The sequence below is a fragment of the Streptococcus sp. STC1396 genome, from assembly GCF_058933875.1.
Map to the genome: position 1 here is coordinate 1 of NZ_JBZYCU010000002.1, position 57,671 is coordinate 57,671.

General features: G+C 42.9%; 57 protein-coding genes and 2 pseudogenes (1 of these 59 running past the window's edge). 9 read left to right on the forward strand and 50 right to left on the reverse strand.

The window, feature by feature from the left end:
* Positions 1-88: 88 nt before the first annotated feature.
* The 5 genes from AC5FEC_RS00780 to AC5FEC_RS00800 form a co-directional block, all read right to left on the reverse strand.
* Positions 89-1,144, reverse strand: a complete 1,056-nt coding sequence (locus AC5FEC_RS00780; RefSeq protein WP_037617141.1) for a BMP family lipoprotein — start codon at positions 1,142-1,144, stop codon at positions 89-91.
* Between the two features lie 71 nt (positions 1,145-1,215).
* Positions 1,216-1,605 (reverse strand): cytidine deaminase, encoded by a 390-nt coding sequence (locus AC5FEC_RS00785; protein ID WP_234550576.1) that lies wholly within the window; start codon positions 1,603-1,605, stop codon positions 1,216-1,218.
* On the reverse strand, positions 1,592-2,254 hold the full coding sequence (gene deoC / locus AC5FEC_RS00790) for a deoxyribose-phosphate aldolase (RefSeq protein ID WP_304948082.1): 663 nt from the start codon (positions 2,252-2,254) through the stop codon (positions 1,592-1,594). The genes AC5FEC_RS00785 and deoC overlap by 14 nt, the downstream gene beginning before the upstream one ends.
* Before the next feature lie 17 nt (positions 2,255-2,271).
* Positions 2,272-3,549: a pyrimidine-nucleoside phosphorylase gene (locus tag AC5FEC_RS00795; RefSeq protein WP_304948083.1), complete on the reverse strand. Its 1,278-nt coding sequence runs from the start codon at positions 3,547-3,549 to the stop codon at positions 2,272-2,274.
* A 2-nt stretch (positions 3,550-3,551) separates the two neighbouring features.
* Complete coding sequence (locus tag AC5FEC_RS00800) at positions 3,552-4,139, reverse strand: class I SAM-dependent methyltransferase (protein ID WP_493660979.1); 588 nt, start codon at positions 4,137-4,139, stop codon at positions 3,552-3,554.
* A 93-nt stretch (positions 4,140-4,232) separates the two neighbouring features.
* On the opposite strand from AC5FEC_RS00800, the gene coaA reads away from it, so the two are divergent.
* The 3 genes from coaA (at position 4,233) to AC5FEC_RS00815 (ending at position 6,041) form a co-directional block, all read left to right on the forward strand.
* Positions 4,233-5,153: a type I pantothenate kinase gene (gene coaA / locus AC5FEC_RS00805; RefSeq protein WP_493660980.1), complete on the forward strand. Its 921-nt coding sequence runs from the start codon at positions 4,233-4,235 to the stop codon at positions 5,151-5,153.
* A gap of 70 nt (positions 5,154-5,223) precedes the next feature.
* Positions 5,224-5,460 (forward strand): 30S ribosomal protein S20, encoded by a 237-nt coding sequence (rpsT, locus tag AC5FEC_RS00810; protein WP_001274000.1) that lies wholly within the window; start codon positions 5,224-5,226, stop codon positions 5,458-5,460.
* Between the two features lie 68 nt (positions 5,461-5,528).
* Positions 5,529-6,041, forward strand: a complete 513-nt coding sequence (locus tag AC5FEC_RS00815) for a DNA topology modulation protein (RefSeq protein ID WP_493660981.1) — start codon at positions 5,529-5,531, stop codon at positions 6,039-6,041.
* A 20-nt stretch (positions 6,042-6,061) separates the two neighbouring features.
* Here AC5FEC_RS00815 and yaaA read toward each other — a convergent pair whose 3' ends face one another.
* Positions 6,062-6,790 (reverse strand): peroxide stress protein YaaA, encoded by a 729-nt coding sequence (gene yaaA, locus AC5FEC_RS00820; RefSeq protein WP_493660982.1) that lies wholly within the window; start codon positions 6,788-6,790, stop codon positions 6,062-6,064.
* A 156-nt stretch (positions 6,791-6,946) separates the two neighbouring features.
* On the opposite strand from yaaA, the gene AC5FEC_RS00825 reads away from it, so the two are divergent.
* Both AC5FEC_RS00825 and trhA read left to right on the forward strand, forming a co-directional pair.
* Positions 6,947-7,408: a DUF1836 domain-containing protein gene (locus AC5FEC_RS00825; RefSeq protein ID WP_493660983.1), complete on the forward strand. Its 462-nt coding sequence runs from the start codon at positions 6,947-6,949 to the stop codon at positions 7,406-7,408.
* Positions 7,392-8,039, forward strand: a complete 648-nt coding sequence (gene trhA, locus AC5FEC_RS00830) for a PAQR family membrane homeostasis protein TrhA (RefSeq protein WP_037617161.1) — start codon at positions 7,392-7,394, stop codon at positions 8,037-8,039. Before AC5FEC_RS00825 ends, trhA begins: the two co-directional genes overlap by 17 nt.
* A 183-nt stretch (positions 8,040-8,222) precedes the next feature.
* Here the strand turns inward: trhA and AC5FEC_RS00835 are convergent, their stop codons facing one another.
* The 9 genes and pseudogenes from AC5FEC_RS00835 to AC5FEC_RS00875 all read right to left on the reverse strand — a co-directional run bounded on the left by AC5FEC_RS00835 (position 8,223) and on the right by AC5FEC_RS00875 (position 17,846).
* Positions 8,223-8,381: an LPXTG cell wall anchor domain-containing protein gene (locus AC5FEC_RS00835; protein ID WP_493660984.1), complete on the reverse strand. Its 159-nt coding sequence runs from the start codon at positions 8,379-8,381 to the stop codon at positions 8,223-8,225.
* Positions 8,378-8,554: a hypothetical protein gene (locus tag AC5FEC_RS00840; protein WP_493660985.1), complete on the reverse strand. Its 177-nt coding sequence runs from the start codon at positions 8,552-8,554 to the stop codon at positions 8,378-8,380. Before AC5FEC_RS00840 ends, AC5FEC_RS00835 begins: the two co-directional genes overlap by 4 nt.
* A gap of 80 nt (positions 8,555-8,634) precedes the next feature.
* Positions 8,635-9,069, reverse strand: coding sequence for a hypothetical protein (locus AC5FEC_RS00845; protein ID WP_493660986.1), 435 nt, complete (start codon positions 9,067-9,069; stop codon positions 8,635-8,637).
* A 268-nt stretch (positions 9,070-9,337) separates the two neighbouring features.
* Positions 9,338-9,982, reverse strand: coding sequence for a recombinase family protein (locus AC5FEC_RS00850; protein WP_493660987.1), 645 nt, complete (start codon positions 9,980-9,982; stop codon positions 9,338-9,340).
* A gap of 130 nt (positions 9,983-10,112) precedes the next feature.
* Positions 10,113-10,508, reverse strand: a pseudogene (locus AC5FEC_RS00855) (recombinase family protein); the annotation flags it as partial.
* Positions 10,509-10,654: 146 nt separating this feature from the next.
* Positions 10,655-12,292, reverse strand: coding sequence for a hypothetical protein (locus tag AC5FEC_RS00860; protein ID WP_493660988.1), 1,638 nt, complete (start codon positions 12,290-12,292; stop codon positions 10,655-10,657).
* The gene (locus AC5FEC_RS00865; RefSeq protein ID WP_268735413.1) at positions 12,282-13,025 is read right to left on the reverse strand and encodes an ABC transporter ATP-binding protein; all 744 of its coding nucleotides are present in this window, start codon (positions 13,023-13,025) and stop codon (positions 12,282-12,284) included. Before AC5FEC_RS00865 ends, AC5FEC_RS00860 begins: the two co-directional genes overlap by 11 nt.
* Positions 13,026-13,135: 110 nt before the next feature.
* On the reverse strand, positions 13,136-14,749 hold the full coding sequence (locus AC5FEC_RS00870) for a M20/M25/M40 family metallo-hydrolase (protein ID WP_493660989.1): 1,614 nt from the start codon (positions 14,747-14,749) through the stop codon (positions 13,136-13,138).
* Between the two features lie 124 nt (positions 14,750-14,873).
* A complete protein-coding gene (locus AC5FEC_RS00875; protein ID WP_493660990.1) occupies positions 14,874-17,846 on the reverse strand; it encodes a CocE/NonD family hydrolase in 2,973 nt (990 codons plus the stop codon).
* A gap of 192 nt (positions 17,847-18,038) precedes the next feature.
* On the opposite strand from AC5FEC_RS00875, the gene AC5FEC_RS00880 reads away from it, so the two are divergent.
* Positions 18,039-19,487: an alpha-amylase gene (locus tag AC5FEC_RS00880; protein WP_493660991.1), complete on the forward strand. Its 1,449-nt coding sequence runs from the start codon at positions 18,039-18,041 to the stop codon at positions 19,485-19,487.
* A gap of 73 nt (positions 19,488-19,560) precedes the next feature.
* Here the strand turns inward: AC5FEC_RS00880 and AC5FEC_RS00885 are convergent, their stop codons facing one another.
* The 14 genes from AC5FEC_RS00885 to AC5FEC_RS00950 all read right to left on the reverse strand — a co-directional run bounded on the left by AC5FEC_RS00885 (position 19,561) and on the right by AC5FEC_RS00950 (position 36,216).
* Entirely contained in the window at positions 19,561-20,418 is an 858-nt protein-coding gene (locus tag AC5FEC_RS00885; protein ID WP_493660992.1) for an alpha/beta fold hydrolase, read from the reverse strand.
* Positions 20,419-20,640: 222 nt separating this feature from the next.
* Complete coding sequence (locus AC5FEC_RS00890; protein WP_493661075.1) at positions 20,641-21,678, reverse strand: M42 family metallopeptidase; 1,038 nt, start codon at positions 21,676-21,678, stop codon at positions 20,641-20,643.
* 86 nt (positions 21,679-21,764) lie between these two features.
* On the reverse strand, positions 21,765-22,910 hold the full coding sequence (locus AC5FEC_RS00895; protein ID WP_493660993.1) for an FtsX-like permease family protein: 1,146 nt from the start codon (positions 22,908-22,910) through the stop codon (positions 21,765-21,767).
* Between the two features lie 3 nt (positions 22,911-22,913).
* Complete coding sequence (locus AC5FEC_RS00900; RefSeq protein WP_493660994.1) at positions 22,914-23,594, reverse strand: ABC transporter ATP-binding protein; 681 nt, start codon at positions 23,592-23,594, stop codon at positions 22,914-22,916.
* Positions 23,587-24,168 carry a TetR/AcrR family transcriptional regulator gene (locus tag AC5FEC_RS00905; protein WP_493660995.1) on the reverse strand — a complete coding sequence of 194 codons (582 nt, stop codon included), beginning with the start codon at positions 24,166-24,168 and terminating at the stop codon, positions 23,587-23,589. Before AC5FEC_RS00905 ends, AC5FEC_RS00900 begins: the two co-directional genes overlap by 8 nt.
* A gap of 113 nt (positions 24,169-24,281) precedes the next feature.
* Positions 24,282-25,283 carry a UDP-glucose 4-epimerase GalE gene (gene galE / locus AC5FEC_RS00910; RefSeq protein ID WP_493660996.1) on the reverse strand — a complete coding sequence of 334 codons (1,002 nt, stop codon included), beginning with the start codon at positions 25,281-25,283 and terminating at the stop codon, positions 24,282-24,284.
* Positions 25,284-25,360: 77 nt separating this feature from the next.
* Positions 25,361-26,845 carry a UDP-glucose--hexose-1-phosphate uridylyltransferase gene (gene galT / locus AC5FEC_RS00915; RefSeq protein WP_493660997.1) on the reverse strand — a complete coding sequence of 495 codons (1,485 nt, stop codon included), beginning with the start codon at positions 26,843-26,845 and terminating at the stop codon, positions 25,361-25,363.
* 74 nt (positions 26,846-26,919) lie between these two features.
* Positions 26,920-28,098, reverse strand: a complete 1,179-nt coding sequence (locus AC5FEC_RS00920) for a galactokinase (RefSeq protein ID WP_493660998.1) — start codon at positions 28,096-28,098, stop codon at positions 26,920-26,922.
* 176 nt (positions 28,099-28,274) lie between these two features.
* Positions 28,275-29,411 (reverse strand): ABC transporter ATP-binding protein, encoded by a 1,137-nt coding sequence (locus AC5FEC_RS00925; RefSeq protein WP_493660999.1) that lies wholly within the window; start codon positions 29,409-29,411, stop codon positions 28,275-28,277.
* Positions 29,412-29,432: 21 nt separating this feature from the next.
* Positions 29,433-30,878, reverse strand: a complete 1,446-nt coding sequence (gtfA, locus tag AC5FEC_RS00930) for a sucrose phosphorylase (protein ID WP_493661000.1) — start codon at positions 30,876-30,878, stop codon at positions 29,433-29,435.
* 176 nt (positions 30,879-31,054) lie between these two features.
* On the reverse strand, positions 31,055-31,888 hold the full coding sequence (locus tag AC5FEC_RS00935; RefSeq protein WP_002912289.1) for a carbohydrate ABC transporter permease: 834 nt from the start codon (positions 31,886-31,888) through the stop codon (positions 31,055-31,057).
* Between the two features lie 13 nt (positions 31,889-31,901).
* Positions 31,902-32,768, reverse strand: coding sequence for a carbohydrate ABC transporter permease (locus AC5FEC_RS00940; RefSeq protein ID WP_223310273.1), 867 nt, complete (start codon positions 32,766-32,768; stop codon positions 31,902-31,904).
* Between the two features lie 13 nt (positions 32,769-32,781).
* The gene (locus AC5FEC_RS00945; protein ID WP_493661001.1) at positions 32,782-34,041 is read right to left on the reverse strand and encodes an extracellular solute-binding protein; all 1,260 of its coding nucleotides are present in this window, start codon (positions 34,039-34,041) and stop codon (positions 32,782-32,784) included.
* A 12-nt stretch (positions 34,042-34,053) separates the two neighbouring features.
* Complete coding sequence (locus tag AC5FEC_RS00950) at positions 34,054-36,216, reverse strand: alpha-galactosidase (RefSeq protein WP_493661002.1); 2,163 nt, start codon at positions 36,214-36,216, stop codon at positions 34,054-34,056.
* A gap of 140 nt (positions 36,217-36,356) precedes the next feature.
* On the opposite strand from AC5FEC_RS00950, the gene AC5FEC_RS00955 reads away from it, so the two are divergent.
* The 3 genes from AC5FEC_RS00955 (at position 36,357) to birA (ending at position 39,224) form a co-directional block, all read left to right on the forward strand.
* Positions 36,357-37,190, forward strand: coding sequence for an AraC family transcriptional regulator (locus AC5FEC_RS00955; protein ID WP_493661076.1), 834 nt, complete (start codon positions 36,357-36,359; stop codon positions 37,188-37,190).
* A gap of 82 nt (positions 37,191-37,272) precedes the next feature.
* Positions 37,273-38,274, forward strand: coding sequence for a LacI family DNA-binding transcriptional regulator (locus AC5FEC_RS00960; RefSeq protein WP_493661003.1), 1,002 nt, complete (start codon positions 37,273-37,275; stop codon positions 38,272-38,274).
* Between the two features lie 14 nt (positions 38,275-38,288).
* A complete protein-coding gene (gene birA / locus AC5FEC_RS00965; RefSeq protein ID WP_217472754.1) occupies positions 38,289-39,224 on the forward strand; it encodes a bifunctional biotin--[acetyl-CoA-carboxylase] ligase/biotin operon repressor BirA in 936 nt (311 codons plus the stop codon).
* A 107-nt stretch (positions 39,225-39,331) separates the two neighbouring features.
* On the opposite strand, the gene AC5FEC_RS00970 is transcribed toward birA, so the two are convergent.
* The 21 genes and pseudogenes from AC5FEC_RS00970 to AC5FEC_RS01070 form a co-directional block, all read right to left on the reverse strand.
* Positions 39,332-39,523, reverse strand: coding sequence for a DUF3272 family protein (locus tag AC5FEC_RS00970; protein WP_037617201.1), 192 nt, complete (start codon positions 39,521-39,523; stop codon positions 39,332-39,334).
* Between the two features lie 38 nt (positions 39,524-39,561).
* Positions 39,562-41,226 carry a DNA polymerase III subunit gamma/tau gene (gene dnaX, locus AC5FEC_RS00975; protein ID WP_493661004.1) on the reverse strand — a complete coding sequence of 555 codons (1,665 nt, stop codon included), beginning with the start codon at positions 41,224-41,226 and terminating at the stop codon, positions 39,562-39,564.
* Positions 41,226-41,723, reverse strand: a complete 498-nt coding sequence (locus AC5FEC_RS00980; RefSeq protein ID WP_037617253.1) for a GAF domain-containing protein — start codon at positions 41,721-41,723, stop codon at positions 41,226-41,228. Before AC5FEC_RS00980 ends, dnaX begins: the two co-directional genes overlap by 1 nt.
* 29 nt (positions 41,724-41,752) lie before the next feature.
* Positions 41,753-42,586 carry an alpha/beta fold hydrolase gene (locus tag AC5FEC_RS00985; protein ID WP_217472750.1) on the reverse strand — a complete coding sequence of 278 codons (834 nt, stop codon included), beginning with the start codon at positions 42,584-42,586 and terminating at the stop codon, positions 41,753-41,755.
* A gap of 18 nt (positions 42,587-42,604) precedes the next feature.
* Entirely contained in the window at positions 42,605-43,228 is a 624-nt protein-coding gene (locus AC5FEC_RS00990; RefSeq protein ID WP_493661005.1) for a Type 1 glutamine amidotransferase-like domain-containing protein, read from the reverse strand.
* Positions 43,229-43,390: 162 nt separating this feature from the next.
* On the reverse strand, positions 43,391-43,975 hold the full coding sequence (locus AC5FEC_RS00995; protein ID WP_217472748.1) for a uracil-DNA glycosylase family protein: 585 nt from the start codon (positions 43,973-43,975) through the stop codon (positions 43,391-43,393).
* 53 nt (positions 43,976-44,028) lie between these two features.
* Positions 44,029-45,435, reverse strand: coding sequence for a dipeptidase PepV (pepV, locus tag AC5FEC_RS01000; RefSeq protein WP_493661006.1), 1,407 nt, complete (start codon positions 45,433-45,435; stop codon positions 44,029-44,031).
* A 79-nt stretch (positions 45,436-45,514) separates the two neighbouring features.
* Positions 45,515-46,120 carry a nitroreductase family protein gene (locus AC5FEC_RS01005; RefSeq protein WP_037617212.1) on the reverse strand — a complete coding sequence of 202 codons (606 nt, stop codon included), beginning with the start codon at positions 46,118-46,120 and terminating at the stop codon, positions 45,515-45,517.
* A 264-nt stretch (positions 46,121-46,384) separates the two neighbouring features.
* Positions 46,385-46,930 (reverse strand): hypothetical protein, encoded by a 546-nt coding sequence (locus tag AC5FEC_RS01010; protein ID WP_037617215.1) that lies wholly within the window; start codon positions 46,928-46,930, stop codon positions 46,385-46,387.
* A gap of 55 nt (positions 46,931-46,985) precedes the next feature.
* A complete protein-coding gene (locus tag AC5FEC_RS01015; protein ID WP_156956303.1) occupies positions 46,986-47,162 on the reverse strand; it encodes a hypothetical protein in 177 nt (58 codons plus the stop codon).
* A gap of 99 nt (positions 47,163-47,261) precedes the next feature.
* Positions 47,262-48,101, reverse strand: coding sequence for a metallophosphoesterase family protein (locus tag AC5FEC_RS01020; RefSeq protein WP_493661007.1), 840 nt, complete (start codon positions 48,099-48,101; stop codon positions 47,262-47,264).
* 65 nt (positions 48,102-48,166) lie between these two features.
* Positions 48,167-49,996 (reverse strand): excinuclease ABC subunit UvrC, encoded by a 1,830-nt coding sequence (gene uvrC, locus AC5FEC_RS01025; protein ID WP_493661008.1) that lies wholly within the window; start codon positions 49,994-49,996, stop codon positions 48,167-48,169.
* A gap of 220 nt (positions 49,997-50,216) precedes the next feature.
* A complete protein-coding gene (gene rfbB / locus AC5FEC_RS01030) occupies positions 50,217-51,263 on the reverse strand; it encodes a dTDP-glucose 4,6-dehydratase (RefSeq protein ID WP_002909476.1) in 1,047 nt (348 codons plus the stop codon).
* A gap of 391 nt (positions 51,264-51,654) precedes the next feature.
* On the reverse strand, positions 51,655-52,248 hold the full coding sequence (locus AC5FEC_RS01035; protein ID WP_015605114.1) for a dTDP-4-dehydrorhamnose 3,5-epimerase family protein: 594 nt from the start codon (positions 52,246-52,248) through the stop codon (positions 51,655-51,657).
* Positions 52,249-52,252: 4 nt separating this feature from the next.
* Positions 52,253-53,122 carry a glucose-1-phosphate thymidylyltransferase RfbA gene (rfbA, locus tag AC5FEC_RS01040; RefSeq protein ID WP_037617225.1) on the reverse strand — a complete coding sequence of 290 codons (870 nt, stop codon included), beginning with the start codon at positions 53,120-53,122 and terminating at the stop codon, positions 52,253-52,255.
* A 134-nt stretch (positions 53,123-53,256) separates the two neighbouring features.
* Positions 53,257-54,081 carry a ZIP family manganese transporter TmpA gene (tmpA, locus tag AC5FEC_RS01045; RefSeq protein ID WP_493661009.1) on the reverse strand — a complete coding sequence of 275 codons (825 nt, stop codon included), beginning with the start codon at positions 54,079-54,081 and terminating at the stop codon, positions 53,257-53,259.
* 22 nt (positions 54,082-54,103) lie between these two features.
* Positions 54,104-54,634, reverse strand: a pseudogene (locus AC5FEC_RS01050) (8-oxo-dGTP diphosphatase).
* A 1-nt stretch (position 54,635) separates the two neighbouring features.
* Positions 54,636-55,730 carry an NAD(P)/FAD-dependent oxidoreductase gene (locus tag AC5FEC_RS01055; RefSeq protein ID WP_493661010.1) on the reverse strand — a complete coding sequence of 365 codons (1,095 nt, stop codon included), beginning with the start codon at positions 55,728-55,730 and terminating at the stop codon, positions 54,636-54,638.
* Positions 55,731-55,741: 11 nt separating this feature from the next.
* Positions 55,742-56,539 (reverse strand): Nif3-like dinuclear metal center hexameric protein, encoded by a 798-nt coding sequence (locus AC5FEC_RS01060; RefSeq protein WP_493661011.1) that lies wholly within the window; start codon positions 56,537-56,539, stop codon positions 55,742-55,744.
* Positions 56,526-57,215 carry a tRNA (adenine(22)-N(1))-methyltransferase gene (locus AC5FEC_RS01065; protein WP_493661012.1) on the reverse strand — a complete coding sequence of 230 codons (690 nt, stop codon included), beginning with the start codon at positions 57,213-57,215 and terminating at the stop codon, positions 56,526-56,528. The genes AC5FEC_RS01060 and AC5FEC_RS01065 overlap by 14 nt, the downstream gene beginning before the upstream one ends.
* A gap of 450 nt (positions 57,216-57,665) precedes the next feature.
* A protein-coding gene (locus AC5FEC_RS01070) for a hypothetical protein (RefSeq protein WP_493661013.1) crosses the window boundary here: on the reverse strand, positions 57,666-57,671 show its end. It continues 540 nt past the right edge of the window; only the last 6 of its 546 coding nucleotides appear in the window; its start codon lies beyond the right edge, outside the window; the stop codon is at positions 57,666-57,668.

Here is a 57,671-nt window from a genome sequence, read left to right on the forward strand (position 1 = left end):
GACTCATATCCTAGTAGGCCTAATCGATGCAAAGGCGTCAGAACTGAAAAATGAGCGACCCAAGTAGGTCGGATCGCTCAGCATTCAATTATTTATCAGGAACTGTGATACTTCCGTCAAGGATTTTAGCTTTCGCTTCTTCAACAGCTTTTTTAGCATCTTCAGAAAGATTAGTTGTTGTCAAATCAACACCGCCGTCTTTCAAACCAAAGGTTACTGTTTTACCACCTGGGAATTTACCTTTAGCAGTTTGATTAGCGATGTCTTGGACAGTCTTACCAACTTGTTTCAAGCTTGATGCCAAAACAAAGTTAGACTCTTTACCATCCTTAGACTTGTATTTACCTTCTTCAGTTTGGTCACGGTCAACACCAAGTACCCAAACTTTTTCATCTTCATTTTTCTTCTCGTTCAAGTCTTTTGCTTCAGAGAAAACACCTGCACCAGTTCCACCAGCAACTTGGTAAACCACATCTGCACCTGCAGCATATTGAGCAGCAGCAATTGTCTTACCTTTAGCAGCATCACCGAATGAGCCAGCATAGTCTACTTGAATCTTGATAGATGGGTCAACTGATTTCACACCAGCTTCGAAACCTTTTTCAAAACGTGTGATAACTGCGCCTTCTATACCACCTACGAAACCAACTTGTTTTGTTTTAGTCGTTTTAGCAGCAGCAACACCTGCAAGGTAAGCAGCTTCATTATCCGCAAAAACAGCTGAAGTAACATTCTTTTGGCCTTCAATCACATCATCGACGATAACGTAGTTAATCTCTGCATTGTCTTTTGCTGCAGATTCAACGGCATCACGAAGGGCAAAACCGATACCAAATACTAGTTTATAACCATCCGTAGCAGCTTGGTTTAGGTTGTTCGCGTATTGTGACTCATCGTTAGATTGGTAGTAAGTGTAGCCATTGTCTTTAGACAGACCGTTTTCTTTACCCCAAGCTTGGATACCTTCCCAAGCTGACTGGTTAAATGATTTGTCATCTACACCACCAGTATCAGTTACGATAGCAGCTTTTAAATCAGTTTTAGCATTAGAGCTGTCTGATTTAGACGCGCGATTACCACATGCAGCAAGTCCGATTGCCGCGATAGACACTAGACCAAGACCTAGCCATTGTTTCTTGTTCATTTCTGAACCTCCTATATAAGATGTGCAACTTAGTTGCGAGTTTAATTTTGGTCAAACGACCAGCAACAGACTTAAGTTAAGTCTGTAAAAGTGTATGGAAGCAATTCCCCGACCGTCATCACGACCGTCGATTTATCTTTAGCGACCAAAGTCACTGGTAGATCCTTATCAAAAAACTCTGCCATTACTTGGCGGCAGGCACCACAGGGAGAGATTGGTTTTTGAGTCTCTCCATAAATAATCAATTCCTCAAAGTCTAAAATTCCTTCAGAAACAGCTTTGAAAATAGCAGTACGTTCCCCACAGTTAGTCAGACCAAAACTAGCATTTTCAATATTGACACCTGTGAAGACTTGACCATTTTTAGCTAATAAAACAGCTCCGACAGGAAAGTGCGAATAAGGTACATAGGCATTTTTACTGGTTTCTACGGCTAAATCAATCAAATCAGTAGTCGCCATTTGCCACTTCTCCCTTCATAATAGCCACACCAGCCGAAGTTCCGATCCGAGTCGCACCAGCTTCAATAAAGGCTTGAGCATCTTCGTAAGAACGAGCACCACCAGAAGCCTTGACTCCCATATCTGGTCCGACTGTCTTACGCATCAAAGCAACATCCGCAACGGTTGCACCGCCGGTTGAGAAGCCTGTAGATGTCTTAACAAAATCAGCTCCAGCTTTCTGAGCCAGTTGGCAAGCCTTAACCTTTTCCTCATCTGTCAGCAGGCAAGTTTCCAGAATCACCTTGACTAAGGTACCTTTAGCAGTTTCTACAACCGCACGGATATCTTGCTCTACCAAATCATAATCTTTTGATTTCAGAGCACCGACATTGATGACCATATCCACTTCGCCAGCACCTTTTTGGATTGCGTCCTTCGTTTCAAAGGCCTTTACATCGGAAGTGTTGGCGCCCAAAGGAAAACCAATTGGCACACAAACCTTGACATCTGAACCTTTCAGCTGCTCTGCAGCAAACTCTATCCAGGTTGGATTGACACAGATACTGGCAAAATCATAAACTTTTGCTTCTTCAATTAACTTCAGAACCTGCTCTTTTGACGCCTCCGGTTTTAAAAGCGTATGGTCTATATATTTGTTTAACTTCATGTTGGATTCTCCTAGAATTAAGAAATTACCTCGATAATCTCGCTTACTGCAACGCTTTCATTCCCTATTTTAACATTTTTTTGGAATTCTGTAACTAGTTCTTGAGAAATTTTTTCATTTGAATAAATTTTTGCAAAAACTTCTCCAATTTCGACCTTGTCTCCGACCTTCTTTTCAAAAACAATTCCTGTTTCATAATCCAAGTCGTCAGATTTAACTGCCCGTCCTGCTCCCAGTCTCATAGCGAAGAGGCCAAACTCCATAGCCGGTAGTTCTGTGATATAACCTGCCTGAGTAGCTGTTACTTCTGCCACATAAGCTGCTTTCGATGGACGGTATAAATCCTCTACATCACCACCTTGAGCTTGAATCATCTCTTCAAATTTTTTCAGTGCTACCCCATTAGTCAAATGCTCTCTGATTTCTGGAATCGTTTTCTGAACATTGGCTAAATCAAGCATAATTTGAGCTAGCTCACAAACAAACTCTGTAATATCCGCGCGACCTTTTCCTTGAAGAATATCCAGAGCTTCCAAGATTTCCAAACGATTGCCAACGCTAGTGCCCAAAGGCTGACTCATGTCCGTAATAACTGCAACCGTCCTGCGTCCGACCGCCTTGCCCAAGTCAACCATCGTACGAGCCAAGATACGAGCATCCTCCAGATTTTTCATAAAAGCACCCTCACCAACGGTCACATCCAGCAAAATGCTGTCTGCACCAGCGGCGATTTTCTTACTCATCACTGAGCTGGCAATCAGGGGAATCGTATCGACCGTAGCTGTCACATCGCGTAGAGCATAGAGGAGCTTGTCTGCCTTGACTAGCTTGTCTGACTGGCCAATCACAGACAGGCCGATGTCTTGAACCTGTTTGATGAAATCTTCCTGACTGCGCTCCACTTGGTAGCCTTTGACAGACTCTAGCTTGTCTATGGTACCACCCGTATGCCCCAAGCCTCGACCGCTCATCTTGGCAACTGGCACTCCAAAACTAGCTACTAAAGGAGCCAAAATCAAAGTTACCTTATCCCCCACTCCGCCAGTCGAATGCTTATCTACCTTAATCCCTGAAATGGCTGACAGGTCAAACTGCTGGCCTGTCCCCACCATGGTCATGGTCAAATCAGAAATTTCCCTAGTGGTCATTCCTTTAAAGTAAACAGCCATAGCAAAGGCTGACATCTGGTAATCTGGCACTGTTCCAGCTACATATCCCTCAATCAGCCATTCAATCTCTTGACTGGACAATTCTAGTCCATCTCGTTTCTTTTGAATAATATCAACTGCCCGCATCTTTATTTCACACTCCTTAGGATATAATAGCCTTTGTCCTTCTTGAGAGTCTCGCAGTTGCCAAATACTTCTTCCATCTTAGCTTTAGCACTGGGTGCTCCTTGTTTCTTTTGGATAACAATCGTCAAATCTCCGTCATCCAGCAAATGATTGTAGCTGCCTGAAATAACCTCGTGTACCACCTTTTTACCAGCCCTAATCGGCGGATTACTGATAATATGCTGAAATTTTCCTGTCACATTTTCATAGACATTGGATTGGAAAATCTCGGCAGACACCTGATTCACTGCCGCATTTTTCCGCGTCAAGTCTAAAGCCCGCTGATTGATATCCACTAGAGTGACCTTTAGAGTCTGCGCTTTAGCCAGGGTCAAGCCCAGAGTTCCGTAGCCACAGCCGACATCCAGTAAGGTTTCTCCTTTTCCAAAATCCAGAGTAGATAAAAGAACTCGACTGCCATAGTCGATCATTTTTTTACTAAAGACTCCTGCATCGGTCAAAAAAGTCATTTTCTCGCCTAATAGCTCTACTCTCAGCTCATGAATATCATGGCTAGCATCAGGATTTTCTGCAAAATACATTTTACTCATACATCTATTCTAACATATTCCTGTAAAAATTGTAAATCGTTTACAAGAAACGAAAAAATATGATATACTAAAAGCCACTAATAGGAGTATTTTATGACTAACGAATTTATTCATTTTGAAAAAATCAGCCGCCACACATGGCAGAATCTGCATCGCAAAACAAATCCACCACTCACTGAAGCAGAGCTCGATTCTATTAAAAGTTTCAATGATAAAATCAGCCTTCAGGACGTGACTGATATTTATCTGCCACTGACAAATTTAATTCAGATTTACAAGCGTGCCAAGGAAGACCTTGCCTTTTCAAAAGGAATTTTTCTGCAAAAAGAAAGTAAAAAACAGCCCTTTATCATCGGAGTATCCGGTAGCGTCGCCGTCGGAAAGTCAACCACCAGCCGGCTGCTGCAAATCCTCCTATCGCGGACATTTTCAAATGCATCGGTCGAACTGGTCACAACAGACGGCTTTCTCTACCCCAATCAAACCCTGATTGAAGCAGGAATTTTAAATCGCAAGGGCTTTCCAGAAAGTTACAATATGGAGCTACTCCTTGATTTCCTAGACACCATCAAAAATGATCAGGATTATCAAATCCCTGTTTATTCGCATGAAATTTATGATATTGTCCCAAATAAAAAGCAAGAAATCAAGGCTGCTGACTTTGTTATTGTGGAAGGAATCAATGTTTTCCAAAATCCACAGAATGAACGGCTGTATATGACCGACTTTTTTGACTTTTCTATCTATGTAGATGCCGAAGTTGACAATATCGAATCTTGGTATTTGGATCGCTTTAAAAAAATGCTGTCTCTAGCTGAAAACGACCAAACCAACTACTATTATCGCTTCACAACCCAGTCCGATGAAGAAGTTATGGCTTTCGCGCAAAATATATGGAAAACAATTAATCTCGTCAATCTGCTGGACTACATCGAGCCCACTCGTAACCGAGCTGAGATTATTTTACACAAAGCAGAAAACCATGAAATTGATGAAATCTATCTAAAAAAATAATTTAGGCTTGTCAAATCAAAACTTTTCATATATAATTAGATAGTTAGTATTTTCAATGGAGGTGAATAACTTGGCAAACATTAAGTCAGCTATCAAACGCGCTGAATTGAACGTGAAACAAAACGAAAAAAACTCAGCTCAAAAATCAGCTATGCGTACTGCAATTAAAGCATTTGAAGCAAACCCGTCTGAAGAACTTTTCCGTGCTGCTAGCTCAGCTATCGATAAAGCAGAAACTAAAGGTTTGATCCACAAAAACAAAGCAAGCCGCGACAAAGCACGTCTTTCAGCTAAACTTGCTAAATAATGCGCCACGCATGCAAAGGGAGCTCTGAGGAGCTTTTTTTGTTGCACATTAAACAAAGGAGACTTCTAATGAAAATTGCTATCATTGGCTACTCGGGTTCAGGAAAATCAACCTTGGCCCAGCATTTAGGATCATACTACCAACTTCCCATCCTTCATCTGGACACGATTCAGTTTGAAGAAGACTGGCAGACTCGTAGTCAAGACCAAGTCAAGGCTGATTTAGCAGATTTCCTCCATCAAGAACACTCCTGGGTCATTGATGGCAACTACTCTTGGTGTTTTTATGAAAGGCGGATGAAAGAGGCTGACCAAATCATCTTTCTGAACTTTTCTCGCTGGAGCTGCCTCTATCGCGCCTTCAAACGCTACCTAAAATATCGCAATCAAACTAGAGAAAGCATGGCACCAGGCTGTTCTGAGAAGTTTGACTGGGAATTTATCCGCTGGATCCTCTGGGATGGTAGGATAAGAGAGACTAAAAGTCGCTATCAGAAAGTTCGCCAAACCTATCCTGAGAAATTCATCGAATTACAGAATCAAAAACAATTATCAGACTATGTAAAAGCTTCACTTAATTAAAAACTAAGTGAAGCCTTTTCTTATTCTTCCTTTACAAAGACGAATTCTTTGTCGTCCGATAGGTCAGCTCGAAAGGCAAAACCTGCAAAAGAGAGCTGTTTGATTTGCTCAAGTTTATCGACCTGAGCTTCCATCAAAGCAGTCAAAAACTGCCCACGCGCCTTTTTGGAAATGGTAGAATGGCTTTTGAGTTTGCCAGCCTTTTCCTCTAAGAATTTAAAACGAAGCATTTTATCTCTGACTGATTTATCAAAAACTTCCTCAAATTCACTAGATAGCAAAGAAAGCAGCATATCTTCATCCGCTACTGATTTTGTATAATCTTCCCGCCAAAATTTTTTCAGCGTTTGACCACTGGGCTTTAGCCCCACCAAAAAATCCAGCCGATGAGGGGCAATCGGACTAAGGGCAGGAATGACCCCATATAGACTAGACGTTACAAGCAAATGCTCTTGAATATAGGATTTCTCCTCTTGTGTCCAATCTTTTCGCTTGATATTACGATACATGAGCCCGTCAAATAAAAGCAAGGCTGGATAAGTCTCTGCTTCATTTTGGCTCAGATTTTGAATCCGCTGGTGTTCTATTTCAGCCATTTGCGGACTGATTTTGTATAATTTTTCCAGCTCCTTGGCTGAGAATTGCAATAACTCTTCTATTATAGCTTGGCTTTTTAGCATCAACTGGGAGTGACCCAGCGAGCTCTGCTTTTCATTCATTTCTTTAGCAGTTGGGATTAAAATCTTCATACTTACTCTTTCTAACGTTGGACTGCGAGTCTGCATTCCTACTTTACTTTATTAATGATTATAGCAGATTTTATCAAACATGGATTTATTCTTGACTTTGTTTTTTAAAAATGATATTATCTAGTTATCAAGACTAGATATAAGAGAGGTTGAAATTTGGAAACAAAAATTCTTTTTCCAAGATGGGATGAATTACCTGATCTTGATCTATATTTGGACCAAGTCCTGCTCTATGTCAATAACGTCTGCAAGCCTGCTTTCACCGCTTCAGACAAGGGACTGACCGCATCAATGATTAATAACTATGTTAAACATGCCTATCTTGAAAAACCTTTAAAGAAAAAATACAATCGCCAGCAAGTTGCCCGTTTGATTGCCATTACAAGCTTAAAAACTGTTTTTTCTATTCAGGATATTGCAGCTACTTTGGATATGCTGAATGCCCAAACCCAGTCTGAAAAGCTTTACAACGACTTTGTGGATTACATGAATGGACAGAAACTTGAAGTGACGCCAATCATTGCCAGTGCCTGTCAGACCGTCAAGCTCTACCAGCAAACCCTAGCCTTTATCCAAGTGCCCAAAAAGGAGGAAAATAACGATGAACTACGCGCTTAAACTCAGTAAAAAGCTCTCTTTTGGAGAGGAAATTGCCAATGCTGTTACCCATGCCGTCGGAGCTGTTTTGATGCTGATTCTCCTTCCGATTTCTGCCGTTTACAGCTATGAAGGGCATGGCCTAGTCTCTGCTATCGGTACTTCGATCTTTGTCATCAGCCTTTTCCTCATGTTTCTCTCCTCCACTATTTACCACTCCATGTCCTATGGCTCGACCCACAAATATATCCTGCGGATTATTGATCACTCCATGATCTACATTGCTATCGCAGGCAGCTATACTCCCGTCGTCCTTTCGCTCATGAATGACTGGCGGGGCTATCTGATTATCGCGATTCAGTGGGGCACGACTATCTTCGGCATTCTCTACAAAATCTTTGCCAAGAAGGTCAATGAGAAATTCAGCCTGGCCCTTTATCTCATTATGGGTTGGCTGGTGATCTTCATCATTCCACAGATTATTGGACAGACTGGACCAGTGTTTTGGGGACTGATGCTAGCAGGCGGTCTTTGTTACACAGTCGGCGCTGGTTTTTATGCTAAAAAGAAGCCCTACTTCCACATGATTTGGCATCTCTTCATCCTAGCTGCCTCTGCTCTCCAGTACTTGGCTATTGTTTATTTCATGTAGAAAGCTGCCAACTAGATAGTCTAACACTCAGCAGTCTAAAAATAATCTGAGTTCACACATCTTATAAGTAAATCAAAAGACGGTCATATTTGAACCGTCTTTTCAATATATTATTCACCAAGTGAATCTTTACCAAGCAACAATTAGGTTTTATTTATAATAACCTTTTCAAAACTGTAAACATTAGTGACGTTCGTGTCTTCCTTTATAACGTTTCTTAGTTAAACCTAAACTAGAAAGGAGCCCTATACCTAGGAACCCTAGGCTAGAAACAGCTTCACCAGTATTTGGGAGTTTGTTTTTAGTCTCTTCTTTTTTGTCTTCGGTCGCTTTAGGCTTCACAGTTTCAGACTTCTTGCTTTGGTCTGGAGCTTTGCTGTTGTCAGTAGGTTTTTCACCTTCTGGCTGCTTTGCGGTGCCTTTATCCGCAGGTTTTTGGTTATCTGCTGGATTTTCGGCCTTGCCGTCACCTTTGCCGTTGTCGTCAGGTTTAGCTTGTCCACCCTTATTATCATCGCCAGGTTGTGGCGCTGGTTTAGGGTCAGGCTGTGGTTCTGGCTCTGGCTTTGGTTGCGGAGTTGGGGCTGGCGTTGGATTAGGAAGTTGGGGCTGGCGTTGGTTTAGGGCTCGGCTGCGGAGTTGGTGTCACTTGTTGCTTATAGTAATAATAAAGATATTGATCTCCATAATCACTATACGCTATCTCATACGGAAGAGTTACATCTCTTCCTTGGAGGTCACCATCTCCTGCATGATACCTAGCAACAGGGTTCGATTGATACCCCTCAATTTGAGGGGCTTCGGCGACATATTTGTCGCCCTCTCCTAGCTCTACTGTGCTCTCAGGAATTAGAGACTTTAAGGTCCCTTCTTCCTCATAATACAGGTGAAGATTAGAAACTGCTGTAGTAGCAGCCTCTACTTCAACCTGTGGAGTCTCAACATCAGCAGTAACTGTTACTGCTGATGTAGTAGCCGCTAAAACAGCTACAGACAGTAGGGCGATTCCATATTTTGCAACTTTTTTCATTTGTTTTTCCTCCGTTTTTTGTTTTTGAAAGTCTAAACTTTTTCTCCCCAAATAACCTCTGCTACAAGGCATTTGGTAGATTCTAATAGACGAACGTCAAATAGAACGCTTAAAAAACAAAAAATGCTAGCTTCAAAAAGGCGCAAAACCTGATGAAACCAGCATTCGGAAAATGAATTTTTCAATCTTTGAGAATTCTAACAAACGTTCGTCTGCTAGAATGTTTTGACAGTCTTATTTTACCATTTTATCTCATAAATGCAAGCACTTAGAGGGTATTCTTTGATTTTGTTTTTATGTTATTGCGTTTTAAGATATTATAAAGGGTGGCCGTGGATATGTTGGAAATTTGAGAAATCTCTTTAGCCGTTAGATTTGACTGTTGATATAGCTGGATAACTTCTTTTTCCTTAGTTTTAGAAATTCCTTTATTGCCCAATTTAACACCTCGTTCCTTAGCTTTACGTAAACCGTCTTTGGTTCTGGAGCGTATAGCTTCTAGTTCCATCTCCGCGACGTATCCTAGAATGACAACCAGTAATTTGCCAGTTAGCGAGTCTGTCGCGATATTTTCTTTTAGGCTGATTAATTGAATATCATGAATAGTTAGGTCGTCCAATATATTTACTAGAGTAAACATTTTTCTAGTTAGTCTATCCAACTTGTAAACGACTAGCGAGACCTGTTTTTTGATTCGCTTAAGTTCTTTAGCTAGTTTCAAGGCTTTAAGTAACTGAACCCTGTTATCTTGAGATCCTGATTCTTTTTCGATAAAAAGTATATCACAAGACTTCAGAGCTTCTTTCTGAACCTCTAGGCCTAACTCTTGGCGGTTGTCCGTGGAGCTGACACGAGCATAGCCGATTTTGATTTCTTGTAGATTCTTGAATTTATTGATGTGGTATTTGGTCACGATTATCTCCTTGTTTAACTTAGCCTTGCCATTGTAGCAGAGGTAGGTTCAGTTTAACAAGAATTCTAGGGGAAAGAAAAAGTACAAATAAGAGTTTGATTTACTATTTTTTTAGAGATTTGTCAATAATTTATAGGACATTTTTTCGGTTGATTTGGATATTATTTCTCTTTAGAACGCTGTAAATAGTTGTGGTAGAGATATTGAGCTGACTAGCAATCTTTCGCACAGATAATTCTTTTTGCAGGTATTCCTTGATTATTTGTTTTTCTTTGGTTCGAGATAGTCCCTTGTTGCCGAGTTTCACACCTTTTTCTTTAGCTTTGCGAAGTCCGTCTTTTGTGCGGTCTGAAATAGCCTGAAGTTCCCATTCCGCCACATATCCCAGCATTAAGCAAAAGAATTTACCAGTTAAAGAATCTGTCTCAATATTTTCATGAAGAGATTGAAGGCGAATACCATGATTGTTTAAATCTTCAATAATAGCGGAGAGGTGAAATATCTTTCTGGTAAAGACGCTAATCTTTGTATCATCATAAAAGGCCTAGAAACACGTTTTTTAGAAACGTTCTTCTAAGCCTTTTTGAGATAGTTATTTGAAATATGCCTTTACTCAGAATGTGTTTTGCCTAATCTCATATTTATGATATCTTCTAAGCATCTCAGTACTTTTTAATAAAAACTGACGATTTCCTTATCGAGTCGCCTCATGTAGTCTCGATATGTCAGATAAGATATGAGTCCAGAAACAAAAATCAGTACCACCGAAAGGAAATAAAGGACGGTGAGAGGTAGGAAGTAGGAAATCATATAGAAAAGCCCTATCACAATGATAATTCCAAAAGTAAATAGCAGAGCCAACAGTGTTTTCCCCATACTGTTATCCCGATTCATCAACTCGTTGACATTGGACCAGTTGGTCACCAAGTGTTTATAGTCTCGATGATAGCCCCAAGCACTCCATGCTAGACTAGCCATAAACCAACTCAGTAGCATAGCGAGAAGAGTCACCAGATGGATATGAAATAGAAGACTGGTCACAAAAAGGAGAATCACTGGCAAAATGGATTGAATCGCAAAAAGATACCAGAATTTGAGACGAATATATTTTCTCAAATCAAAAGGCAAAACCTTCAGATAATCAAAATTTTCCCTCTCTAAGGATAAACCGATAGAGGTCAGATTGTTCCCCCCTGAATTGAGCGTAGCGATAAACATAGATAGAAAGATAAGCGGGAGCAAATACCGTGGAATCAGAAAGGGACTAATATCCAAGCCTGCATTGATCGTTCCCATGACCATACTAAAAATAATGATATAGGGAATCAGTGCCGACATAAAGAGGGCCTGTAAAACGACTGAACCTTCACTCAGCAGCCGAAGATGATAGCGCCAGACAAACTTCTTGAAATTCTTGGCCTCGTCCATGTTGATATCATGTACACGTTCGCGTTTACCTCCTGCTGCGCCCGTCATCAAGGCTGCCTCATAAAATTCTGGTATCACCTTGAACTTGACCAGTAAAAAGAGAAAGGCTGCTACGGCGAGCCAAGCTAAAATTCCTAAAACCGCAGTCAAATTGAAAGGATTGATAATAAAGTCGTAAAAGGCCACAACTGGCGGGAAATATGGCGTGGCCATTGTGTTACTTGCGATACTGCGGCTATTCATCTGATTGATAAAGATATAAAGTCCTACCGAACCTAGGGAAACAAGCCCTAGAATCACATTGGATAGGATGGTTTTATACTTTCTAAAGAAGGCTGTCTTGGTGATAAAATGCACCAAAATCAAAATGACAAAGGTCAAAACCGAACTTAAAATCACAATCGAAATCAAGGCCATAGGAAGACCGACTAAAGGATTTCCACCTTGAAGACCTAGAACAATGAAATAGCTATACATGGGCAGAATCGCAATCAAGAGGGTCAGAACAACAGAGATGCTCTTTCCGACAATGATTTCTGATTCACTAAAGGCATAGGGCCGATAGGACTGCAAATCCTTGCTTTCATAAAAGACATTATAGAAAACGAGGAAACCCTGCGACATGGAAAACATGGCAAATATGGAAACCATATTAGCAAAAAGGCCCGGATTTCCTACCATGCGATTGAAAGCACTCATGATACCAAAGATGAATAGGTAGACCAGACCCAAAATCAGGTACATCCGAATAGCCTGCAGGGAAACATTGACCTTGACCGAGGGATTCTTTGCCTGCTTCTTGCGGTATTGTTGCAGCTGAGAAGTTTGGATAGCATAGAGGATATTGATATCAACTAATTTTTTAATCACTTTAAGGCGCATCTGGACTCACCTCTTCTCTGCGGCCTGCCAGACCTAGGTAAATGGCTTCGAGGGACTGTTCCGGATGTTGACCTTTCAATCCTTCAATCGTGCCATAGAATATTAGCTCTCCCTTTTTGAGGATGGCAATCTTATCGCATAGCTGTTCGGCCACTTCTAAAACGTGTGTTGAAAAAAGAACAGTATTACCTTTATCGGCATGCTCACGCATCATCTGTTTGAGATCAAAGGCTGCCTGAGGATCCAGCCCCGTCAAAGGCTCATCCAAAACCCAGATATCTGGATCAGACAAAAGGGCACCAATGACAAAGACCTTCTGCCGCATACCGTGTGAAAATGACTCAATCACTTCATAGCGATGACTAGCAAAGTCAAAGATAGCCAGCAGTTCACCCAAACGAGCTTCTACTTCTGCCGTGGTCATATCGTAGGAAGTCGCCACTAACTCCCAGAATTCATTGGCTGTCAGGCGCAAGAAAAGATCAGGAGAATCGGCGACATAGCCGATTTTTTTCTTGATTTCTAGACGATTACTGGATAGCTCCTTGCCGTCCACAAAAATTTGTCCCTGTGTCGGATTGATGACACTGACCAAGGATTTAATGGTCGTTGACTTACCCGCTCCATTGTGACCGATGAGACCGACAATCTCACCGCTTTCCAGAGTCAGATTCAGGTGGTTGAGCGCTAGCTTGCCATCATAGTCTTTTGTAACATCTCTAAATTCAATCATGAGAAACTCCTTTACTATGTTTTGAGCTTATTATACTATCTTAAAAGTTATTTGTCTTAAAATGAGCGAAAAAGTTCGGATTTTGCTTTAAAACAAGCCAGAACCATCCTTTAAACCTTAAAAGATTGAGCATTTTCCAGCAGATAGAGCAGGAAATTAGGAATGGTTTCCAGCATATCCTGCTCATAGACACGCTCAGTTAGCTGATGCAGGTCCTTGCCCCATGGGCCTAGATTGATGCCGGGGATATGATTGGAAGCAATTTCTGAAAAAACAAGTTGGTAAAGATTCTCCGGTACAGGCATACTGGCAATCAAGTTTTGGTACTCAGTGACAGGCTTCTCTAAGGCACAGTAACTAAGGTCACAAATTCCCATAAAAAATTCGTCCACTTGGAGTTGACAGCCAGCTTCCTTGTCCAGATAATCCCGATAAAGTTGAATGATCTTGTCAATCATAATCGGACTATCTGACAAGCGGCGACAATTCATGGGTGGATAGTAAGGCGGCGCGATCGCTAAGACAACCAAAGCTTCCTTACGGTCGTAGAAATCTAAAACTTTCTGGATATTTTGAATGCTGATTTCCTGATAGGATGCGCCTTCTTGCAAGGCTTTCTGTGCTTCCTCATAAATCTGCTGCAAAGTTTCTTCAAAACCGATTTTTTCTTGGCATTCTTGCAGTAATTCCTGATAGGTCAGCACGTGCGGTTTCGGTACAAGCTTGCTTTCTTCATAAACTTTCTGCAATTGACAGTAGTTTTGATAAAATCCATCCACTGCTTCTTGACTGAGACTCTTAATGGTCGCCAGCAGCTCACTTGGACTCTTTTCTAGATAAAGGACGCTGAAATAGCCGGCTGCACGCAACACGGTTGACACATCGTAATTTTCCTTCAAATCGCGCAGATAGGACCAAGATGGCAGGGGCGAACGTTCGCCATAGGCCATGTCAGATAGAGCCGGATTGAGATCAATTTTTTCAGCAACCTTGGCTAGCAAGGACAGAGCATTGATCCCCTTGAGTGGCTCTTTCATGTGAGAAAGGATGCCCTGAGTCACGACAACTGGCATCAACTTGCCAACTGTTCCTATATGAAGCACCTTTTCCTCCGCTGACGGGCTTTCAAAAGGCTCAGAATCCACAGCCAGAAGGTAATGAAGTTGGAAGCGCTCCTTCAATTTAGTAAGCAGGGCCGTTGCTGCCCGCATGCCTTGAGAATAGGATTCCTCATCTCCGACAGACAAATAGAGCAAATTAACCTGACCAGACTGTCTCTGACTATATGCTTCCACCACACCTAACTGCAAGGCCAGAGCAGCCTTCATGTCGCAAGAGCCCCGACCGAATTGCCATTTGTCCGACGCAATATCCACTAAAAGATCTGAATCTGAAGAAATGGAGGGTAATTTTTCTTTCAGGGCCTGATTATCAAAAGCCCAGTCTTTTAGACTGCCAAAATCCTCAATATCCACCGTATCATGATGATGAAAAAGAATCACTGTATCAGCCGTATCTCGCTTGACTAGAGCCCAGTTAACACTCCGATTATAAAAATCATTTGGAATCTGATAGCAGCCAAACTGTTCTGGATGCTCCTGAAAATAAGGAATCTCTCCTATCCGCTCCTGAAGAAAGGCTTCAATCTTCCGCTCAGAACTAGTATGGGTAAAGCTTTCGATAGCCATGCTCTGGTTAAAAATATCTTGAATATACTGTTTCATTCTTTCTACCCCTATATTGCCGGCACTTCTGACTTGCAAGCCAAGGCCAGCTGAAAGACGATAAGACAAAAGCAGCCAAACTTCACCTAATTATGAATTTCTGGCTGCTTTTAAATAGTGACTGTTAACGATGAGAATATTTCTTAGCAAGGCTGGACATACCTAGTGTGCTGAAGAGCAGAGCCAAGCCAAGATGGAGCATTCCTTTTGCTGGATTGCTACCTGTTTTAGGTAAGGCAGCTGGCGCTTGATGAGCTTGATGACTTGCTAATTGCTGCACTTGGGCTGTCCCCCGATTATAGTGTCCTGCATAGCGAACCTTCAAGTCAACTGACGGGCTTTCCTTCTGCTCTTTCCTGTCAAAGATATATTCTGGAACTTCTGTGATTTCTGGTGCAACTAATTTTTCACCAGTAATCTCAGGCAATTTCGCATATTCGGTATCAAGAGCATTTGGTACATAGGTAGCCTTCTGCGAACGAGTCGCTTCCACAGTTGGCAACAGCGCACTGATGGAATCCGTCTTGAAAGTCACTGCATACTGACGCTTAATCGTAAGGTCGCTAGGATCATAAGTATTGAAGACCAGAGCCAGCTTATGACCTTTTTTCACAGTATAAAGATTCGGCTGCAAATACATGGTATAATCATGGAATTGTCCGACTTTTGGCTTAATGCTCTTTTCCGAGCTGGATGGTGTATAGCCTGATTCTGGATTGGCTAAGTTTAGCCAGCCTTTAGCAATCACCTTGTATTTGGTTTTGACAGTTGCAAAGTTTTTAATATCCAGATTGCTGAGATTGCTGCCCATCCAGAAGCCACCTGTCTGGCTGTCATCGCTAGCAGCACCATTTCCGACCACATCAAACTCTTGGTCTGATACGTCTACCAAGAGCGCATTAACCTGCAGATTTCTGCCGCTGCCCTTGGCCAGAGCTGCCTTGAAATGGACAGGAATATGGCCTTTGATGGTCAGATCCTCTTTGACATCTGTTACAAAGGTCAGATTCGCTTTGGAAGAAGCTTGACTGACTGTTTCATCTCGCTTGCTAGTGTCAATCCCTGCCCCCGCATAGTCACTAGAAATCGTTTCTTCCAAGCGTTTGGACTGGGCTGTCAGAATCATACGATTGCTACTTTTCCAGTTATCGTAACTGGTCCATTTATTCGGATCGTAGTTGTTTTGTGCCAAAACAGGAGGGAGTTTGCTGACATCGTTTTCGACATCATAGAGGTAATGTGAGAACCAAGTATTGAGCAAGTCATAGAAATCTTGCTTATTAGCTGTAATACCATAGCCTCTAGAAATAGCTGCTGGATTGACGTGGTCTCCCTGATGGAGATAGAGTTTTACATTCTGACCGGCTTTCTTCAAGGCATCGTACATAAGCTCAAACTGTTTGGTTTTAACATTATCATCATTTAAACCATGCACTAGCAGGGCACTGGTCTTTATCTTTTCTGGATGCAGGGTATAATCTCGTTCCCGCCAAACCTGACTGTAATTGCGGCCGTGGGCATTTTGGTCCTTATTTAGCTGATTGATATAGTCGGCGTACTTGTTCCAGATAGTAGCCCAATCATCCTGATCTAAAATCCGTGTGGAGACATAAAGTGAGAGCCAAGATAGGTCACTGTAAGGCGGATTAGTATAAGCTGTCCCCTGACTATTGAAATAATCATACCAGCTGGCAATTCCCGCAGCTGGAACGATGGTTTTCAAGCCTTCCACGCCAGTCGTTGCTACACCGAAAGTGGTCGTACCAGCCCAAGACAGACCGGTCATGCCGACCTTACCATTTGCCCAGTCAGCTTTGATTTCAATATTGCTGGTTCTGTCTGTATAGGCCTTGCGTTTGCCATTGACCCATTCGATAATGTTCTTAAATGCTTCAATTTCCAAATCAGAGCCAGTTGTATTAAACCCTTCAGAACCTTTGGTTCCCAGACCAGCACTGGAAATAAAGGCATAGCCCCGCACTAGGAAATAATCATACCAGTTCAAATCTTCGTAGTCATAAATCCCTTCATAAGGACTATAGTAATACCAATCTGATGCCTTGGCTTTTTTAGCTGCATCAACGCTGCTCATACTAGAAGTAGGCTGGCGCTTAGCAGGACGATTGCGCAAGCTCTTCATGTCATAAGAACCATTAGTCGGCAAATTGAGACTTTCCAAGGTCACATAATTTTCATCCAAAGTTCCTGCAACATAAGGCCGAGCTTCCAAAATCGTTGAAGCTTTAAAATCACCTTTAGCTGCTGCCTTGGGAAGCTGCACAATTGCCTTGACTAAATCCCGCTTGCCATCTCCATCCGTATCATGATCCGTCTCGACATAGACAGGAAAACGGACGATATCGCTTTTCTCATAAGAATAGTCATGGTCTTCCTTTTCCCCGCTGCTATATGGGAAAATCGGCTGTGCCCGACCGTTCAAAAAGAGCGGTGCTTTCTTTTCGGCACGATAAGCATCATGTAACCGCTTGGCAACTGCATACATAGACTGCAGATTGCTTCCCTGCACGCTGGCTGTCAGGTCTGCTTCTTTTTCAATCATTCCCAGACTCTTGGCCAGATTCACTCTATCCTGAGCGCTGCTACCCAGTTGAGAATTGTTGACGGCTGCCCAGTTTAACAACTCGTCTACTGCTTCTTGCAAGGTCAGTTCCTTGTCGGCTAAAGCAGGATTTGAAAGGCTACCGGTATAAGCGGACAAATCTTGCCCTTTTGCAACGGTTGATACAGCGGAAGGTGCTAAGCTGACTTCTTGAGCCAAAGCCAAAGGTGCCTGAGCCTGTGACGAACTCGCTGTTACAGGACTTGCAACTGATTTTTCACTTGAAATAACTGCTTCTTCTTGCTTTTCTGGCGCTGAACTCTCAGACGAAGCCTGACTTTGAACCTCTACAATCGCCGGCTGCTGAACTGAGGAAGTAGGCTCAGAAGAGACAGGTGTAGCTGCCTCTGTACTAATATTTTCCGTCCGCTCACTGGTAGCCTGAGCCACCTCATCCGCCTGGACAGCCTGTGACAATACCAAAGGTGCAAACAGCAAGCTTGGTAAGAGCAATGTGACTAGTCTTCTCTTTTTCATAAAGACTCCTTTTCTTTACATAAAATCTATTAGATAAGTCCATTATACTCTGTAAGCGCTTTAAATTCAATATAACATTCCTTTTATCTACGGAAAAAGTAAGAAAAGTAAAAAATTATTTACGCAAACGTTTGCGTAATCATTCTTCTTTTGGTAAAATAGACTCATCACTAAGAATGTGAGGTATCTAGTATGGAAAATCAAACATTAATGCAATATTTTGAATGGTACTTACCAAATGATGGACAACATTGGAATCGCTTGGCGGAGGATGCTCCGAACCTAGCATCAAAAGGCATTCGCAAAGTTTGGATGCCGCCAGCTTTTAAGGCAACGAGTTCAAATGATGTTGGCTATGGAGTTTATGACCTCTTCGACTTGGGTGAGTTTGACCAAAAAGGAACCATCCGAACAAAATATGGTTTTAAGGAAGACTACCTAAAAGCTATCCAGACTTTGAAAGCCAACGGCATTGAGCCAATGGCCGATGTGGTACTTAATCACAAGGCAGAAGCAGACTGCAAAGAGCGCTTTACCGTCGTTGAAGTGGATCCTAACGACCGAACCAAGGTCTTGTCAGAACCTTTCGAAATCAAAGGCTGGACTAAGTTTACCTTCCCAGGCCGCCACAAAGCCTACAATGATTTTGAATGGCATTGGTATCACTTCACCGGTACGGACTACGATGCCAAAAACAATAAGTCTGGCATTTACCTCATCCAAGGAGACAATAAAGGCTGGGCAGATGATGAGCTGGTGGACAATGAAAACGGCAACTATGACTATCTCATGTACGCCGATATTGACTTCAAACATCCAGAGGTCATTCAAAATCTCTATGACTGGGCTCACTGGTTTATCGAAACAACTGGAGTCCAAGGTTTTCGTTTGGATGCTGTCAAGCACATTGACTCCTTCTTTATGAAGAATTTCATCCGTGATATTACTGAAAAATACGGCGAAGATTTCTATGTCTTTGGAGAATTTTGGAATGGCGATGAGACAGCCAATAACGAGTATCTAGAAAGTATTGACTATCGCTTTGACCTTGTCGATGTCAAGCTCCACCAAAACTTCTTTGATGCCAGCCGAGCTGGAGCAGACTATGACTTACGGACCATTTTTGACCATACTCTGGCAAAAAATCATCCTGAGTCAGCCGTGACCTTCGTGGACAATCACGATACTCAGCGGGGACAGGCTTTGGAGTCCACTGTCGAAGAATGGTTCAAGCCAGCAGCCTATGCTCTCATCCTTCTACGAGAAACTGGACTTCCTTGTGTCTTTTACGGAGACTACTATGGCATTGAGGGCCAGTTTGCTCAGGAGAGTTTTCAGGATGTGCTGGACAAGCTTTTGGATGTCCGCCTCAACCTAGCTTATGGCGAGCAGACTGACTACTTTGACGATGCTAACTGTATCGGCTGGACTCGTCAAGGAAAGGACGGGGGTCAGCCAATCGCTGTTGTTGTCAGCAATGACCAAACAAGCAGCAAACGTATGCTGGTCGGTTCAGAATGGGCCAGCAGAGAATTCAGAGATTATCTGGACAACAGTTCTCAAATCGTGACCATTGACGAAGAAGGCTGGGGAGAATTTCCAGTAGAGGAAAAGTCAGTCAGTGTCTGGTCTGTCAAATAATCTGTATATTCAAAAACGAGAGGGGAAAATTCCCTCTCGTTTTTCTAGTATTTTAAGCCCTGTAGAAGCCTTATTATTTTAGAAACTGCTTTATTTTTTCTGACAACTCATCACTGCCATAATCATGCACATAGTGAAGGCAGTCCAGTAGAATCAGCTCTGTCTGTGGATACTGCGCTGCAAAATCCTTCTGGAAGCTCTGCCATTCTTCCTGACTATAACCAGTCCCTCGGCCATTTGAAGAAAAGAGCAAGATCGGTCGTTCAGGAAGCTTTTCTCTAGAAACTGCCTCAGCATTTTGCTTAACCTGCATGACCTCTTCATAAACAGCATTTGACAATGGACGACGATAGAAAAGAGCCTTGTATACCTGCTTTTCTTCTGCTGTCAAATCACCAGCCGCAAGAGCGGGAACTTGCTTGTCAACATCATAAAATACCCGACTTAAGCCTAAATTAGCAGCCATTTGTAAGCCTTTATAAACCAAGGGGTAAAGGCTTAGGTTGGTGTAAGAACTTGGCAAGGCTATATCCAGTCCGATAATGCCTTGGACTTCTTCAGGATATTTTGCAACCCAATGAAGCGCTTCTAGTCCAGCCATAGAGTGAGCCACCAATGTATATGGACCCTTGATTTCAGCCTTTTTTAAAGCCTGCCTCGTCTGGGCAAGTACCGTGTCAATATCTCTGCTATCCCCTTCGCTGTCATCGCTGAAGCCATAGCCCAAGCGTTCAACAATAACAACCCGATAGTCTTTTTCCAATTTAGAATAGAGGCTCTTAAAGTCAAGAATAGGGGACGTTGTGCCACCGCCCGCCAAAAAAACCAGCGTCTTTTCTCCCTGACCAGCTACATAGATATTCATTTTCTTGCTGCCTACTTGAACCAGTCTCCCCTGCGGGTTATCAAGTAATTTCTGCTCGTTATTCAAGCAAAGCTGATGATAAGTGAAGATGAACACTAGAGTAGTTATAATTGTAATAAATAAAAATAGAAGAATTTTTTTCAAATACACCAACATCATAACTTTCCAAACAACTTTAATCTATCTTCAAGACTCGACAAAAACTTACCCACTTGAACAAAACAACTATCTGATTTCTATTATGATACTCAGATTTTTTGTGTTTTACCCAGCTTAGATGTCCTACTTTTACTCCACCAATCCACTTCTTAGATAAGCATCCACCATGCGCTCTGTCGCGACAACCGAATCGATATGCGTACGCTCATAAGAGTGGCTGGATTCGATGCCAGCTCCTAGCAGGGCATGCTTGACTTCTGCTCCTGCGCTCATAGCTGCAGAGGCGTCTGAACCGTAAAAGGGATAGATGTCTAGTTTGTAAGGAATGTCTTGCTCCTTGGCTAAATTTACCAAATGCTGCCGGAAGCCATAGTGATAAGGTCCTGAAGCATCCTTGACACAGATGGAAACCGTGTACTCATCTGTTTGCTGATCGTCACCCATAGCCCCCATATCAACTGCCAAATACTCCACCGCTTGCTCTGGCAGGCTGGAATTAGCTCCATGACCAACCTCTTCAAAGACACTGAAGGCAAAATGAGTCGTCACTGGCAGCTGAATATTTTCCTCTTTGTAGACGCGCAGAAGATTGAGCAAAATAGCTGCGCTGACCTTGTCGTCGAGAAAACGGGACTTGATAAAACCTGACTCAGTAACTGTTGTTCGCGGATCAAAGGAAATAAAATCGCCGACTTCGATTCCCAAATCCCGCGTTTCTTTCTCACTCGTCACCTTTTCGTCCAAACGCACTTCCATATTGTCTTGAGTCCGCTCCACCGTCCCAGCATCCTTATAGACATGACAGGAAGTCTGGTGAACTAAGATAGTCCCGCTGATAGTCTTGCCACTGCTGGCCACATGGACTAGACAGTTTTCTCCTTCAATCATATTCCAAGGGAAACCGCCAATCCGATCCAGTTTGAGACGACCGTCAGACTTGACCGCACGCACGATAGCTCCCAGAGTATCCACATGGGCCGTCACGACCCGATGTTGGACATCATTTTCTCCCTTCACCACGACATGAACTCCGCCTTTATTGGTTCGGACAGGCTCATAGCCCATTTCTTCCAGCGTTTTTACCAAATAGTCTGCCACCTCAGCCGTAAAGCCTGTTGGGGAAGGGATAGCCGTTAATTCTTGTAAATATTGAACAGTTTGATTCATCATTTTCTCCTCATACTTTTCCATCATTATAGCATAAAAAAGGCTTTCATACAGGTTTTTCCTGCATAAAAGCGAGATGAGGTTTCTTATTCAGCTAGCATGACTTCTTTAAGACTCAATCGTCTAATAGCTCGGAAATAATAAGCGACAAGAAATTCATAAACCATTACAAAAGCTAAAAAAGAAAGGAAGCAAAGCTGCATATCAAATGAGTAATCAGGCACGCCTTGAACATCTTTTACAATGACTTTAAGCAATAATTTCATGATTCCGTATTGATAAGCTGTTCCTAAGACAAAGCCTAGATAAGCCACTACTCGATATCTGGCTAGAATAACTTGATAACATTCCTTTTGACTGTAACCAAAGGCCTTCATCAGAGCTAGACTGGCTTTGTTTTCTTGAACAACCGTTCCTAAACAAAGCAGCAAAACTGAAAGTGACAACACAAGCCCTATGCCCATCATCATAGCTTGAATACTGCCATCAATAAACTCTTTCATTCCAAAGGAAAGCTGCATCATAGCTGCAAAGGAAAAAGCTGCAAAAATGACAAAAAAAATCAGAAGTTTCCGTTGATAAAAATGAACTGCACTCAGCTCTTTCAAAAATGGTCGGTCAGATTTTACCTTGTGACGCTTATGCTTGACCCGCGTAAATTCTAGTCTCCTCAGCAAATAGAGACTCGGTTGCTTTAGTTTAATAGCAGCGTAGCCAATCCCTAATAGAGCAAAAATAAGGGTCGGCAAGACAACTAAAGCCCCCAGCAATTCCCAATGAAAATGAATGTTAATAAGAGGCAGCAGAGATTTTTGATTTCGCAAATCATAAAAATCCTGCATAAAGAAGAATGAAGCTCCGAAACCAAGGAACGTTCCTAGAAAAACCGAAAAGCTAAAGACCCAGAAATGTCTGGCCAATTCGAAATTTTGGTAGCCTAAAGCTTTGAGAATTCCTAGCTCTTCTTTATGACTATCAATAAACTGCTTGATATAAAAGAATAAAAGCAAAACTGCTAAGAAAGAGAGAACACCTCCACTCACCAAGGAAACAAATTTAGCAATGAGGACTTGAGCATCATAGTAGGCCTTAGCAGGTTGAGATAACTTCTCAATATTGATTGCTTGAAGATCAATATAAAAATTGACAAATAAAGTAGAAACTAACACCGCACAAAAACTGATTATTGATACAACAAACAGCTTGCGTAAATCCTTAATACCGATTACCATAGCCTACCATCCAATCTCTTCTACGCTTTTTGGCTCTTCATTAACCAAAATCTCTTGGATTTTTCCGCTGTTTATCTTGACAACTGTCTTAGCTAGCTGAGCGATATGCTCATTATGAGTGACCATTACCAGAGTAAAACCAAGTTCTTCTTTCATTTGAGCAACGTAGGAAAGAATCTGGCGACCAGTCGCTTCATCTAAAGCTCCTGTTGGTTCATCAAGAAAAAGGACCCGTGGTTTCTTCGCTAAGGCTCTGGCAATAGCCACGCGCTGCTGCTCTCCTCCTGATAATTCACTAGGATATTGGTGAAGTTTGTCCCTAAGCCCCATTGCTTCAAGAACTGGCAGGTAATCTTGATTATTTGCTAGGTGGGCTCCCATTTTAACATTCTGCTCTACTGTCAGCTCTTGCAATAGATAATATTGTTGGAAAATGAAAGCAACCTGTTCCTTACGAAACTTTGTCAACTTGCTTTCGCTCAAAGAGGCAATATTTTCTCCATCATATAGAACCTCGCCCTGATCTGGCTTTTCTAAGCCTGAAAGAATATTGAGTAAGGTTGACTTACCTGAGCCAGAAGCTCCCAAAATAACCAAATAATCTTGGTCTGCAATCTGTAAATCAATACCTTTTAAAATTTCATTGGTACCATAAGACTTTCTAACTTCCTTTAGTTCAATCATGATTTCCTCCCAATAATTCTTTTATAAAAGCTGTAAATACTTGTGTCAGCATAGGCAGCAGTTCTGCTGATGAAAATCGATAGATTCCTGCAGCAGTCATACTGGCAATTCCATGTGAATAAATAAATAGATGTTGGTAGAGCTGCTCTGACAGCTGTCTTGAGAGTCCATATTCCTCTTGAATAGACCGAATCATTTGTTCATAGCTGTAATCTTTGATCGGCAAAAAGTCAGCAAACTTATCGATGCGACGCTCAGGCTCATTCATAAAAATCAACTGAAAAAGCTGGGGCTCCTCAGCTGCAAATCGAATATAAGCAATCCCAACAGCACGAAAGGCTTTTTCTTCCTGTAATGCGATTTCAACTTGTTTGACAAAGGTCTTCTCAGCAGCAATGACAATAGCCTTGCTCAACTCTTCCATGTTATCAAAGAGACCAAAAATGACCTTAGAAGAGGACTTTAATTTAGCAGCAACAGCTCGTGCCGTGACAGCCGACCTCCCCTCTTCTCGAACAAGATCTAAACAAGCTTCAATTATTTCTTCTTTAGTGAATTTATTTTTTGGAGGCATTGATATCTCTTTCTAACACAAATGTTGCGCAACAGTTGTTTCTTTATATAATTTAATCATAATTTGATTCAAAAAGCAAGAAAAAAACCAGCTTTTCTAGCTGGTTCGTCAGTTTATCCTCTGTCATCATAGCCATTCGGATGACTGGAATGCCATTTCCAAGCGGTTTCGATAATGGTTTCGATATTGTCAAATTTCGGCTGCCAGCCCAGAATATTTCTTGCTTTCTCAGAGGAAGCAATCAGCGTATCCGGATCCCCTGGGCGCCGCTCTGCTATTTCCAAAGGAATAGGATGTCCGGTCACCTTTCGGGCTGCTTCTACAATCTGCAGGTTGGAAAAACCAGTCGAAGAACCAAGGTTAAAGGCATCTGAAGGATGTCCAGCACGCAGGTGCTCGACAGCCAAAATATGGGCGTCAGCCAAGTCGAAAGGATGGACATAATCGCGGACATTGGTCCCGTCCGGAGTATCATAATCATCTCCAAAGACGGCAATCTTCTCACGTTTGCCCTGAGCCACCTGAAGCACGATCGGTAGGAGATGGGTTTCAGGTCCGTGGTCCTCGCCGATTGAGCCGTCGGGCTTGGCACCGGCCACATTGAAATAACGCAGGGCTACAAACTTGATGCCATAGGCCTGGTCTGCCCAGCGCATAATGGTCTCCATCATGAGTTTGCTCTCACCATAAGGATTGATAGGCTTTTGCGGAGTTGTTTCCAGAATCGGCACTTCCTCAGGAATACCATAAGTCGCCGCTGTCGATGAAAAGACAATGTTTTTAACGCCGCATTCCTGCATGACCTCCAAGAGAGAAACCATGCCGGCTGTGTTATTGTCAAAATACTTGAGCGGGTCCGCCATAGACTCTGCCACCAGTGAAAAGGCAGCGAAGTGAATGACTGCATCTATTGATGGATGTTTGGCAAAAACGCTACGCATAAAGTCCTTGTCAGCCAAATCTCCCTCATAAAAGACTGCCTGCGGATGAACCGCTGCGCGGTGGCCAGTCACCAAATTATCAACGACGACTACATCTTCCTTACCTGCTTCTACCAAACGGTCTACCATGTGCGAGCCGATATAGCCAGCTCCACCTAATACTAAAATTGCCATGTTTCTCCCTTTCTCATCTTGATTTATACTTTAACTATTTTATCAAAAATAAGGACGAATGAAAACTCTTGCTACAATTATTCTTCTTCCAAACCGACAGATTGGACGAAGCGCATGAAAGCCTCCTGTCCATCATCTGTCCGCTTGTAAACTCCCGCATCTTCCAGCACGCGGCTGAAAATTTGTCCAACCGAGGCCTGAACTACTCCTTCCACCGTCTCAGCGGTAACATCTGGATTCTGCTCTTTGAGTTGATTGGCCCACTCCTGATGATAGGCAGCAACCTGACAGTCTTCTCCCAGCAAGAAAAGTTCCACCTGCTTGAGTTCTTCCTTGAGCCGAGGCGGAAGAATAGCCAGTCCCATCACCTCAATCAGACCGATATTTTCTTTCTTAATATGCTGAACGTCTCTATGAGGGTGATAAATGCCGTCTGGATGTTCTGGGGAAGTTTGATTGTCCCGCAAGACCAAGTCTAGCTCAAAAAATCTATCTTTTCTGCGCGCAATCGGTGTGATGGTATGGTGCGGCTCACCCTCAGACTCTGCCAACACCTGCACACTTGGGTCAGAATAAACCCGCCAAACTTGCAAGATTTTGTTAGCCAATTCAATCAACCGTTCCTTCTTCTCAGACCTCAGACGAATGACGGACATGGGCCACTTGACAATGCCTGCCTCTACCTCATCAAATCCGCTAAAAGTAAAGCTGCAATCCAGCTCTGCTATTTCCATAGGGAAAGTATGACGTCCACCCTGATAGTGGTCGTGGGTCAGGATGGAGCCACCGACAATCGGCAGATCGGCGTTGGAGCCAGCGAAATAACCCGGAAAGGTCTCCACGATGTCCAGCAAGCGCTCAAAGGTCAGCCGACTGATAGCCATGGGAAGGTGCTGGCTGTGCAGAAAGATACAGTGCTCGTTAAAGTAGGCATAGGGCGAATACTGGAAGCCCCACTCCTGTCCAGCCAAATCAAAGCGAACAATCCGATGATTGGCGCGAGCTGGGTGATCCAAGCGCCCTTGGTAACCTTCATTTTCCATGCAAAGCTGGCAGGCTGGATAATTACTGTTCTTAGCCTTTTTAGCTGCCGCAATTTCCTTGGGATCCTTTTCTGGCTTAGAGAGATTGATGGTGATTTCCAAATCTCCATAAGCGGTCGGTGCTTTGAAAGCAATGTTTTTAGCAATAGCCTTGACCTTGATATAGTCATTTTTTTGACTAAGCTGGTAAAAATCAGCCACAGCTTGCTCGGGATTGGAGGTATAAGTCGTCCAGAAGTCCCGATTGAGCTGGCTAGGGGCTGGGGTAATCAAGTTCATGAGATCTGCTCCTAGTATATCCTGCTCAGCTAGGGTATGACCAATTTTCTCACTTCTTACAGCTGCAGCTACCAAGTCATCCTTCAGGTCAATTAGCTGCTCAGCCGTCGTCTCCTGCTCAGCCACTGTCTCTCCAACCAGAGCCATGACACGATTGCTTAGATAAATGGCGTCCATTTCCTCAAAAGTGCTATTGTCAATCACTGCTGATACAAAAGCATCCAGTAACTTCTTGGGCATAGATCTTCCTTTCTCTTGTTATCTTGTTAGTAAAGGGCTAGCATTGCTGTCAGCCCAAGTTCCTTTTCTGTGATTTAGTCCAGCACTCGGCTTCCGCCAGCTACTTCTGCAATGTAAAAGCTAGGGGTATAGCCGACGACTTCTTGATACTTGCGGCCAACATTTTCTTTGAAAGTGTCTACCGCATCCTTAGCAACTAAAGCAATGGCGCAGCCACCGAAGCCAGCTCCGGTCATACGAGCCCCAAGAACACCTTCTTGCTCCCAGGCTGTGTGAACCAAGGTGTCCAGCTCTAGACCAGTCACTTCATAGTCATGCTCCAATGAAACGTGAGACGCATTCATGAGACGGCCGAATTTGTCAAGATCGCCTGCCTGCAAAGCTGCCCGTGCTTGCAAAGTACGTTGATTTTCTAAAACAGCATGGCGAGCCCGTTTGAGACGATTTTCGTCCTCTATCAGATAACTATACTCATCAAAAGCCCATTCGTCCAACTCGCCCAAGGTTGCGATAAACAGCTCACGATTGAGTTCTTCAACAGCTTTTTCGCACTCCGCCCGACGCTCATTGTACTTAGAGTCCGCCAACTCACGTCGCTTGTTGGTATTCATAATCACTACGACATTGTCCTGGAGATCAAGCGGCACCAAATCATACTCAAGAGTATTTGTATCTAAGTAAATAGCCCGCTGGTCAGCTCCCATTCCAATAGCGAACTGGTCCATAATGCCAGAATTAACCCCGATAAATTCATTCTCAGTTAATTTACCGATTTTCACTAGGTCCAAACGTTCCAACTGCAAATCAAAGAGTTTCTCAGCAATGACACCCGTCAAAAGCTCTAGAGATGCAGAAGAAGACAAGCCCGACCCGTTGGGAATATTTCCATAAACATAGATATCCATGCCTCGGTCAATCTTATGACCCGCCTCCTGCAGAAAATGCAGAACTCCTTTCGGATAGTTGGTCCAGTTATGCTCAGGCTCAAAGTGCAGGTTTTCCAGTGGCACTTCAATAATCCCTTTTTCTTCAAAATTCCCTGAGAAGAATCGCAAGAACTGGTCGTCCCGCTTGCGAGCCGCTCCATAAGTTCCTAGAGAAATTGCTGCAGGAAAGACATGGCCGCCATTGTAGTCGGTATGCTCACCAATCAGATTGATCCGACCAGGTGAAAAGAATGTGTGATCCGCTTCTACTCCAAAAACTTTGGCAAAATCTGCGCGGATTTGCTCTACTGAAATGACATTTGACATAAGCTATACTCCTTTAAAATAAATGTCCGATATTGTAATCGTTTTCTTGATTTTATTATAACTATTTTCGAGTAAAACTTCAATAAATTTAGTAAAATTTTACTAATTTCATAGGTAGATTTTTTGTAAAAATCCAAACAGTAATCTGTCTGGATTATTTTATAAGGAGCAATAGATTAGAAAATATTGTCTTCCGTCTCAGCATCAAAGTAATGCGCCTTGTTTAGGTCGAAGCCAAGTTTAATACTGCTTCCAGTATTCATATGATCACGTGCATCAACTTTGGCAACAAACTCACTGCCACCAACAGTACAGTAGAGGTGAGACTCCGCTCCAAGCAACTCAGAAACAGAAATCTTCGCAGTTAGAACCGACTCAGGGAAGGTTTCCAGAAAGGCTGGTTCCATGTTGATATCTTCCGGACGAATACCAAAAATCAACTTATTGCCTTCATAGCCCTTCTCCCGCAACCCCTTAAGATTGCCCTCTGGGACTTGGAGACTGAAGTCTCTGTTTGGTCCGATAAGACGACCATCTTCCAGTGTCACTTCAAAGAAGTTCATAGCTGGGCTGCCAATGAAGCCGGCAACAAACTTATTTGCCGGATGTTTATAGACTTCCTGCGGCGTACCAATCTGTTCCACTCGACCAATCGTTCCAGTTCCAGCAGGATTCTTGGTCGCTGACATGATAACGATCCGATCCGCCAAGGTCATAGCTTCAGTCTGGTCGTGCGTTACGTAGATAGTTGTTGCCCCGATACGGCGGTGAATCTTGGCAATCTCCGCCCGCATAGAAACACGCAGCTTAGCATCCAAGTTAGACAGTGGCTCATCCATAAGGAAAACCTTTGCATCCCGAACGATAGCGCGTCCCATTGCTACCCGCTGACGCTGACCACCAGACAAATCAGCTGGCTTGCGTTGCAAGAATTCCTTCAAGCCTAGGATTTCTGCTGCTTCGTTCACCCGTTTGTCAATATCTTCCTTGCTGTACTTGCGCAGCTTGAGACCGAAAGCCATGTTGTCGTAGACAGTCATGTGTGGATAAAGGGCATAGTTCTGGAAGACCATGGCGATGTCGCGGTCTTTTGGTGCTACATCATTGACCACTGTACCGTCAATAGAGGCAGTTCCTTCTGTAATATCCTCTAAACCTGCAATCATACGCAGCGTAGTTGATTTTCCGCAACCAGAAGGACCGACAAAGACGATAAATTCTTTGTCCTTGATATCTAGATTGAAGTCTTCCACTGAATAGTGATCGCTGTTGGGATATTTTTTATAAATACTTTTCAGATTTAATTCTACCATTCTTCTTCTCTTTTCTTATCTCTATTCAAAAGTAATAGCTTGACCATTTTCACTCGCGCTATATGTCAATTCTTTGAGGTTGATAACTACTTGAGCAGTGACTGACTTATCTGCATTGCTACGGACAATCCGGAGGCTATTTTCATCCAATAGATTCACTTCAATAGTGCCATCTAGATCAAAGGCAGCAGACTGGTTGCGGTAACTGAAAATCTTGAGCAAGGCTTGCACAACTGGACGCTTGACTTCTTCAGCAATCTCCTCATTACTGTAATAATGACGGTTGATATTGCGGCCTTCCTTAGTGTTTTCTAGCAGTTCAAGGTCATTTTTCCCAGCTAAGAAACCAACATAATAGACCTGTGGAATCCCTGGAGCAAAAGCCTGAATCAGACGGCTAATGAAGTACTTCTTGTCGTCATCGCCCAAGGCTGAGTAGTAAGTCGAGTTAATCTGGTAAATGTCCAGATTATTGTACTCAGCCGAGGAATACTTACGCTTGACATTGGCCCCGACCTTATATAGTTCATTGGTTGCAAAGTCAATTTCTTCATCAGTCAAAATATCCTTAACATCAACAACCCCAATACCATCGTGAGTATCCAGTGTTGTGAATTGCTTCATAGGACTCATTTCAAGCCACTTGACTAGACGTTCAGCTTTACCACTGTATAGAGAATAAAGAGTTACCATCGGCAGTGCAAAATCATAGACAAAGTAGCCATGCTCTGCAATCTTGAACTGGATAGAATAATGCTCATGAATTTCTGGTAAAATATCCGTCCCAAACTCAGCCGCTTGCTGCTGGACTTTTTCTAATATATCCCAGATTTCTGGCTCAACAAAGAAATCATTGGTATCTAACTTTTTGACTGCATAGGCAAATGCATCTAAACGAATCAGATCACAGCCATGCTCTGACAGTTGACGCAATGTTTTCTTGATGAAATCATTAGTTACCTGACTGCGAACATCTAAATCAATCTGCTCTTCACCAAAGGTGTTCCACAGATACTCGGTGCTTCCATCTGCAAAGACGATTTCTTGCTTAGGTGCACGATCCTTACGCTTATAAATCAAATCAACATCAGCTTGCGTCGGACGATTTTCCGGCCAAAACTTATCCCAGCTGAGAAAGAGGTCACGATACTCACTCTGATCCTTCTTTTCCTGAAAATCCTTATAATACTTGGACTGGCGTGAGATGTGGTTGATCATAAAGTCAAACATGAGATAATATTTCTCGCCCAGCTTTTCTACATCCTCCCAGTCACCAAAGGCTGAATCAACCTCTTCATAGTCTACTGGGGCGAATCCCCGGTCACCAGTTGATGGGAAGAAAGGGAGCAAATGCACTCCTCCAACAGCATCGCCAAAATGCTTTTCTAAATTGTCATATAAATCTTTTAAATTCTCCCCCAGGCTGTCTGAGTAAGTAATCAGCATGGTCTTATTTTGAATAGCCATAGTCTTCTCCTCTAAAATCTTGTCTTATATACTCTTTCCCGTGCGCTGAATGGAAAACGCCCTAAGCTCTGTGCGAAAAAGATGAATCTTCCAAGAAGCTGAAGCTTCATTTTCAGATTCCCTATTTTTCCACAGCCGTTACTAATTCAGTAGTTTACGGACTTTGTATCTTGAGCTTACTTCACTGCCCCGTTGCTCATTCCAGCAATAATGTTGCGCTGGAAGATGAGATAAACGATAGTAATGGTGATAATCCCAACAACATAAGAAGCAAAGCTAGGTCCATAATCATTAAAGTATTGACCTGTGTAGTTATATTGGAAGAGTGGAAGAGTCCACATCTTGGAGTCTTTATTGAGTACCAAGAGAGGAAGCATGAAGTCATTCCAGAACCAGAGGGCATTGATAATCATGGTTGTAGCATGCATGGGTTTCATCATAGGAAAGATAATCTTGAAATAAGTAGTAAACTTTCCAGCACCGTCAATTTCTGCTGCTTCATCCAGACTGTCTGGAATGGAAATCTTAATGTAGCCTACATAGAGAAAGAGAGTCTGTGGAACAGCGTAAGCCAGATAGAGGATAATTAATCCCCAAGTGTTGGCTAGTCCTAGCTTACTCATCATAACTGTAATAGGGATCATGATAACTTGAAAAGGAACGAAAATTCCTAAAATCAAGAGAGTATACATAATACCAAAAGCTTTTCTCTTAGACATATTACGAGCGATAGAGTAAGCAGCCATTGGAATAAAAATCATGACAACAGCCAAAGATAGAACCGTTATTACAATCGAATTCCAATAGTAGCCTCCGATACCATCAGCCAAAAGGCGTTGAAAATTTTCTAAGGTCGGTTGAGTCGGAAATCCGAAAAAATTATTAACGATGTCTTTGGTAGACTTAAAGGAACTGAATATCGTTGCTAAGAGTGGAATTAAAATGATAATAGACCCCAGTGTTAGCAAGATATATTTACTAAAATTAGCTTTTCTTTCTGCATTTTTCATCGGGCTTCTCCTCTTAGATTTCAAATTTCTTAGATACTCTCAACTGGATAATAGAAATAACCGCAATCAAGAGAAACAAGATAACAGCAATGGCATTGGCATAACCAAATTGATTGCTCTTAAAAGCATAGTTGTATACCAGAAGTCCTAGAGAGGTGGTCGCATTATTCGGACCGCCGCCTGTCATGGCAAAGACCTGGTCAAACGCTGTCAAACCACCTTTTAGAGCCAAGATAAAGACCATGGAAACGCTTGGTAGGAGATAAGGAAGTTCCACCTTCCAAAAGATTTGTTTGCTGCTAGCTCCATCAATTCGAGCTGCTTCTGTAATCTCAGTCGGGATAGACTGAAGACCAGCTAAGAAGATAATAATGGGCATGGCTACCCCTTGCCAAAGTAAGACGAAGATTGCTGCAAAGATTGCACCGCCATTCGTTCCTAGAAGACTGGTTTTAAGAAATTCAATTCCTAAGGAATTCCCTATAGCTGGCAATCCGTAGTTGAAAAGTTGCTTAAAGATGAGAGCCACAGTCAATCCAGATAGAACAGCAGGGAAGAAAAACCAAGCTCGGAAGAAAGTTTTCCCCTTTATCTTCGAGTTGAGAGCTCGTGCTATCCAGATTCCCAGCATAATCTCACCAACCACCATACAAATAGTAATGATAAAAGTAAAGCCTATCGCGTTCATAAACTTGGGATCGCTCATGAGGAGCATAAAGTTATTGAGTCCAACAAACTTATAATTATAGGTCAAACCAGTCCAGTTTGTCAGGCTGTAGAAGGCACCCTGAAACATGGGCACATAAAAGAATACAGCCTGTAGTACAAGGGGAACTAGGACAAAGAGCCAACCCCAATATTTCTCAATCAATTTTTTCATAGTAGATCTACTCCTACTCTACGTCTGCTTTCATCGGATTGAAGAAGGCATTTAGTGCTTTCGCCATATCCTCTTTGTTTCCAGTTGTAATATAGTTCCCAGTCAAGGTATAAAAATCACTTTCACTGGTCCAGTCTTGAGCTAGCCAAACGAGATGTCGGTCTGTAAATGCTAGTTCAGCAAGACCAGCTAGCGGTGCATCTGACCCAGCTTCCTTGACACCTTCAATAGCTGTTGGTGAGCCGTCCACGTCATAATATTTCTGCATAACTTCTGGACGCGACATATATTCAACAAAGGCATTGGCTTCTTTCTTGTGCTTACTACTTGAAGAGATAGACCAAGCTAGGTCTCCTGCTCCAATGGTCAAGCTTTGTCCTTTTTGCTTTCCAGGGAAAGGGAAAGTTCCAACATTAAACTTAGGATCTTGCGCATTGATTGCTGTGATAGCCCAAGAGCCATTTGGAGTCATCAGGGCATCGCCTCTAGCGAAGGCACCGACAACATCAGTATAGCCTGCTCCCTGCCAGTTGGTTTGCATGGCACCTTTTTTGCGGAATAAATCTAACAGCCTGAAATCATCTTTAAGCACTGAATCTGAAGACTTTATGGCATTTGGCTTGGAAAAACGTAGGTAATCATTCGCTTCCTTGCCGCCACCTGTAGAAGTGGCAAGAGCTAACTGATGATAACCATTCAAGGTCCAAGTATCTGCTCCTGCAATGGCAAAAGGCGTTTCCCCTTTTGCTATAATCGTATCAACTAATTCTTCAAATTCCTCCCAAGTCTCTGGAACTTTCAATCCCAGTTCTTTAAATTTATCTTTGTTGTAATAGATACCATAAGCATTAGCAGTATAAGGAATATTGTAAATTTTCCCGTCAATCGCATATTTATCTGCGTAATGATTCTTAACCCGCTTGAGATAATCTTTATTAGATAAATCTTCAAAGTACCCAGCCTTAGCCCATTCCTGTAATTCAATAGACTGGGGATAGATATTGACAACATCTGGGATATCTCCAGCCAGAACGCGAGTTTTGAGTACTTCACCAGCGTTAGGGACGTTTACCACTTTCACATGCACATTCGGATTTTCTTTTTCAAAGTCTTTGGCAATCTCACGAAGGGTATCAACCATTTCACCCTTCTGATTGAAATACTCAATCGTTACCTTACCATCTGTCGACTCCCCTTGGCTGCTGCAAGCTGACAGCCCCAAAAGGGACAGTCCTGTAATAGCAGCTAAGCTCATCTTTTTATACCATTTCATGGTCTAGCCTCCTTATTTTTTAATAAAATGCAACTGTCTGCTAAGATAATCTCCTTGCGGAAGATTCATAGTGATACCAGCATACATGAGTTCTGCACCTGAGTAAACTGCACCATTTCCCTGTAGCTCATAAAGCCCTTCTTCCTCTAAGTCTTTTAGTTTCAAGGTTGTTTCCATTGTTTCCACAACTGATAAGACTCGGACATATGTTACAATCGTTTGATCTTCATAGTTAAATTGAACCGCTGCTTCATTGGAGCCAACATCTGGATTGATTAGCCTATACTGACGTCCTAGCTGGACCACTGGCCGTAATTCTTTATACAACTTCACCTGGTCTGCAATCGCCGCTTTCTCTTCATCTGATAGACTAGTCAAATCAAGCTCATACCCCAAATTTCCCATCATAGCCACATGACCACGAGTTGGCAGCGGAGTAATTCGTCCCATCTGATGATTAGGCACTGCCGACACATGAGCACCCATTGAAATAGTCGGATAAAGATAAGAAGACCCATATTGGATTGGCAAACGAGCTATGGCATCGGTGTTGTCACTAGCCCAGACTTGAGGGAAATACCGCATCATACCAAGATCATTTCGTCCACCACCACCTGAGCAGGACTCAAAGAGAATATTCTCATATTTCTCTGTCAAATATTTTACAATTTCATAAAGCCCCAAGATATACTTATGCGACTGCATTTGGGTCGCCAGATAGTCAGTGCCATTCCCAAGATTGGTAATATTACGATTCATATCCCATTTTATGTAGTCAATATCGTGCTGACTTAATAACTGATCCAGTGTTTCTTTGATATATGCTACCACATCTGGATTAGCATAATCCAATACGAGTTGATTGCGAGAGTAAGTATGATCCCGATCAGGTACTTGAATAGCCCAGTCTGGATGTGCCCGATAAAGCTGACTGTCTACGGAAATCATTTCTGGCTCAACCCATAAACCAAATTGCAATCCTTTGCTATGAACTTCTGCTATGAGCTCTGTCAAACTGCCACCTAGCTTATCTTCATTGACAAACCAGTCGCCCAGAGCTCGATTGTCATCAAAACGGTTGCCAAACCAGCCATCATCGAGAACAAAGAGCTCAATACCAACTTTCTGTGCCTCATCTGCTAACTCTAGCAACTTCTCTTTTTTGAAATCAAAGTAAGTTGCTTCCCAGTTATTGATTAAAATTGGCCGCTCTCGCTTCGCAAAAGCTTTAGGAATGATATGCTCTTGAACAAAAGCTTGGCTCTCATGACTAAGACCAGTCAAACCCTGAGCCGAATAATTCAACAGAGCAACAGGACTATAGAAAGTTTGCCCCGCTTCCAGTTTCCAAGCAAAGTTATCTTCATTGATACCGATACCTAGCCGCACTTCATTCAACTGATTTTGCTGAATCCAAGCTTCAAAGTTTCCGCTATAAAGGAGCTGAATTGTCCAAACTTGACCAGCCTCTTCCGTCGTTTCACTATCACAAAGGATAAGGCTTGGAGTCTGCGCGTGACCAGAAGCTCCTCGGTTGGAAGCTATTTTGAAAATTCCCTGTTCTAGCTTGTGACGACGAACTGTTTTTTCCCTAGCATAAGCTCCCTGTAAACTAATCACATCATAAGCACCTGCTGGCAAATCTGTCATTAAGCTCAAGTTCTTATGTATGACTGCTGTCTCTCTACCGATATTTTCCAGCTTAGTAAAGGTTGCAATGGTATTGCTATCCTCAAAAGCTGTGTAATAGAGAGTGAGGCGTAAGTGAGCTACTGTATCCTCTAAAATAAAGGCCAGTGTTTCTGCATCTTCTGTACTGTGAGGGCTAGGCAGTCCTGGAACTTCCAAACCTCCCTTAATCAGCTGACTTTCAACAAACCGAAAATCTGTTACTTCATTATTAGCATGTTGGACTTGCAGAGAAGGTTGCCGGAAGTCTCCTAAACCATGCTGACCCAAAACCTGTCGCTGAGTATCTAAGCTAAAACTCCGCTCATTCGACCTCGGATTACCAGAAAATGCATGGTCTCGCTCAAATACTGTATTGGAAAAATGATAGGATTCAATTTTTCTGCCTAAGTGTTTAAGCAAAAGGTAGCCATCCCTTTCCTCAATTATAAGACTGGAATTTTTTGTATTGATGTAGAATAGATGCTTGTCTATTTTGATAGCCATTTCTGAACCTCCATATTTACTAATATTTTACTTTTTGAAATCGCTTCCTAAAATAGAATTATGTTAGGGAAATATGGTAAAATGTTAGGTAACAATAAAAAAATACAATACTATTTCTAATGTACGGAGATGTAAAAAGTATGCTTATATTTTCTGAATACCAGACGGGAACAATTGATTTATTATTAGACTTTTACGGCTATGAGGATTGCCAGCCGAACTATTCTTTCGGGCCTGCTATTCGTGACGGTTTCGTCCTTCATTTTATTACAAAAGGCAAAGGTGTCTTTCACTATAAAGGAGAACAAATTTTCCTGAAAGCTGGTGATTTATTCCTACTAAAACCAAACGAACTAACTTACTATAAAGCAGATTTTGAAGATCCTTGGTCCTATTATTGGCTCGGAATTAGTGGAACAAAGGTTTCGGATTATTTTAACTTATCAGAAATTGGCAAAACAGGATTTCTAAGAAATTCAAGTACTACTCCTACTGGTAGTTTGGGAAAGTTTATTATAGATATTATTCAAGAAGCTGAACATTCCCAATCTACCATGTTAAGTCATTTACAACTTCTCGCCATGCTCTATGAACTACTATTTAAACTAGGGAAACTCGCACCAAACCAACAGCTCCTGAAACAACAAAATTCCACTTATCAGTTGTATATAGATACCAAACGTATTCTAGAAACTCGCTATCCGCTTGAACAACTGAGCATTCAAGGTATTGCTAATGAACTAAATGTCAATCGCAGCTATTTGACAACCATTTTTAAAGAATACAATGGACTCTCTCCCAAAGAGTATCTGCATTATATACGGATGCATCGAGCTAAACAACTCCTCGAAAGCACCCGTGAGCCTATCCAATTTATCGCCTATTCTGTCGGTTTCTCAGATCCCCTTTACTTTTCAAAGGCTTTTAAAAAATATTTTGGCTTTTCACCCAGCTCATTTCGAGAACAAAGTTAAGTTTTACTAAACTTAACTTTGATATTTACTATTTTTTGAGTTATAATTTATGTAGACAGTAAATTAAAAAGGACCAAATCAAATGGCTACGATTAAGGATATTGCCCAAGCTGCTGGGGTCTCTCCCGCTACGGTCTCTCGCGTACTCAACTACGACCCTGCCATGTCGGTCAGTGATCGCACTCGAAAAAAGATTTTTGACATTGCTGAGCAGCTAAACTATAAAAAATCAAGAAAAACTAAGCCAAACAGGACTCAAGCCTACCGTATCGGGCTTATCGAATGGTACACCGAGCAGGAAGAGCTTGATGACCTCTACTACTACTCTATTCGCTTGGGTATTGAAAAAAAAGCCCAAGAATTGGGCTATGAGATTCTCAGAGTGTTTCAAAATGATTCTCTTGAGCAATTGAAAGACATTGATGGCTTGATTGCTATCGGCAAATTTAGCCCAGTTCAAATTCAGCAGCTGGAGCAGTATAGCAACCACTTAGTTTTTGTCGACAGTGATACGCTCAATGCAGGCCACAGCTGTGTAACGGTTGATTTTGAGAATGCTGTACAGAAAGTTCTTCAGCACTTCATAGCCTCTGGTTTTGAACAGATTGGCATGATTGCCGGGCAAGAAAGAACCTCTGACCAGACTAGCATCATCAGTGACCCTCGTCTGGCGAGCTTTCAGCGGTATCTATCTGACAAAGGAATCTTTCAACCTGACTTTGTTAAAGTGGGCAATTTTTCTTCGGAATCAGGCTATCAGATGATGACTGAGCTTCTTAGCGAGTACAAAAACCAGCTGCCACCCGCCTTCTTCATCTCTAGCGATGCTTTGGCTATCGGTGCCTTAAGGGCTCTGCAAGAACACGGAATCCAGGTTCCCCAAGATGTCAGCATCATTTCATTTAATGATACCTCTATTGCTAAGTACATCTATCCAAGTCTCAGTACGGTCACCGTTTTTACAGAAGAAATGGGCAAGCAGGCTCTGCATATTCTGGATCAAAGTTTAGCATCCGAAGAGAAATCCATTCCCTATATGGTCAAACTTTCTACCAAGCTGACCATTCGAGAAAGCAGTATCTAACAGAAAAAGAACGAATGAAAACCTACGAAAAATTATTTACCATTCTCAGCCAAGCTGACGATTATGTTAACGGAGAAAGCCTGGCTCAGACATTAGGCATTTCCAGAACCTCCATTTGGAAGGCCATTCAGCGCTTGGAAAAAGAAGGGGTGCAGATTGATTCTGTTAAAAATCGTGGCTATAAGCTTAAAACAGGAGATTTACTGATTCCAGACCTGATTGAGCAAGAGGCACCTATCAAGGTTTCCTTCAACCCCAACTGCCAATCTACTCAGATGGATGCAAAAGCAGGTATGGAAGCGGGTGGTGAGGCAAACACCCTCTATCTGGCTGCTGCTCAATCAGCCGGCCGCGGCCGCTTCGGACGATCCTTTTTCTGTCCCAATCAAGGTGGCTTTTATATGTCCCTCCATCTCAAGCCCAACCTGCCTTTTGAGCAAATTCCTTCCTATACCATTCTGACAGCAGGGGCTATTTATAAGGCAGTCAAAAATTTGACCCTCATGGATGTGGACATCAAGTGGGTCAATGATATCTACTACAAAAATAAGAAAATTGCTGGCATTTTGACCGAAGCCACTACTTCAATCGAAACTGGCCTCGTCACAGATGTCATTATCGGAGTTGGTTTTAATTTTTGCATTAGTGACTTCCCCAAGGAACTGCAAAATAAGGCTGGATCGCTCTTTAGCGCCCCAGCTCCCATCACCAGAAATGAATTGATTGCAGAAATTTGGACCTGCTTCTACGAAAGTGACCCAGAGGAGCTCATTTACCTTTACAAGAAGCAATCCCTAGTTCTAGGCCGACAAGTGAGCTTCCATCAAAACAATCAAACCTATAAGGGGATCGCCCGTGACATCTCAGACAGTGGCCAACTCCTAGTCCAGTTGGGGAACGGACAGGAAATCTGGCTCAACAGCGGGGAAGTTTCCCTCATCAGCTGGTAAAGGCAAAATGGAAGCAACTGCTTAGCTAGCACCTTTCAGAAGATAAGAAAAATGGCTCCTTGTCACCTACTGTGGTGACAAGGAGCCATTTATTTCACTTTGAACATTTACTTATTCTTCAAATGTTTATCAATTTCATCCACAATCCGCCCCATGACATAGCTAATTTGCAGATTGCGCCCAATCAGAAAGGCCCAGAAAATAGCCATCAGGTAATGTTCAGACATGATTGCTTCGTTAAAAAAATAAGTTTCTAGGGCTGTAAAAGCCGCCATTACAATAAATTGTCGTCTATTCATAATTCTATTATAGCATGAAAAACAGCAAAAATCTAAATTCAGTCATCCTGTACAGTGATTTTCTCTGCTAAGAAATCAAATCCCTCAGGAATCCAGCTTTCTTCCTGCTTTTCAGCTGCTTCTGCTTTATTGCTACGACTTCTAGCTGAAAATTCTGCCCGTATCTGAGTCCAATCTTCCAGAGAAATGGCCAGAATATCTGGTGAAAACCCAGCAGCATTGCTGAGCAGATTCCCAAACATGGTATTGAGATTTTCTCTTTTCATGGTCTGCTCAGCATTAAAATTAGATTCAAAAGCCAAAATAGCATGGTTTTCGTTGGCCGCTACCGGCTGCGAACCAATGAGCAGAGCCTTGTCCGCGCCTGCCAGACTCTCGATAATTTCTCCCCAAGCATTTTGCAGCTTGGTCAAATTACCACGAGCCAATTCAGGATTTTCCACCGCTTCTTCCAAGATGGCATTGACCTTATTACGGTCCACCCGATAAGTCTTGGATTTCTGAGGTCGTACTTCTGCTCTTTTAACTGCTGGAGCTGGCTGACTGCCGACGTTGGCTAATTGCTGCTTGAGCTGCTGGATTTCCTGCTTGAGCTTCCCCAATTCTTCTGCCAAGTTGTCAGGAATCTCATCCAAGCCTATTTTTTCCTCGGCCAGCCGAATGGTCATCATCTCCGTATAAATCTTAGGTTGCAGGCTGTTTTTGATGTCTACCAGACTCTTGGTCGCCATCTCAATCATGGCAAAGAGAGTCTCCTGCGGTATCTTGAGATTTTCCAGAAAAAGCTCGCTGGCATGAGTATTCTCCCCGCCAGTTTTGACAATGAGCAAATCACGCAGATATTGCAGGAGGTCCGTCACGAAGCGAGCCATGTTTTTGCCACTGTCAAAAATCAGATTGAGATTATCCAAGGCTGCAACTGCATCATGAGCAATCAAGGCAGCCACATAGGCATCCAAGGCTCCCAAGCTGATAGAGCCTGTGATTTCCTCAGCAATGTCCGTAGTCAAACGATTTTCCTGAGTCAAGCTAAGAGCCTGATCAAGAATAGAAAGGGCATCTCGCATACCGCCTTCAGCTCGACGGGCAATAATCTGCACACCTTCCTGCTCAAAATCAATCCCTTCCTGCTCCAAAATCCACTCAATATGACCAATAATGTCCTGTGTCTTGATAGACTTAAACTCAAAACGCTGGACGCGGGAAAGAATGGTCGCTGGAATCTTATGCAACTCTGTCGTCGCTAGGATAAAGACTACGTTTTCTGTCGGTTCTTCCAAGGTCTTGAGCAAGGCGTTAAAAGCCCCTGTCGAGAGCATGTGCACCTCGTCAATGATATAGACCTTGTGCTTGGCGAGACTAGGTGCATAGGTAGACTTGTCTCGAATATCACGAATCTCATCAACTCCATTATTAGAGGCCGCGTCAATTTCGATGACGTCTTCAAGGCTCCCCTCAGTGATAGCCTGACAGATATAGCAGTCATTGCAAGGCTCACCGTCCTTTTGATTAGGACAGTTCATAGCCTTAGCAAAAATCTTGGCAACACTGGTTTTCCCTGTTCCACGCGGGCCAGAAAAGAGATAAGCATGGCTGATTTTCCCTTGCTCCACAGCCTGCCGCAGGGTGGTGGCCACTACTTGCTGACCCACCAGCTGACCAAAGGTCTGACTGCGGTATTTCCGATATAAAGCTTGATACATTAGGCTTTTTCTCCAAACATTTCAAAATTCCAAGTCGTTTTTTCAAGCAAAATCTGGACGAACCTTTCCAGATATTCTTGATCTACCTTATCATAATCACCCGTCAAGGCTGAGTCCAAATCCAGCACTCCCAGAAGGCGACCGTCTTTTATCATCGGCAGTACAATCTCACTCTTAGCCCTGCTATCACAGGAGATATAGTTGGCATGCTGGGTGACGTCATCCACAATGATCGTCTGCTCTTTCTCAGCTGACTCCCCGCAGACTCCCTTACCTAATGCAATGTGGACACAAGAAACGCCCCCTTGAAAGGGCCCCAAAATCAGCTCGCACCCATCAAAAAGATAGAAACCAGTAAAAACAGAATTAGGCAGGGCTTGATTGAGCAGGGCGCTAGCATTCGACAGATTTGCCAAGGCATTGGTCTCACCATCCAGCAAGGCTTCCAACTGATCTAGCAACAGTTGATAATTTGAAATTTTATCTTTTGTGTTCATAAAGTCTATTATATCAAAAAGCCGGTCTTTCAACCAAGCTTTTCTTTAATTTTGTTATTCAAAAATTCATCAATCAGTCTATTGACAATATCGGGTTGGTCGGTATTAGAATTATGTCCCGCCTTATCAATCCATTTAACAGACTTTCCAGTATTTCTTTCATAGGCCTTCAAATATCGTATGCAAGACCCTGCACGATCTTCTTTTCCACATATAACCAATTGTGGACATTTTACTTCATAAGATAGATTCTTCTCTACTGCTTCTGAAAATATCTTATATCCGTATCCCGCAAGACGAGCATACCTTTCTTGATTGCCATCATAAACCATCATCATATCATACATCAGTTTTCTTCCATAATCTGTTGTTGATACGCTTTTAGGCCCAGATTTCAAAAGAGATTTCCATGGATAGATTCTATAAATTGCCTCCATATTTTTTGAGAGCCACAACTCCATAGCTGTATAATACTTCCGTTGCATGGAAGGTGAATCAATCGTAACAAGGCCTTTTAATTTCTCAGGAAAAAGTTGAGCATAAACCTGTCCTACATATCCTCCCATTGACTGACCAATTAGTATTGGATTCTCTATTCTCTCTTTGACAAATATTCCATCTAGCCATTTCGCCATATCAAACAAGCTAAAATTGAGCTTAAAAGGATAAGATGACGCGTGGCCTGGAGCATCCCACACCAGGACTCTATATTTGTCTTTAAAATACTCTATTTGTTTGTCAAATAATCTATGGTCAGCTGTAAGTCCAGGTAAAAAGATAAGAGCACTTTTCGCTGATGCATCCATATCATTTGTCCAATAGTGAATGACTCCACTTGATGTTTCGTATGTCTTTTCAATCAAAATACTACACCCGCATTCTTATTTATTTTCCTCCAAAACCCGCACTTCTTCACCCTCCACAAGCACAGCTTGGCTATTATTGATTGGCAGCAGGTTGAGCTTGTCTCCGTAAGTATCTAGAATTGCCTGAGTGCTTTCGGCAAATGGTTCTTCGCCTACATGAGGAAGGACATAAAAATCCACCTCGTTTAGTGCCGCTGTATCAGACAGTTCACCTGCCACTCCCTTATCATCCATGAGCTTGCTGTAGTCAATATCCTCAGCTGTGATGATAGCGCCAGCGGATTCGCCTACATAGACCATCCCATCTGCAATCTGCTCCCGTATCAAACTGAGCAAATGCTTCTTTTTCAATTCCTGCAAAAGATAGAAGCTATTGCCACCCGCAATATAAAGGAGTTTGCTTTGAAAAATTTTGGCCTGAGCCGTTTCTCTATCACAAAATGAAATATCCAAGACCTCTACTTGAAATCCCAAGTTCGCAAAGGACTGCAGTGCTTCGTCAATATAACCCCTGTACTCTTCTACATTTCCAGCCGTCGGGATAAAAAGTACTTGTTTTCCCAATTGCTTTTCAGACGCATATTGTCTGAACAAGTCCCTGACTCCCGCAAAATATGAACATAAAAATAATTGTTTCATGAGACACCTTCTTTATTTTTCCTATTTTGCAAATAATCTAGCAATTTGATTTAAAGAGTCATTTCTTACAAATCTAGTCTGAAATCGCCTAACAGTGATACAAATTGTAAGTTTCTACGAAGTGTGACACCCAAAAAATATCTTGTAGGAAGTCTTTTGCTCTCACTTTAATATAATTTCCTGCACACGAGACCGCAAATTTGGCACAATCTGCTCCGCAAACCAAGGATTTTTAGCCATCCAGATTTGATTGCGAGGAGATGGATGTACCAAAGGGAAAAATTCCGGCAGGTAGTCTTGATAATGTTGGACAGTCTCGGTCAGCTTAACAATGCCTTTTTGTTGCAGATAGTATTTCTGCGCATACTGACCAATCAAAATTGTCAGCTCAATATCTGGTAAAAGCTCTAAAATCGGCTGATGCCACTTTTCAGCAAAGCCCTTACGAGGCGGTAAATCTCCAGACTTTCCATATCCTGGGAAATAAAAATCCATAGGAAGCACTGCAAAATAGCCTGAATTGTAAAAAGTCTCTTCATCAACACCCAGCCATTCTCTCAATCGGTCTCCACTCTTGTCCTTCCAGTAAAGCCCCGCCTGCTGGGTTTTAAGACCTGGTGCCTGACCGACAATGTTAATTCGAGCTTTCTTAGGCGCCGCAAAAAGCGGCTTGATACCCTGCTCTGTATATTTCTGATTTTCTGGATCAGCCATGATGGCCTTGGCAATGTCCTCTATTGTTTGCATGACAGCTCCTTGCAAAGAAACTCATCCAGCAAGGCCAAACGAGTTCTTCTTTTTTATTTGATTAGCTCGTAGATAGCCTCCGCGTAAATGGCCGCAGCACGGAAAAGGTCTTCTACATCAGTAAATTCGTTGGCTTGGTGCATGGTGTTGACATAGTCTGGGAACATAGCACCGAAAGCCACACCGCGCTTCAAAAGACGGCCAAAGGTTCCGCCACCGATGACTTGCTCATGTCCTTTGAGACCTGTTTGTTTTTCGTAAACACTCAAAAGAGTTGCTACCAATTCATCATCTGCTGGGACATAGTGCGGAGTGTGTCCATGCTCAGATAGGCTCACTGATACGACACCAGCAACTTTTTCAAGATCAGCCTGAATCGTTTTTGGATCAGTTCCTTGTGGGTAACGAATATTAAGAGCAATGGTATTGTCATCCTTAGCACTATCGAAATCGAAAACACCTGCGTTCATACTGAGAGCGCCCATTTTAGCATCTGTATAAGCAATTCCTAACTTCTCGCCAGCGAAATCGTTGTGCAGAACTTGTGCTGCCACTTCCAGATAAGCTTTGGCATCTCCTGCAAAGTCAAATTGGTTGAGGAAGAGAGCCAAGTAGGTTGCTCCGTTGATACCATCCTCTGGTGTAGAACCGTGAGCAGACTTCCCAATAACCGTCACTTCAAGAGCGTCGCCATTTGCTTTCAGACTAGCTGAAAGCTTGTGGCCAGCCGCAAACTCTTGCAATTTCTCATCCAATTCAGCTGCATCAACTGGTGACGTAAAAATAGCTGTTGCTGATTCAGGTACCATATTCTCGCGAAGTCCGCCAGTGAAGCTCTTGAGTTTAAAGCTGCCATCATTACTGTTACCAAAGTGGAGATATTCTGTGATATTACCTTTTTCTCCGTTAATAATTGGGAATTCCGCGTCTGGCGAGAAACCAAAGTCTGGCTCAGGCAGGCCTACATGTTTGAAATAATAGTCCATGTCTTGCCAACCTGATTCCTCATCTGTCCCCACCACAAAGCGCACGCGCTTAGATACTGGCAATCCCAAGTCTTTGATGATTTTCAAACCATAGTAACAAGCCATGGTTGGTCCTTTGTCATCAGACGATCCACGCGCATAAAGCTTGCCATCAATGATTTCAGGTTTATAAGGATCTGTATTCCAGCCACTTCCAGCTGGCACCACATCCATGTGAGCAAAAATTCCTAATTCTTCTTCTCCCTCGCCAAAAGTAAAGTGCCCGGCATAATTGTCCACATTCTTCGTTTTATAGCCATCGCGTTCAGCGATTTCTAAAAATTTATGTAGGGCTTGAACAGGACCGGGCCCAAAAGGATTTTCCTTATCTGCCTTTGAATCGTCCCGCTCTGAGTTAATTTCCAAAAGGCTGAACAAGTCAGTCAAGAGGGCTTCTCTGCGTTTTTCAACTTCTACTTTAAAATCAATTGTCATTATTTCACCTCAATACATCATTCGATTTAAAACAAACTATCTATCGAATTAAATCGTAAATCCTAAAAATAGAATTTTATCAACGTTTCTCAATAATCTCATCGACTGGCAAACGATAGCTAGGCTCTAACTTATCGTCTGTATAGCCAACAGTAATCAAGAGCTCTGGACGGAAACGCTCGTCAATCTCCAAAACCTCATTGACTTTGGATTTGTCGAAACCTAAAATGATATTGGATCCGATACCTTGGTCAGTCAGAGCTAGGACAAGATTCATGGCCACCAGACCAGCATTAAGTGCTAAATAATCACTCTTTTGCTGATCATTGTAGCGAGCAAACTCAGCTGGTAAATTCTGCATGTAAAATTGGAGCTGCTCATCTGAGAAATTCCTCACTCCAGCTACGCGCGCAATCTTACGAGCTCGCTTTGTCAAATCTGTATCCGTAAAGAGGGCAATGGTTACTGGTGCTTCCTTAATCTGGTCCACATTACCACCGAAAGCTGTCTCGGCTAAAGCCTGATTGCGTTCCCGCACGACAACGAACTTCCAAGGCTGACTATTGTGAGCACTGGGGGCCAAAGTCGCAATCTCAATCGCAGTCCGCACATCCCTTGGATCTACGGGTTTATCGTTAAAATGCTTAGTCGCATGACGTTTTTTATTTAACTCAAGAAATTTCATAGTAACTTCCTTTTCTAAATCTACTAGCTTCATTTTATCACATTTTGTAAGAGTTTGCAGGGATTTTCCATGGAAAGGAACCTGACTAAAAAAGTGTTAGGAATGTTTTCAGTAGCTATTCTCTATTTTTACAGATTTCTCTAAATAAGAAAACACTCAGGAACTTGTACATTCAAACTTTTCTCTCAAAGTGTCCTTTCTTTGCTTCTCTTTTTAAATTTTAGCATAGAAAAAGCAGGTGATAGCTCACCTACTTTGTTGATATTATTGTCCAGATGTGAGAGGAGCAAGAGCTTTATAAGCCCCTTCAATCGCTTTCTTCATGGTATCACGTCCTGTTTTCAACTGTTGAACAAATAGGGCACGACTTTGTTCTGGAAGTTCTGCGTCGTCTGAGCCAACACTTGAAAGCGTGTCATTAAATGCCTTTCTAGAAGCTTCCATAGACTGAATTGCAGGTTCTACTTGTTGATTGTAAGCTTCTTTCCCAGCCTCTGGAACTTTCTTCCCGATTTCAGTAATGTATTTTTGGTAGTTATCAATCAGCTTCCCAAAGAGAGCTTTCATATCGCCAATTGTCTTTGCATTGTCGATTTCTTCGTCAGTCAAGAGAACAATTTCTGACAGTTCTGCATCTGAACTAGCCGTTTTTGATGAAGTTTCAGAGCCACTTGATTGATTCTCTGAAGTAGATTTTTTTTCTACCGAGCTTGAAGCTTTACCAGAAGATTCTGAAGCTGTTTTTCCTGAGCATGCTGCTAAAGTGATAACTGATAAAAGCGCTACACTAGCTGTAATAATTTTTTTCATTATTGCCTCCTGTAAATAAAGAATACATATATTATAATACAATATTATTTTATTGTCAAATCATAGCTGAAGCACGTTTGTGGCAAGCCAGCCAAATTCCCTTTTCAAGTTCTGCTACCTCTTTTCTACAGAATAGTAATGCAGGGCCATTCCAAATGCAGATACAATACCAACGTCCGAGATAGAAGCTTGCAAAAAGGAGATGTAAACTTTGATTTCTCATATCTAACATGATACTTCTCCAGTCTATTATCATCCAACAACTTCATTAGTATGACTAGATGATTTAGCTACTCTAGCCTTCTTTTTCACCTTTCCTTCTTTCAGGGGATTAATCGTCATTTTCTCCAAAAAATTTTCTCACATCCTCAGTGTAACCGTACTTGTCATTCAAGTAAACCAACAATTCTCGGTTATGGCCTTGGTAGTTATCTTCACGTCGTAATTCTTCATACATTTCGATAAAAGGGAGAGCTTTTTCTTTGGCCAATTCTAACTCTGCTTCGTAGTCATAGGCGACTTTTCGGAATTGGATATTTACCAGTTCCCCGTCTTCAACTTCAATCAAGGCATACTGGGCACGGTGATTTTTCAAAGCCTGCCAATCAAAATAGGGCATCCCAATCGAACCTGGATTGATGATTTGTTGCCCTTGGCTACCATAGCGAAGCAACTGCTTGTGGACATGACCATAAACTGCCACATCAGTCTCCTCATCAAGTAGCTGGTCAAATTTGTCCGTATCATTATCAACCAGTAAGTCAGCACCATAGTTTTTGTCAGGCAAATTATGAGAGAGCGAAAAACGCAGGCCATCAATTTCTTTCTTCGCAACCATAGGCAGACTCCGCAGCCAAGCGATCTGATCAGGATCCATTCGCTCCATCAAATACTGCGTCATACGCAAGAGCTGGACTTCCTGTGGGTCTTCTAAGCCATATTGTCCATCTAAAGCCTCTAAGACACAATCATCCCAGTTTCCACGAACAGACGCCGTGATAGGAAGACCTTTTAACAAGGATAGCAAATCATTTCCCCCCGGACCAGGGAGAAAAATATCCCCCAAAAGCCAATATTCTGTTGCTTCCTGTCTTTTAGCATCTGACAGAACTGCCTGCAAGGCCGTGGTATTCCCATGTATATCAGATAGAATTGCGATTTTGTGGTTCATATATTTCCTCCTAGAATACCTCCATTATACCACAAAAGACCGCTTGCACGGTCTTAGTTTATATACTAACTATCCAATTCTGCTAAGGGTTCCGCCACTTCTAACAAGGGACGGGATGGCTCTGTTTGATTGAGTTTTGCCTGCACAGCTTCTGCCACCGCTCGCGGTACGCCCACTTCGACGATTTCATCGACACTGGCTTCCTTAATCTTGGTCAGAGATTTGAAATGCTTCATGAGATTTTGCTTACGTTTTGGCCCCAAGCCTTCGATACCATCGAGTTGTGATGAGAAGGAATTCTTAGACCGAAGCTGACGGTGGAAGGTAATGGCAAAGCGGTGCACCTCATCTTGGATGCGCTGGAGAAGGAAAAATTCCTGCGAATTACGAGATAATTCTACGACTTGCAGAGGATCACCAAAGAGCAATTCATGAGTCTGGTGCTTGTCATTTTTTTGTAGTCCAGCGATGGGAATATCCAGTCCCAACTGCTCCTGGATAACTTCTTTAGCGACATTGACCTGGCCCTGTCCACCATCAATGACAATCAGATCTGGTGGCGTCAGCCCGTCACGAATGACCCGACTATAGCGCCGCTTGATGACCTCTCGCATACTGGCGTAGTCGTCCGGCCCTACTACGGTCTTGATTTTGTATTTGCGGTAATCCTTCTTGCTAGGCTTACCATTGACAAAGACCACCATAGCTGAGACGGGACTGGTCCCCATGATGTTGGAGTTATCGAAAGACTCGATTCGAACTGGTGTCGGAATGTTAAGGAGCTTCCCTAGATTTTCTATAGCCCCCTGCGTTTTCTCAACGGATTTCTCCAAAAGGTCAAATTTCTGCTGGAGGCTGACCCGAGCATTCTTAATAGCCAGATTGACCAACTGTTTCTTTTCGCCTCGCTGAGGCTTGACTACTTTGGTATCCACCATGGCCCGAACAGCTTCTTCATCAATGTCTGATGGAATTAAGATTTCATTGGGCTTGAGGTGGGACTTTTCTTGGTAAAACTGGCCGATATAGGTCAGGAAGTCTTCGTCCGGATCATTGTAATAAGGGAAAAGATTGACATCACGCTCGATTAGTTTGCCCTGGCGGACAAAGAAGACTTGGACGCACATCCAGCCCTTGTCCACATAGTAACCAAAAACATCACGATTCTGTAAATCCTTGGCCATGACCCGCTGCTTGGTTCGCAAGGTTCCAATAGCTTGAATCAGGTCACGATATTCAGCTGCTCGCTCAAACTGCATAGCTGCAGCTGTTTTATTCATCTTATCACGGAGCTCATCGATAATCTTATCGTCCTGACCTTTGAGAAAGTCCGACACTTCCTGAGCCATATTCTTGAAATACTGGCTATCCCGCTTGCAAATCGTATGGGCTTCACATTGCCCCAAGTGATAATAAAAACAGACTTTTGCAGGTGGATTGGTACATTTTTTGAAAGTGAAAATTCGATCGAGCAAACGCTTGATTTCATTGGCTGCACCGACATTCGGATAAGGACCGAAGTAAAGACCGCCGTCCTTTTTGACTTGGCGCGTGATAATCAGGCGTGGATATGTCTCATTGGTAATCTTAATAAAAGGATAGGACTTATCGTCCTTGAGCATGATATTGTACTTGGGCTTATTTTCCTTGATTAGATTGATTTCTAGGAGCAAAGCCTCAATGTTGGACTCGGTGACAATAAACTCAAAATCCTCAATCTCGGAAACCAAGGCCTCCGTCTTGGTGTCGTGGCTGCCACGGAAATAAGAGCGAACCCGATTACGTAGATTCTTGGCTTTTCCGACATAGATAATGATACCGTTTTTGTCCTTGTGAATGTAACAGCCGGGACTGGTCGGTAGCAGTTCCAGCTTTGATTGGATTAGCTTGTTCATAGGTCTATTATAGCAAATTTTTTTAAAAACTTTCTTTTGAAAAATCTACTCTAAGAGGCTAAACATTACGAAAAAGAGGCTAGGACAATAATCGTCTCAACCTCATTTTTGTATCATAAAAGATTCAGATAGGCCTGGTAGCTAATTCCTACGATTTGAGATAGGCTACTAAAAACTCTACATTTTTTACCTTGTTTCGCACACCTGCTTCAATTTTAATTTATTTAATCACTTCCTGAGTCTTAGCATAGTTGGCTTCGACCGCTTCTTTTTCTGATTTCCACCAGTCTTGATTGTCCGTGTACCACTTGATGGTTTCTTTGAGACCCGCTTCAAAGTTAGTGAACTCAGGTTTCCAACCTAATTCATCACGAAGCTTGCTAGCATCAATGGCATAGCGAAGGTCGTGACCTGCACGATCGGTCACATGGTCATAAGCATCAGCTGGCTGCCCCATTTCCTTGAGAATCAGCTCCAGCACTTCCTTATTGTTCTTCTCACCATCAGCACCAATCAAGTAAGTTTCACCGATTTGACCTTTGGTCAGAATCGTCCAAACGCCTGATGAATGGTCATTGGTATGAATCCAGTCACGGACGTTTTTACCTTCACCGTAAAGTTTTGGCTTGATACCACTCAGGATATTGGTGATCTGGCGCGGGATGAACTTCTCAATGTGCTGGTAAGGACCATAGTTGTTTGAACAGTTAGAAATAGTCGCTTTGACACCAAATGAGCGCACCCAAGCTTTAACGATCAAGTCTGAAGCCGCCTTGGTTGATGAGTAAGGCGAACTTGGATTGTACTTGGTTTCGGCGGTAAATTTCTCGCCTGGTCCTTCTCCATGACCTGGCAAGTCTTCTCGTAGAGGCAGGTCGCCATAGACTTCATCAGTCGATACATGGTGGAAACGAATGTCGTATTTACGTGCTGCTTCCAAAAGTGTATAGGTTCCGATGAAGTTGGTGTGGATAAATGGACTCGGGTCATTGAGCGAGTTGTCATTGTGGCTTTCTGCCGCATAGTGAACAATTGCATCAGCTTCAGCTGCTAGCTTATCAACCAAGGCTGCGTCAGCAATATCTCCAACAACCAACTCTACTCGGTCGCCTAAAATTTCTTCGATATTGGCACGATTACCCGCGTAAGTCAGCTTGTCCAGCACTGTCACATGGACATCTGGAAAGTTATTGTAAACATAGTGGACAAAGTTAGAACCGATAAAACCAGCTCCACCTGTCACGATAATTTTTTTGTATTCAGTCATTTTTATTCCTTAACTTTTTTATAATTGTCTTAAGTGGTGGGGACGCAAGCAAACCTCCGGTTTCATTGCTTATTTTTGAGCCTAATATTTCAAAAATCCCCTGTCATGAGGCTGGGACAAAAGTCCTAGCCTCTCAATTGTCTTTGGATTGTCGATCAAGACGCAGTGGTTGAGTGGGCTCTACTACGCTGATTTCATCAGCTTTTACAGCCCTACTCAACTGTGCGGAGGTGGGACGACGAAATCGAATTCTAATGAATTACCGATTTCTGTCCCACTCTCATGATTTACACCACAGCGGTAATCATTTCTTCAACTCGCTTCGCTCGGATAAGAGCTGAGCTAAATCATATATTTCAATATAAATTAATGCGTCAGAAAAGAAAGTTTCTTACAAATCTTCTTTTCTTAAAGGTTTTACATCCTTGAGCAATGGATGATTCTTGTCTGCTTCTGAGACTTCTGCTGCTTCTAGGTTTTCCCACTGGATGCCTAAAGCTGGGTCTGCATAGTTGACAAAGGCATACTTAGGTTTGAGTTCCAAAGCCCAGTAGTCATTTACCAGATAGCTATAGGAAACGGTATCAGAAAGGACTTGGAAGCCATTGGCTACGCCTCGAGGTACAAAAATACCCTTGCTGGCATCGATTACTGTCTGGTAAGTATTACCAAAGGTCTCACCCTCACGCAAGTCGACCCAAGAACCCAGCACCTTACCGTCATCAGCAACAGAGATGTACTTGTCCCAGGGCTCAGCATGAAGACCACGCAGGACATTTTTACGAGAAAAGCTGACATTATTTTGCAGTTTTCCTTCTGCAAAGAAGCTTTCAGGAAAGCCTAACGGCAGCATTTTTTCCTTTTGGAAATTCTCCTTAAACCAGCCTCGGTTGTCCCCGCGAACAGGAATATCAAATTCTAACATTCCAGGAATTCCGGGAACTTCACGCGCTGCTAATTCCTTATCAAAAAATTGTTCTGTCATCTTCTTATGCTTCTCCAATCAAACGGAGCAAGTATTGTCCGTATTCATTCTTCTTCAACGGCTGCGCCAATTCGTGCACTTGCTCTTTAGTGATATAGCCCATACGATAGGCAATTTCTTCCAGATTCGCCACTTGAACGTTCTGCATCCGCTGAACCGTTTCGATATATTGAGCTGCTTCTAATAAACTTTCGTGAGTCCCTGTATCCAACCAGGCAAAACCACGTCCCATGAGCTCAACAGACAAATCTCCACGTTCCAAGTAAGCCTTGTTGACATCTGTGATTTCCAGTTCTCCGCGAGGACTTGGTTTGATGTTCTTGGCAATTTCTACGACATCATTATCGTAGAAATACAGTCCTGTCACTGCATAGTTAGAGCGCGGCTGTTCCGGTTTTTCTTCGATGGAGATAGCATTCATATTTTCATCAAATTCTACTACACCAAAGCGTTCTGGATCCTTGACATGGTAGCCAAAAACAGTTGCTCCTTTTTCCTTAGCAGCAGCATTTTGGAGCATTTTACTCAGACCTGGTCCATGGTAAATATTATCCCCAAGAATCAGCGCTACATTATCATCTCCAATAAAATCAGCCCCAATGATAAAGGCTTGTGCCAATCCGTCCGGACTTGGCTGCTCTGCATAGGAGAGCTTGATGCCAAACTCAGAGCCGTCACCCAGCAGATCCTCAAAACGAGGCAAATCTGTCGGAGTGGAGATAATCAAGATGTCCTTGATACCAGCCAGCATAAGAGTTGACAGCGGATAATAAATCATGGGTTTGTCATAAACCGGCATGAGCTGTTTTGACGCAGCGCGGGTCAATGGATACAAACGTGTACCAGAACCACCTGCAAGAATAATACCTTTCATATGAGTTTCCTCTCTTAATGTATTCTCCTTATTTTACCATTTTTGAAAGCGGATGTCATCCTTTTCACTAGCCTTAGACAAAAGAAAAAGAGCGGAAATTCCGCTTTCTTATGATCTTTGATTCTAAGTTAGCATCAACCCAAAGCCACATCCAAGACCATCATGAGAACGAAGCCCACCATGAGTCCCAAAGTCGCCACATCGGTATTGCCATTGGTCTGCGAATCCGGTATCAACTCCTCTACCACTACGAAGATCATAGCTCCCGCCGCAAAGGAGAGGGCATAGGGCAGAATAGCCGTCATGGCCATGACAGCTACAGCACCCAGAACAGCACCGATTGGCTCTACAATAGCCGACATAGAACCCCAGTAAAAGGCTTTAAGTCGAGACTTTCCGTCCGTCCGAATTGGAATGGACAAAGCCGCTCCTTCGGGGACGTTTTGCAGACCAATTCCCAAAGCTAGGCCAATCGCGCCGACAAAGGCTTCCGGACTAGGATTGGCGGCCAAAGCACCAAATGCTACTCCGACTGCCAAACCTTCTGGAAAATTGTGAATGGTAATGGCTAAAAAGAGCAGAGCCGTCTTGGACAGTTTCTTTTTGCTATGCTCAGGAACACTCTCTGCCTCCGAAATATCCTTGCTCAAGTGCAAGTGAGGCACCACCGCATCAATCAGCCGCAGGAAAAAACCGCCCACTAAAAAACCAATCGCTGCTGGCAACCAGGATAGCTTGCCATAAGAACTCTGCGCATACTCAATCGACGGTGCCAGAAGCGACCAAAAGGAAGCCGCAATCATAACGCCTGCCGCAAAGCCCATCATAATATCCAGCAGCTTGCGACTGACCTGTTTAAAGAAAAATACAATAGCCGAGCCCACAATAGTACACCCCCATGTAAAAAGCCCAGCCAAGAAAGCCTGCATAACCACAGGCTGCGATCGTAACCAGTCCATAACTTCTCCTTATCCTCTAAAATCAATCATACAAAAACGTCTTGGTTTCCCCTATACAGTCTTTTTCCTCATTCCAGTAATGAATCCGCTCAAAAGAACCTTTCCGCCAGTACAGGGGCAAACGTTCACGTATGTCATCCTGCATATCTATTTGATCAAGTTCGGAAATCTTCCACCACTTGGGCTCCCCTTCATGATCATTTCCCCTAACTTGCCCCTCAAAGGCAGTACAAAGAAAATCGTAATACACATACCGTTCTTTTTTACTCGGATTAGTGAAGCCTGAAATTCCCTTCAGTTCTAAGTTTAGAGCAGTCAGCCCTGTTTCTTCTTTTAACTCGCGCCTCGCAGCTTCAAAAAAAGATTCTGGAAACTCTTACGAAGGTAAAAAGCGAAGCTTTTCCCATCCACCACCTTCACCAGTCTATCCCCAGACTGGTAAAGCCGCCTGGTTGTATCCACCCTTTAAACTTATCATGTTGGCGATTAAGAAGTAAAATTTCATCATCTTTTTTACACAAACATTGACCCAATTCAAAATAGTTTCTGTCATATCAAACCTTCTTCACATACCGCTCAATAGGATAGTCAGCTGGATTCAGCAGCCCCGCTTCTCCTAGAGCCATCTGGGCCAATTGGCATCCGATGAGCGGACCAGTTGTCAGACCAGAAGAGCCTAGACCGCTGGCTGCGTAGACATGCGACAAGTTTGGAACAGCTCCAAAGAAAGGAGAAAAGTCGCTGGTATAGGCCCGTGTTCCCACGCGCTCACCTAAAATCTCTGCAGTAGCCAACCTTGGCAAATAAGTTTCCGCTTCTTGCTGTAACTGATTCAATACCGTCTTATCTACCGTCAAATCAAAGCCCTGATCATTTTCATGACTGGCACCGACGCTAACCTTGCCTGCCAGAAATGGAATGATATCCAGCTCGCCCTCAGGCATAACAACTGGGTAGTCATCTGTCTGCTCAGCCAGCCTAAAATCACGTAGCTGTCCCTTTTGCGGCCGAACATCTGTCTCATAGCCCAGTGGCTGCAAGATTTCTCCCAGCCAAGCCCCCACAGCTAAGATAACACAGTCAAAGCTGTGTCCGTCCACAAGAAGTTTCTCTCCCTCTACTGTCAAGCTTACCTTTTTCTCAACCAGCTCTGCCTTGCTGGCTTTCAGAAGCGTTTCCGTCAAGAGTGCTCCCTCTACACGAGCCCCGCCGGAAGCATAGAGAAGTCGCTCGAAACCTTGCAAGTCTGGAAATTTTTTTTGAGCTTCCTGACGGCTGAGAAGACTCAACTCCCCTATTAACGGCGACTCTTCTCTACGATTCGCAGCCAAATCATAAAGCTCCTGCAGCTTGCTCTCATCCTTTTTCAGCAGATAAACACCAGTCTGTTGGTAAAAGTCTGTCTGGATTCCAGCCTCTTTCAAATCATCAATCAAGTCCTGATAGAAATCAGCGCCCAGACGCGCCATCCTATACCAAGCCTTATTGCGACGCTTGGAAAACCAAGGACTGATAATACCAGCAGCTGCCCTGGTTGCCTGCCCCTTGCCGACATCAAATACTGTCACTTCCACATCTGGGGATTTGGACAGATAGTAAGCGGCTGTTGAGCCGACAATCCCAGCTCCAATCACTGCTACTTTTTTCATGTCGCTCCCTCTCAAATATATCGGAAAGGATTGGTCAAAGCCTGACTAGCTAGAATCTCAATCTCCCATCCCTCTTCTGCCTTCCAAGTATCAAATTTTTCTTTCAATTTTTCCGTAAAAAGAACCTCGATATGGTGTCCTGGATCCAGTGCTAAAAGCCCTTCTGTCAGCATTTCCTGAGCAGTGTGATAGTAAATATCACCAGTTATGTAGACTTGCGCTCCCTTGGCAATGGCCTCCGGATAAAAGGACTGACCGCTGCCACCACAAATAGCCACACGCTCAATCACGCATTTGAGATCTGCTTCTTCATAAGCGATCAGACGCAAACAATCTAGTCCAAAACTTGCCTTGACCTTAGCCGCAAAGTCCCCAAAGGTCTGAGGAGCTATCTTCCCCACGCGACCAATACCGTGATCAGGACTCGTTTGACTGAGATAACTTGTCTCCTCAATCTCTAAACGCTGACAGAACCAGTCGTTAAGTCCGTCCTCCACGACATCAATATTAGTATGGCTGACATAGACAGCAATATCATGCTTGATGAGGTCTAAAATCATCTGATTTTGCGCCTTATCTGCCACTAGGTCCTTAAGCGGGCGAAAGATAGGCGCATGCTTAACGATAATCAGTCCAGCACCTGCCTCAATAGCCTCCGCCACCGTCTGCTCGCGGATATCTAGCGCTACTAGGACCTTGTCCACTTCTTTGTCCAAAGTTCCGATTTGCAAGCCTGAAATGTCACCCTCCATGGACAGTTCTTGCGGGCAGTAGGCTTCATAACGAGCGATAATTTCACTTGCTAACATGGAGTACCTCCTTGATACTTTCGATCTTTTGGGACATAGCAGAGCGTTCTAGCTCATTTTTTTCTGGGATATGAGATAATGCTTCTTCAAGTTTCTTCAGTTCTTTCTGCCATCTTAGCTGAAAAGCAGGTGACTGTTGCTTCATCAGAAAAGGGCCAAAACGCTTTTCTTGCTCTGTCAAAGTTTGCTGGCCTGCTTCAGCCACTAGGATTTCGTAAAACTTTCCAGCCTCTTCTAAGATATCCTCAGCCAGCAAGCGAAAACCGTTTGAAACCAGCCAGCTGCGGAGTTCATCCTCTCGGTTATTGGGCTGCAAAATCAAACGGGAAACAGCTCCAAGCTTAGCTCTGCCATTTTCCAAAATCTCTGAAATCAAGCGACCACCCATACCAGCGATAACGATGGTATCAATCTGATCATCCGATTCAAAAGCCTCTAGACCATTGGCTAAGCGAACTTCAATCTGCTCCGTCAGCCCATGCTCTGCCACATTTTTCTGGGCAGACTGAAAAGGCCCCTCTACCACTTCTCCGGCCAGAGCCTTCTCAATCCGTCCCTGCTGAATCAGGTAAATAGGCAGATAGGCGTGATCGCTCCCAACATCCAGCACCTTTGCCCCATCCGGCACAAAAGCAGCTACTCGCTCCAAGCGCTGGGAAATAGTCTTTTTTTGCATTGATTACCCTTTTCTAAACAAAATATCTGCCTTCTAGTATACCATTATTAGAGGCATAAAAAAAGTAGTGAACGTAAATATTCCGTTTCATTGTTGAAGATACACTCTGAAACATAAAACAAACACCTTACCAAGAAGTATACCCCAGCCTATCTCCAAATTTCAACAAATGATAGAAAACTAAAAGCACCTTGAGATAGAGCCCCAAAGTGCTTAATATCAAGGCTTTACAGCCCCTAACCCCATAAAGAGATTATTTTTTCAAGTTATCTACCTATAATAGAGTACCCCCAAAATGCACAATTTTAAAGAGCTTATTTTGTCTAATCTAGTAAAAGTGACAAGGTACAAACAAGTCGGGTATTTTTGAGGGGTAACAAAAAAGGTAATAAAATTGACGAGTTCAGCAGGCAAGGGAAAAGGCATCTTTTTTTGATGCCTTTTTACTATTTAAAA

Coding starts and splice junctions, on each gene's coding strand:
- AC5FEC_RS00780 (WP_037617141.1), bottom strand. CDS start 1,144: ATGAACAAGAAACAATGGCTAGGTCTTGGTCTAGTGTCTATCGCGGCA.
- AC5FEC_RS00785 (WP_234550576.1), bottom strand. CDS start 1,605: ATGGCGACTACTGATTTGATTGATTTAGCCGTAGAAACCAGTAAAAAT.
- deoC (WP_304948082.1), bottom strand. CDS start 2,254: ATGAAGTTAAACAAATATATAGACCATACGCTTTTAAAACCGGAGGCG.
- AC5FEC_RS00795 (WP_304948083.1), bottom strand. CDS start 3,549: ATGCGGGCAGTTGATATTATTCAAAAGAAACGAGATGGACTAGAATTG.
- AC5FEC_RS00800 (WP_493660979.1), bottom strand. CDS start 4,139: ATGAGTAAAATGTATTTTGCAGAAAATCCTGATGCTAGCCATGATATT.
- coaA (WP_493660980.1), top strand. CDS start 4,233: ATGACTAACGAATTTATTCATTTTGAAAAAATCAGCCGCCACACATGG.
- AC5FEC_RS00815 (WP_493660981.1), top strand. CDS start 5,529: ATGAAAATTGCTATCATTGGCTACTCGGGTTCAGGAAAATCAACCTTG.
- yaaA (WP_493660982.1), bottom strand. CDS start 6,790: ATGAAGATTTTAATCCCAACTGCTAAAGAAATGAATGAAAAGCAGAGC.
- trhA (WP_037617161.1), top strand. CDS start 7,392: ATGAACTACGCGCTTAAACTCAGTAAAAAGCTCTCTTTTGGAGAGGAA.
- AC5FEC_RS00840 (WP_493660985.1), bottom strand. CDS start 8,554: ATGATAATAAGGGTGGACAAGCTAAACCTGACGACAACGGCAAAGGTG.
- AC5FEC_RS00845 (WP_493660986.1), bottom strand. CDS start 9,069: ATGAAAAAAGTTGCAAAATATGGAATCGCCCTACTGTCTGTAGCTGTT.
- AC5FEC_RS00860 (WP_493660988.1), bottom strand. CDS start 12,292: ATGCGCCTTAAAGTGATTAAAAAATTAGTTGATATCAATATCCTCTAT.
- AC5FEC_RS00865 (WP_268735413.1), bottom strand. CDS start 13,025: ATGATTGAATTTAGAGATGTTACAAAAGACTATGATGGCAAGCTAGCG.
- AC5FEC_RS00870 (WP_493660989.1), bottom strand. CDS start 14,749: ATGAAACAGTATATTCAAGATATTTTTAACCAGAGCATGGCTATCGAA.
- AC5FEC_RS00875 (WP_493660990.1), bottom strand. CDS start 17,846: ATGAAAAAGAGAAGACTAGTCACATTGCTCTTACCAAGCTTGCTGTTT.
- AC5FEC_RS00880 (WP_493660991.1), top strand. CDS start 18,039: ATGGAAAATCAAACATTAATGCAATATTTTGAATGGTACTTACCAAAT.
- AC5FEC_RS00890 (WP_493661075.1), bottom strand. CDS start 21,678: ATGAATCAAACTGTTCAATATTTACAAGAATTAACGGCTATCCCTTCC.
- AC5FEC_RS00895 (WP_493660993.1), bottom strand. CDS start 22,910: ATGGTAATCGGTATTAAGGATTTACGCAAGCTGTTTGTTGTATCAATA.
- AC5FEC_RS00900 (WP_493660994.1), bottom strand. CDS start 23,594: ATGATTGAACTAAAGGAAGTTAGAAAGTCTTATGGTACCAATGAAATT.
- AC5FEC_RS00905 (WP_493660995.1), bottom strand. CDS start 24,168: ATGCCTCCAAAAAATAAATTCACTAAAGAAGAAATAATTGAAGCTTGT.
- galE (WP_493660996.1), bottom strand. CDS start 25,283: ATGGCAATTTTAGTATTAGGTGGAGCTGGCTATATCGGCTCGCACATG.
- galT (WP_493660997.1), bottom strand. CDS start 26,845: ATGCCCAAGAAGTTACTGGATGCTTTTGTATCAGCAGTGATTGACAAT.
- AC5FEC_RS00920 (WP_493660998.1), bottom strand. CDS start 28,098: ATGTCAAATGTCATTTCAGTAGAGCAAATCCGCGCAGATTTTGCCAAA.
- AC5FEC_RS00925 (WP_493660999.1), bottom strand. CDS start 29,411: ATGGTAGAATTAAATCTGAAAAGTATTTATAAAAAATATCCCAACAGC.
- gtfA (WP_493661000.1), bottom strand. CDS start 30,878: ATGGCTATTCAAAATAAGACCATGCTGATTACTTACTCAGACAGCCTG.
- AC5FEC_RS00935 (WP_002912289.1), bottom strand. CDS start 31,888: ATGAAAAATGCAGAAAGAAAAGCTAATTTTAGTAAATATATCTTGCTA.
- AC5FEC_RS00940 (WP_223310273.1), bottom strand. CDS start 32,768: ATGAAAAAATTGATTGAGAAATATTGGGGTTGGCTCTTTGTCCTAGTT.
- AC5FEC_RS00945 (WP_493661001.1), bottom strand. CDS start 34,041: ATGAAATGGTATAAAAAGATGAGCTTAGCTGCTATTACAGGACTGTCC.
- AC5FEC_RS00950 (WP_493661002.1), bottom strand. CDS start 36,216: ATGGCTATCAAAATAGACAAGCATCTATTCTACATCAATACAAAAAAT.
- AC5FEC_RS00955 (WP_493661076.1), top strand. CDS start 36,357: ATGCTTATATTTTCTGAATACCAGACGGGAACAATTGATTTATTATTA.
- AC5FEC_RS00960 (WP_493661003.1), top strand. CDS start 37,273: ATGGCTACGATTAAGGATATTGCCCAAGCTGCTGGGGTCTCTCCCGCT.
- birA (WP_217472754.1), top strand. CDS start 38,289: ATGAAAACCTACGAAAAATTATTTACCATTCTCAGCCAAGCTGACGAT.
- AC5FEC_RS00970 (WP_037617201.1), bottom strand. CDS start 39,523: ATGAATAGACGACAATTTATTGTAATGGCGGCTTTTACAGCCCTAGAA.
- dnaX (WP_493661004.1), bottom strand. CDS start 41,226: ATGTATCAAGCTTTATATCGGAAATACCGCAGTCAGACCTTTGGTCAG.
- AC5FEC_RS00980 (WP_037617253.1), bottom strand. CDS start 41,723: ATGAACACAAAAGATAAAATTTCAAATTATCAACTGTTGCTAGATCAG.
- AC5FEC_RS00990 (WP_493661005.1), bottom strand. CDS start 43,228: ATGAAACAATTATTTTTATGTTCATATTTTGCGGGAGTCAGGGACTTG.
- AC5FEC_RS00995 (WP_217472748.1), bottom strand. CDS start 43,975: ATGCAAACAATAGAGGACATTGCCAAGGCCATCATGGCTGATCCAGAA.
- pepV (WP_493661006.1), bottom strand. CDS start 45,435: ATGACAATTGATTTTAAAGTAGAAGTTGAAAAACGCAGAGAAGCCCTC.
- AC5FEC_RS01005 (WP_037617212.1), bottom strand. CDS start 46,120: ATGAAATTTCTTGAGTTAAATAAAAAACGTCATGCGACTAAGCATTTT.
- AC5FEC_RS01010 (WP_037617215.1), bottom strand. CDS start 46,930: ATGAAAAAAATTATTACAGCTAGTGTAGCGCTTTTATCAGTTATCACT.
- AC5FEC_RS01015 (WP_156956303.1), bottom strand. CDS start 47,162: ATGTTAGATATGAGAAATCAAAGTTTACATCTCCTTTTTGCAAGCTTC.
- AC5FEC_RS01020 (WP_493661007.1), bottom strand. CDS start 48,101: ATGAACCACAAAATCGCAATTCTATCTGATATACATGGGAATACCACG.
- uvrC (WP_493661008.1), bottom strand. CDS start 49,996: ATGAACAAGCTAATCCAATCAAAGCTGGAACTGCTACCGACCAGTCCC.
- rfbB (WP_002909476.1), bottom strand. CDS start 51,263: ATGACTGAATACAAAAAAATTATCGTGACAGGTGGAGCTGGTTTTATC.
- AC5FEC_RS01035 (WP_015605114.1), bottom strand. CDS start 52,248: ATGACAGAACAATTTTTTGATAAGGAATTAGCAGCGCGTGAAGTTCCC.
- rfbA (WP_037617225.1), bottom strand. CDS start 53,122: ATGAAAGGTATTATTCTTGCAGGTGGTTCTGGTACACGTTTGTATCCA.
- tmpA (WP_493661009.1), bottom strand. CDS start 54,081: ATGGACTGGTTACGATCGCAGCCTGTGGTTATGCAGGCTTTCTTGGCT.
- AC5FEC_RS01055 (WP_493661010.1), bottom strand. CDS start 55,730: ATGAAAAAAGTAGCAGTGATTGGAGCTGGGATTGTCGGCTCAACAGCC.
- AC5FEC_RS01060 (WP_493661011.1), bottom strand. CDS start 56,539: ATGTTAGCAAGTGAAATTATCGCTCGTTATGAAGCCTACTGCCCGCAA.
- AC5FEC_RS01065 (WP_493661012.1), bottom strand. CDS start 57,215: ATGCAAAAAAAGACTATTTCCCAGCGCTTGGAGCGAGTAGCTGCTTTT.